Genomic DNA, 56,915 nt, shown 5'->3' with positions numbered 1-56,915 from the left:
CGCCGGTCTCTTAATCCTGTTACGTCTCGCCACCCCGTTTAAGAGCGGCTTGGTGAGGTTTCACAACCTGTACAAGAGGCCGCAATTATGGCTACCATTCAACCTTGCTCTAAATTCATTGATACTTACTGGATTTTTCCTAAACACTCGACAGCGCCTTACGGCAAAGTGTCATTTACCCATCAAGATTGCCGCACCTTCCACGCACTGTTTAACGATAGTCGCCTTATCTGGGCTGGACGTAAGCCAGTGATGGAGGACGCGGCATGAGAACCTTCGACGTGAAGCACGTAGAACAATTCAGCAATGTATTTCCTGAACTGACCACTAAAGAGCAACTTGAGACAGCAATGTTATTCTCTCTTGGGCTATCAAAGAAAGAGATCGCATCTGCTAGGAATGTTGCATATAGAACTGTGGAACATTCACTTGAAGACATCAAAGCAAGATATGATCTTTATTCACTAAACGATATGCTTTCAATATTTCAGGTTCGCTTATCGTTTCTTGCTTTATCTGGCTGTTCAGTGAAAAAACAATAAATTCACTCCCATTTATCAATGGCAAAAATCATGACCAGTGCTGTTGTGCTGGTCTTTTTGGCGTTGAAGAAAAAGAAATTAACTACGGGGATTTTCCCCCATGTATGAATTTTCTAATTGTTCAATACTAATCACTCAATACGTAATGCTTCAAATTTAAAATTATAAAATTTCCTCCACCTCATGCTAGCACCAGGGAAAATTTCAAACCAGCTTCTTCCTTGCTGGTTTTTTTATATCCTTTATCACCAGCCAGATTGATTGACTCGATGATTAACTCTATCATGGTGAAAAGGTAAGGAGTATTGATGACTTCACAACTTTCGCACCATGACGGATTTTTTAAGAAGTTCCTCGGGGATTTATCCGTTGCACGGGATTTTTTAGCTATCCATTTGCCGGAACATCTACGCCAACAATGTGACTTAACCACGTTAACCATGTGCTCAGGCTCCTTTATCGAAGACGATTTACGGCCTCACTGTAGCGATATGCTTTACTCACTTAAAACAGTACATGGGGAAGGGTTGATCTATTGTTTAGTTGAGCACCAGAGCCGCTCTGAACCAATGATGGCCTTCCGTTTGATGCGTTACGCCGTAACCGCTATGCAACGCCATTTGGAGCAAGGAAACAAGCAGTTGCCCGTGGTGATCCCGCTTCTGTTCTACCACGGCACTAAGTCACCCTATCCCTATACCACACATTGGTTGGACTGTTTTAGCGACCGTAAACTCGCTGAATCTGTGTACGCTCAGGCATTCCCACTTGTTGATCTGACTGTGATAGAAGACGAGGAAATTTTAAGCCATCGGAAAGTGGCGCTGATGGAGATCGTCCAAAAGCACATTCGCACCCGTGATATGCTAGAATTAGCAGTAGAAATCGCTAGTTTGTTGGAAACATGGCAATTTTCCAAAGAACAGTGTAATACTTTGATACAGTATCTATTATTAGCGGGAAATACAGCAGATGGCGATGTGTTTATTCGTAAACTTGCAGAACACGCACCGACTTATCGGGAGGATTTTATGACAATTGCAGAGCAGTTACGCGAAAAAGGCAAGCAAGAAGGCTATCAGTTAGGCCAGAAGGATGGTGAGAAAAACGCCTCGCATAAAATTGCCAAACAGCTTCTATCTGATGGTGTAGAGCGTGCAAATATCAAACGCTATACTGGGCTTTCAGATAGTGATCTAGATAAAATATAATTCAATAAATCATTTTATTTCTCTAGACGGTGATGCGTTTATTCGTAAACTCGCAGAAAACGCGCCAAGCTATCGGGAGGATTTTATGACAATTGCAGAGCAGTTACGCGAAAAAGGCAAGCAAGAAGGTTACCAGCTAGGCCAGCAAGATGGCGAACAAAAAGGCTACCAGTTAGGCCAGAAGGATGCTTCTACTAAAATTGCTCAACAACTGCTAGCCAATGGCGCAGAGCGCAATCTGATAAAGATTGCTACTGGGTTGTCTGATGAAGAGTTAGATACACTTAAAAGTTGAGAAAGCAGAATGCTTATTAGATATAAGAATGATTTACCAAAATCTTTTTCTATAGATAATTATAATGATTTTGATAACTTAAATGATGTGGATTTTTATAATCAATTACTTTTGCGTTTTTCTATAATGTTTATGGAATCGCCAGATAATTTAAATGAAAAAATAGCTGAAGAGTTATTTCAAGGTATTGTTACAAACAGTAAATACTTCGTAGATATTTTTGATGATAAAGAGGTATTTGATGAAGAAGATTTTCACTTTTATGAGAGAAGCACTAGGTGGCAAAGAAGCTCTCTAGAAAATTCCATGTTTATTCATGCTTTCTTAAGAGAAGATCTTGTTCTTAAGCGCCCCAACTTAATAAAAACAAGATCACATTCATTAAAAAATAGAATCGGTAATTTTGATCCAAACACATTAAGTAGCATCGGGCGATATTTTTTAAGTGAAAATAACTGTATTCATGGTGATGTTTATTTAAAAATAAACGTCAATCATCCTGATGAAGATCTTCTACAAGAGTTGCTTTATTTTCTCAGTTCTTGGAGAAAAACACTTAACATAGAAGATCCAAATAAAAATATCGTCATTCAATCATGGGATGTAGTTAAAGCTAAATTAATTAAATATAAAGCAATACCCTTAATTGATTTATGGATATGGTCAGATATTACTGGCAATAGAATTAAAAACGAAGTGTTAGCAGTAACACTTTATCCGGAAGGCGAATACGGATCCAATAACATAGCCCAAACGATAGAACCTTTTTTAGATAAAATCTTGTCATTTTTTTCTATGAAAAAATTTAAGAAAGAAATTCTAGAGAAATAAAATCAGAAAATAATTCCACTAAAAAAATAGCGTTTTTCCTTATATTTCACACCTCTACAAAAATATAGACAATCTTCTACATGTCGGAATAACCATGATGTGGAGAAGAATGCTAACCATCTTTTTTACCCCCCAATCTATATGGCTATAATGAGCTTAATGGTTATGTTGATACCATCATCATAACGGAAGGCTACGCAACTGCATTGACCGTTGATATGGTAGCGGATGGATATGTTGTAGCAGCGGTAGACGCTGGCAACCTATTGTCAGTAGCAGAGGAGTTTCGTCAAAAATACCCTAATGCAGAGATTTACATCGCTGGCGACAATGATATCAGCTATGAAGGTAATGTCGGCAAGGAAGCAGCAGAAAGAGCAGCTAGAGCAGTCGGTGGAAAATTTTCTCTACCAAAAACCGATTACCAATGTGATTGGAATGATTACTTTCAAGCTGAAGGTATTGACGCTCTAGAGAAAGAGTTTAATGCAAACCTTAGATCTCCGTTAAACAAATCAGGTAGACCATTAGCTAAAGAGAAAAAATCACCCGTCACTGAATTTCCTTGTGATTTAGAGATTAACGAAAAAACAGGAAAATACCAAAACACGTTCAGAAACATCTATCTAGTAAGCTCGTGTGCAGAAATAACAGGCTTTAATTTTGGGTACGATACATTCCGGTCAGCAGAAATGATTTTGATTAACGATTCGTGGGTTGAAATTAATGACAATATTGTTTCAACCTTCCGTTTGCGTCTTGAGGAATTGGACGTTGAAAAAACACCAAAAGATGATACCCGAAGCGCCGTTAGCTTGATTTGTGAAGAAAACAGTTTTGATAGCGGTATCGATTGGATTAACTCGCTTACTTGGGATGGCAAGCCAAGAGTGAAAAAATTCTTTAGCAAGTATTTCTTGGCAAGCGGTCATTCAGAATACGTTGAGGCAGTCAGTCAATATACATGGACGGCTCTCGCTGGGCGTATGGTTCAAGCGGGTATCAAGGCTGATATGGTTCCACTGCTATACGGTGAACAAGGCGTAGGTAAATCTACAGGCATCGAAAAAATGTGCCCGTTTCCTGATGCTTTCACTAAGGTTGACCTAACCAAGAATGACGAAGACCTGGCTAGAAAAATCAGAGGCTGCGTGATTGCTGAGTGGGAGGAGTTGAGAGGTTTAAGCGGTAGAGACAGCGAGTCAACAAAAGCCTTCATCTCTGCGACAACCGATAAGTGGATACCCAAGTACAAAGAGTTCGCTACGACCAATCCGAGAAGACTACTGTTCATCGGGACAACCAACAAGCAAGAAATTCTCACTGACTCTACGGGAAATCGTCGGTATCTACCGCTTCATGTTGGCAAAGTTGACTTTGAAGCTATTGAGAATGATAGAGATCAACTTTGGGCTGAGGCTCTCGTGTTGTTCAAAGAACACAGCATTATGTGGCAGAAAGCAGAGCAGCTAGCCAAGAAGGAGCATGAACAGTATCGCGTGCAAGACTCATGGGAAGATGATTTGTACCAATACCTTGAGATTGGAACCAAGAAAGAGATGCAATTCGTGTCTACCGAATCTCTGTTTAGTAGGCTTGGGTTGATTGTTGGGAGTACTAATAATACCTGAGTTCGGGATAAGAAATAAAGAGAAAGTCTTGATATTCAAATAGTTGAATGAGCCTGTTTTGTTAAAATACTCTAACAGTCTGGTTAAAGAGTAGAGCATTGTTAAACAATTATGGAAAATCTTACTGAACTTTATTGCCTGATGGATGATTTTTGCAAAGACTTCGAGCCAAAAATGCATGAATATTTGCTGACTAACGGTACTAAGCGTCGTAGACGGTCTACTCAGCTTTCGTTGGCGGAAATGATGACACTGGTTGTGTTGTTTCATCAACTCCGATTCAGGCAATTCAAGGTATTTTATCTCTATTATGTCCGCTTATATCTCCGGAAGGAATTTCCTAACTTGCCATCCTATTCACGCTGTGTAGAGTTACTTCCGCGTAGTGCCTTAGCGTTAACGGCACTGTTTGAGTCAATTAAGGGAAAATGCACGGGGCTATCGGTTGCCGATTCTACTCCGATAGCGGTGTGTGATAACTTACGGATCCGCAGACATAAAGTCTTCAATGGGATAGCTGAACGGGGAAAAAATTCAACAGGTTGGTTCTTTGGTTTCAAGCTTCATGTAATTATCAATCATTTGGGGGAAATACTCAGTTTTCGACTCACACCAGGAAACACCGATGATCGGAAACCATTGCCTGAGCTGACAAAGGATCTTTCTGGTTGTTTGTACGCAGATAAAGGGTATTTATCGGCTTCACTGAAACAGCAACTCAAAACGATGGGAATTAGCCTTATAACGAATATCAAGAAGAAAATGAAGCCTATTAAACAGACTTGTTTCGACAAAGCCATCTTGCGTCATCGTTCTGTCATTGAAACGGTATTTGATGAGTTAAAAAATCTTTGTCAAATAGAGCATACGCGACATCGCTCTCCGGCTAACTTTGTAGTGAATTTATTAGGCGGACTGGTTGCATATTGTTTAATGCCATCTAAACCAAAGATACCTGTTGCAGGTACGTATCTTCAAGTATAATTGATAATGCTTATCCCGAACTCAGGTTAATAATCGTCATGCTGAAAGATTGAAGGCAATCATGCATAGATTTAGTTATCAGAAAGAAAGAAGACGCATTGATGGAGAAAGAAAACATGGATATTTTAAAATTTAACATTGAGAAAGCAATATTTTGATAACAAACACAAAGCTAATTAGGGTGGGACAAGGTCGGGACAGCTTGGGCCACCCCCTGGGACACCATATATTTGCTGTCCCACCCGTCCCGACCTTGTCCCACCCAATGTCCCTACCTCATTTCATTAAAAAAACTTTTATAATCATATTCTTATATTAATAGTCCCACCCGTCCCATCCTAAATAGCCAAGAAGTACTGGGAGAAATTTAATTGGTTATAAAGCGTACAATTGTATGCATAATAAGCTATTGCAGTATATTTTCTATGCAATTAATTACTCTGGGTAAAGGTAGAGGGTTTTTGGGTGGGACACCACTACATAACTGAGCATTGAGTTAAATATTTAGCTCAGTAAGAAAGGGAGTATCAGAAGGTGAGAAAGTAAGTTTTTTTCTTTGGCGGACAGCAGTTGATCTTACGGGAAAGTAGTATGGGTGATTTGCACCAGAATGGAGGGGTGATTCTGATCATACCTTCACGTCATAGCGAAAGCACAACCATAAAGAGTGAGAAAGTTACTAAAACACCACTTTCGCACTGAGAATGCACTCAAATGAGAATCGCGGTTTTTGTAACAAATAAGCAACATAAAGATAGACTACTTTCGCAGGGGAAGAAGTGCACTTTCGCACCCTTGGGAAGACATTCTCAGTGAACAGCCTTAGCGTAATGCGGGTAAGCGTCATTATGTCAAATAGCATTCGATTTTAGCAAATTAAGTGTTGCCGCCTTCCTATCTCCTTTAAGTCCACTTTTAAAACGATTAATTTAATCGAGGAATCTTCATGTCAGAAAAAAAGAAACTAAAAAAAAACGATATCCATCGTGGATTTGTCTCGCTCGAGGTATTAGGCGTGCTGGTGATTGTGGCGATGGCTGCTTTATTAGGTGCGGAGAAATACAGCGAATATCTGGATGAGCAGGAGTGGGTCGTCGCGGCACGTCATGTCAGCCAGTTTAATGAAGCCGCAAAGCAATATATTGCTGACCATCATGATGAATTACTCAATAAACCACTACCTTACCGTATTATTCCTTCCATACTAATAAATACGGGATATTTGCAAAAAGGGTTCGCGGATAAAAATGGTTTAGGTCAGCAGTATGTGACCGGTGTCGTAAAAAACAGCGCCAAAAGCCAGCCAGCATTACAGGCACTCACCTGTAGCGTACAGGGTGATACCTTGTCTGAGAAAGGCATGCGACGGATTGCTGAGCTGATAAACGGCATGGGTGGTTATGTTAACGAAAAAAATATCGCTATCGCGGTTTACGGTGGCTGGACAAGCCAGCCAAAGGATTTTGGCCTCGATTGTCGATATGGACATATTGCCATTGCGCTATCATCGGAAATCTTGGGTGGTGTATTACAGGAAAGCGACAGGCTGTATCGCTTTCAGGTTAAGCATAAGCCTGAGTTAAACCGTATGCACACCCATATCGATATGGGCGGTAACGATCTCAATAACACTAATACTGTTAATGCTAAAAATGGGCATTATTCGGAAGAAATCAATGCAGGTGGCAATATCAAAAGTCAAGGCGGCTGGTTGATAACGCAGCACGGGAAAGGCTGGTTAAATGAATCGCACGGCGGCGGCTTCTACATGGACGATGACGAATGGATACGCGCTGTCAACAACAAAGGTATTACACTAGCGGTCAAATAAAAGGTGGCACAGTACGCGCAGATGGCCGCTTATCAACGGGGGATTTTTTACACCTCGATAAAGTCGTCGTTGAAGGTTCATCCTGTCCATCCAATGGATTAGTGAGTCGGGATGCTAAAGGTGCACTCCTTTCCTGTCAAACCGGCAGATGGACAAAAACGACTGGATTTGGCCCCATTTCCTATCATGAAACCAATTCTGCCACTAAAAATATTGGCTCACACGAGTTCTGTGCGATTGCTGGATTTAAGCTACCTGGCAAAAATTGGAATACCATAGCCTGTCATTTGGCATTAGATGGGCATAAAAACTGGATTTTATCAGGTAGCCCGCAAAATTTTGTGCACTTCCAATGTGAAGCGATTTGTATTAATTAAAAAATCTACTTACCCTGATTCACCCATATCAATTTATCGACGGGGAAATTAAGTTCTCTGGCAAGATTTAGCAAAGACTCCGTTTCCGCAGTCTCCAGTCTAGGTGTGCGTGAAAGCAGCCAAAGATAGTTTCGACTCGGCCCTGCCACCAGGGCATAACGATATTCTGGATGGAGCGCTATCACATGGTAACCCCCATAGAACGGCCAGAAAAGGAAACTTTCAGTGACCCCTTTTTCGGTAAACCTACAAATTTTGCTTTACCAATACTTTTTCGCCATTGATGCAGCTCGGGTAAAAATCCCCGATTAATGACTTTCACACTTCCGTCGGGATTAAGCATGTAATTGGCGGTAACCCGTTCTAGCCCACGCATAAAACGATTGTCTAATCGGGCAATTTCATACCAGAGCCCGAGATATTGGTTTAAATCGAAATTTTCTACAGCCTTTACACCCTTTGGCGCAGACATACTACAAGAGAGAGATAGCAAAGAAGATATTAGTAAATACAGGCTTCTCCATAATTTCATATCACGTCAACCTTATAACCATTTTCAATAAATACTCAATCAGCGTAATTCAAACCAACTTGATAGGAAAGTCATTATGAATAAAACCCTCTTCACGGCAGCATGGCTATTACTTGTAGCCAGCATTCCCGTCTCTGCTCAAGAAAAAGTCGATTCTGATGACCCGTGTACCGTTGTGTTGTGTATGTACGGGAAGCTACAAGGCAGCAATCAAAGTGAGTGTAGTGGCGCTGTCCGTAAATTTTTCTCCCTTAGAAAATTTGGACGGTATGGTTTTGATCCATGGAAAACCTTTCACGAGTTTCGCACCAATAAAAAACGCTCTATTTTTAAGTTTAATTCAGCATAATATATAAATAGAAAAAATCTCATAAATTAAAAATAACTTATTGTAATTTAAGTAAATTTATACGTCTTAGCAAGTTACAGATTAATTATTGTTCTGAAGCCATTTCTAGAATTTTATATGCCCGTGCGAAACTCGTGTAATAAAAAGTTCTTTTGTGAATATCAGTCAACAACATGTTTTAACTATTAATGATGTGATCTGGGAGTGCTTTGTCCATCAAACAAAAAATGGTCAAATAGTTGATGCCCTGTTTGAAGCCTGTAGATCCAATATCGACAAGTACTCAAGGGCAGAGTTGGTAAACATCAATCTAATAGATACATTTCAGCCTAATTCTTATGTCAAGCAATTATTAAGGGGCGCCGAGAAGATTGGTGACATAGACGGTCGTTCAGTCTGGTTCAATCCACATGGATATTACTTTTGCTGGGACAAGGAGACGGAATACCTGCTAGAAAGCTGGTTAACATTTCCGGCTTATCCTATTCATTGGTAAGGAAGTCATTTATGAAAATGAGTTCAATTAACACCATCTATGATTTTATGCGGTACTGCCGGATGCCTCTTTATTTTCAGCGTTCAATCAGAGACATGAAGGTCGGTGATACCTTTATACTGGGTAAATATACACAACCTGCTTCAAAATATAACGTTAAATTTCATGTTCCCCATCGTTTATCAGACGATGGCGAAGTGCATTTTGTCGCTGAAGCCTGGATAGAAAAAGAGCGGGGTTTTTTCTCTTTTTATGCCACATGGACGTTTCCAACAAAAACTGAACGTGGCTTCATCATGACCGCAGGGGAATTTAGGGTACATAAAGGGGGACTTATCGAGTTTGATAAAAAAGATAATGCATATGATGCGGTTAAACATTTTGCTCTGGTTTGCCGATATCTAACGCATATGCTTAACGAAATGACTTATGAAGACAAAAAAGTTTATTTTGAACACGAGTTTCGCACCGGCATATAAAATTCTAGAAATGGCTTCAGAACAATAATTAATCTGTAACTTGCTAAGACGTATAAATTTACTTAAATTATAATAAGTTATTTTTAATTTATGAGATTTTTTCTATTTATATATTATGCTGAATTAAACTTAAAAATAGAGCGTTTTTTTATTGGTGCGAAACTCGTGTTGAAATGAAAAGTATTCCTTTATTCAATGGAGTCTGGCTGGTAGGGATTTTATTGAAAGAAGACCCGGAGCAGTCGAAGTCGATGGCAAAATAAAGCCTGTTTGGGTTAGCTATAAACATTACTTACCTACGCACCAACTTTCAGCCATTGTAGAGGCTGCTTCTGCCTTGGAATTATTCGACATCTAATCTAACTATTCTATTCGTTTGAATTGATATCCCTTTTAGGAAAAAAGTATGAACCTCTATATCGCAGAAAAACCCTCTGTGGCGAATGATATTCCAAAGTGCTATAGGGTAATTTTCAGAAAAAAGACGGCTATCTTGAGTCAGCCGATAACATCGTAACATGGTGCTACGGGGATCTCCTCAAATCGATTGAGCCGGAGGCGTACAATCCCGCTTATGCACAGTGGAAAGCCGAGGATTTGCCATTGCTGCTTTACCCGCTGCGCTATGAGCCTATTGCCGGGAAGGAAGTGCATACCCAAACGGTGATTAACCTCATCAAAAAGGCGGATGTGATTGTCCACGGAGGCGACCCGGACGACGAGGGGCAACTGCTGGTTGAGGCGTTGCTGGAATATACCGACAACCGCAAGCCGGTTAAGCGTTTGCTGATTAATCACAACACCGACGCTGCCGTTAAAAAAGCACTGTCTCAACTGAAAGATAATCACCAGTTCAAAGGCATTTACCGCAAAGCCTTGGCAAGGGCTGCTGGCGATTTGATTTACGGCATGAGCATGACCCCATGACCCGCGCCTATACCATTGAAGGACGCAAAAACGGCTATCGGGGCGTCTTGTCCGTAGGAAGGGTACAAACGCCGATCCTTGGCCTGATAGTGCGCCGCTATCTTGCCAATCAGTCGCACCTGTCGAGTTTTTACTACCAGCTTATCGGTGATTTTGCCGTGAGCGGCCAGACATTCTCCGCCCACTGGAAGGTCAATGAAAATGCGCCGCAGGACGACAAGAAGCGCCTTACCAGCAAAAGTTATGCCGATGCACTCGCCGCACGTTTGCGCGGCAAGGACGCCGATATAAAGGCCGCTGGCGTACAGGAGAAAGAAACCGCGCCGCCACTCCCGTTCAATCTGGTGAGATTGCAGCAGACGATGAATCGTCAGCACAAGATGACGGCGGCGCGAACGCTGGAAATCACTCAGCAGCTACGCGAAAAATATAAAGCCATCAACCTATAACCGCTCCGATTGCTCCTATCTGTCCGACGAGCAGTTTAACGAAGCGCCACAGGTGCTTGAAGCTCTGCAAGGTATTAGCGATTTTAACGGACTTGCGCTTGATCGGAGCCGAAAAAGCAAGGCGTTTGACAGTGGCAAGGTAACAGCGCATACCGCGATCATCCCCACAGCAAAAGTACCAGAATTAAACGCCCTCAGTGAGCATGAACGGCGGGTTTATCTGGCTATCGCACAACATTATCTGGTGCAGTTCATGCCCAACAAGCGTTATCTGGAAGCCTCGGTTGTGGTGGAAGTTGACGCTGAAACCTTTAGCGCACGGGCAACAAAAACGATGGATGCCGGGTTTAGCGCCTTCCTCAAAGGTGAAGCGTCTGACGCCAGCGATGAGGCTATGCCGGACAGCGCGTTTGAGGTACTACAGGCATTACGCTCCGGAGAAACTGGCCGTTGTGAAGCCGTGACCGTGAATGAGAAGAAAACCACCCCACCCCCGTTGTTCACCGAAGCAACGCTACTGGCAGCACTGGTGCGGGTAGCGGATTTCGTTGAAGACCTACGTATTAAGCAACTGCTAAAAGAAAAGGATAAAGACAAAAAAGATGAGCACGGCGGCATCGGTACACCCGCCACACGCTCGGATATGCTGGAAAAACTGAAAAACCGCCAATTTATCCGCGCGCTACCAGAGTCTGCAACATTGCCCGATATGACCGCGCTCTGGTCAGCACAACAAAGCGATATCGAGCAAGGCAGTAAAACGGTGGATGAATTTGTGAACACGAGTTTCGCAATCTCCAAAAAAGAAGTATAAACACGAGTTTCGCACAGGCCTATAAAATTCTAGAAATGGCTTAAAAGTAATGATTAATCTGCAAGTTACTGAAATGCATAAATTTACTTAATTTACAATAAGTTATATTTAATTTATAAGGTTTTATCTATTTATATATTATGCTGAATTAAACTTAAAAATAGAGCGTTTTTTTATTGGTGCGAAACTCGTGATAAATTTAAAAACAAGAAAAAATCAGGGTGTTCATATTTTGTCGGGTTATCCATGTATTAAAGATATCTATAAAACATTCTTACAAGTAAGCAGTTTAAGATACTCTGGTTTAGCGTTATCAGAAGTAAGCCCATCGCCTTTATCTCATGACACTGTTAGCCGATGGCTAAAAAGTAGATGTTTTAGACCTAAAGACCTATGGCGATTAGTTGAACCTTCTATAGACAAAAAAAGCCCTTGCGTACTAATTGCCGATGATACATTGATTGCCAAAACACGTAGTAAAAAAATAGAGATGGTCCATTATCAATATTCAGGTAATGAACATGATGTTATTGCTGGCATAGGTTTAGTTAATTTGCTTTGGCATGATCTGACGAAGGTTGAATCAATTCCTATCAATTATCTTATTTATGATAAAGATTCTGATGGAAAAACAAAAAACACGCACTTTTCCGAAATGCTCACTCTTGCTAAAAAAAGAGGGATCATGCCAGAAGCGGTAGTGATGGATGCTTGGTATTCTAGCCTGGATAACCTGAAATCAATTCGCTCTCATGGTTGGATCTGGGTAACCACGCTGAGGAAAAATAGGATTGTTAACCATAACAAACAACTGAACAAGTTAGACATCTCAGAAGAAGGAACGTCAATACACTTGCGAGGATATGGTTGGGTAACCGTTTTCAAATTTACAGCCAAAAACGGCCGTATTGATTACATAGTAACAAACAAAGAGAATCCCACCCGTCAATACGTCCAATCTATCATGGATGCCCGTTGGTCTGTTGAAGTTTATCATCGAGAAGTTAAACAAAACTGTGGTATTGAACGCTGTCAGGCTCGCACGAGCCGAGCGCAAAGAAATCATATTTTTCTCGCTATTTCTGCGTGGTTTGAACAACATAAACGTCGTATATCTGAAAAAATAACCCTTTATCAACAAAATTGGGACGTAATCAAAAGTGCTATTACTGAGCAAATCCGTGTTTTATTAGCGTACCCAAATTAGTTTTGTGCGAAACTCGTGACTATGAAGGATATTTAATAACCCGAGAGAAAATCGGAAAGGCGGTTAAGTATACCAATAATGACGCCGCTAAATTATTGAGAGTTTCGGGTAATTTGGCAAATTCAATAACCTATCAGGTGGTGAAAAAATGAGACTGCCCAATATGGCAAGAACCATCCGCCGATTTTCGCAACCGTTAACCTTCATCACGGAAGTGATCACCACGAAAGATTTTAAGCCGGATTTTGCGATAACACGAAAATCGATTGATGGGGTGATTATTAGTCTTTCCGATGAGGCAATTAACAAGGATAGTCTGGACTGGTCACTGGCGTATTTCACGGTGCATGTACAACCGAAGTATGCCGATTTGCTCGGTGTTTATATGGAATTCAAGGGGAAAATATTTAAATCGATTAACCGCAAAGACTATAGCGACTATGGCTATGTGCGCTATGTCTTTAAGGAAGTGAAAAATAGTGAGATCACTTGTCGTCTATTGAAAGACTCGCCCCTAAACTCTGCATCTTAGCAAGTATTTTATTGATTTCATCTTTATCTAAGGCGAGTTGTGCAGCCATAACAAAAAGGATATGAGGGGATATCGGTCGAGGGTTTCGCCTATTTGTATACTTTCGCCACTGACTATTATTCGAGACTAAGGCTAAATCTGCCATTTGAGAGCCGTTAAAGCCAAGATTCTCTTTCAGTTTAAGAAGTTCATTGACCGATGGTTCTTTGTAGTTTAAGAAAAGACGCATAGTAATACCTATCCTCTACAAGTAGCAGAGGATGTTGATTATCAGACTAATTTTATGATCACAGTGGTAATTGCCGCCACTGCTCCAACAATTCCTGATGCTACAGCAACCGGATACCAAAAAGTCTCTCTATTCAATTTAGCTGTTTCTGAATTTAATTTATTTGCTTCTGAATTTAACTTAATAGTTTCTGCCATCATTTTAGAAATTTCAGCATGGATTTTTTCAAGTTCAATAGTTGTCATTGCTTTACTCATTAATTTTCTTCCTTTCGGGTTGGGTCATGAACGTTTCACTTCCTCATGAGTCACATGATAGAACCATTGGAGCTATTCGTCAATGCAAGATACCAATTTACACCACAAAAACTACCAACCACCGATCCAAAGGCTGGCAATGGTGATTCGAGATACGCTAGAGGTTGCGGAAAACACAATATTTATCGGACGTTCAAATCTGGCGAATCAGGATTTTAATGCGCCTGTTATCAGCATTGAGCAATCTGGCAACAGTGAAGTGAAAGGCTTTAGCGAAACATACCGCCGAAACGTTGAGGTGATGGAATACAGCCAGCACGAGAAAATCCTCTTTGACGTGAATGTCTGGGGAAAGCAAGCATTGCAACGGGCGCAAATTCTCTTGCGGTTGCTTAGAACACAAAAAGGCTTTGAGCAGCAGTGGAAGCACACGATTAGCTTATCTGCGCCAACGGGCGTGCGTGATTTGCACTTTACGACAGGTAGCCAGTATCGAGAGCGCGTGATGTTTTCGATTAACACCTATGTATCGGATTATATCAACGTCTCAACACCGTCAATCAACCATCTTACTTTCCAACTTTCCAACGAAAAAGGTTCACAGCATGAGCAATAATCTTGGCATCGACATTGAAAATGTTGTCAATGTGCAGCTACTCAAAGAGCAGCGAGGCGCAAATTACGACAATATCAACCACGTCATCATGATGACCAGTGAAACGGGCACGATTTTTGACGGCAAAACGATTTATGCCACCTACAAAAATATCGCAGGGGTCAAAGCCGATTTTGGCATTACCTCGAAAACCTACCAGATGGCCACTGCTTTTTTTGGCACGTCCCCCAATCCGATAGGCTCCGGAGGCAATCTGATTATCGGGCATTACCGGAAAACCGATTTAACGCTGCCCGCGGTGGAATTTGACACGCTGACAGGCTCAGAAATTGACAGCAACGCGCTACTTAAAACGCTGCGTCAAATTGAAGACGGCAGTATGAAGCTCGGCAAATTGACACTTGAAAATCTCAACTTTGGTGACGCGGTCACTTTCAATGATGTGATTAATCCCCTCAATCGGGCGTTGCCAGACGGCTACCCATCTGCTGAAAATCAGCCCGACAACAACAATCTGCCTACCAACGGAAAATCTACCTTTGTATACCTTGATAAGCGTTTGATGGTGTCAGAAAAAGGGTTAGCCAACGCTAGCCCAACTGGGACAGGGACGTTTGTGGGTAATCTGCTAGGACTGGGTGATAGCGCTACCTTAACCAAAGCGACACCGCCTCAAACTTTGCCATCACAATCTCCCGATGAGGCAATCGCCAATGTGGTAGCTGCGTCTTCGGGTTGTGGGTATTGTTTTATTGATGAGTTGACCAATGACCAGATTTTAAAACTGGCGAGCTACAGTCAAGCCAACAAGATACTAGGCTATCAGGTGGTTTCTCATTCGGATAATCTCACGACAAAAGGCTTGGCGTGGCAAGTGAGCAAGAAAGGGCAAGAATATTTCCGGCTGCTTTTTTCAAAGCGCAATCAGAAAGCCTTGGCGGTTTCCTACATGGCAAGAGTGCATGTGGTCGATTTCAGCGCTGAAAATAGTGCGATGACGATTCACTTAAAAGAACTCGCCTGTGAGCCAGAAAGCTATAGCCAAACCGAGGTAGACAGTGCGTCATCCGTGGGTATCGATATTTACACGTTAATCAAAGACCGTCCGGTGGTGATGTGCTCAAATACCAACGAATTTGTCGATAATGTTTATAACCTGAAAGCCTATGTCAATCAGGTACAGGTCGATACCTTTAATTTAATGAAAGCGACTGCAACCAAAATTCCGCAGACTGGAAAAGGGGTGGACTTACTGGTTGATTGCATCAATCAGGTGGCAGCGAGATTTGTGCGAGCTAGCGTTTTTGCTGCCGGAGAATGGACATCACCCGATACCTTCGGCGATGTAGAGCAGTTTAAGCGGTCAATTGAGAGCAAAGGGTATTTCACTTATGCCAATTTATTGGCAGAACAATCACAGGTTGATCGCATAAACCGCAAATCACCCGCTATCCAACAAGCCGTAAAAAATGCAGGGGCATTTCATCGGGCAGATATTATCATCAACTTTAATTACTAGAGGCGAAACATGGCGCAAATTTCCTATGATGTGGATGCAACAACCGTCATTCTAGGCGGTCGAATCTTAAGTGATTTCGTCGCGGGAACCACCGTGCAAATCACTTTCCCCAATCCCGATACCAGCCGTTTTAACGGCTCCGGTGGTTCCGTCAGTGTGGCAAAGCGCACGGATGCCAAAGTTTCCGAGCTTGAGTTTCATGTTTTAAGGGGAAGTGCCGATGATGTCTGGTTATCCTCGCTACAAGGCAGTGGTGAAGTGACGTTGCTCAATGCTTCGGTGAGCACGTTGTACAAGATCGACGGTAAAGCCAAAACAGAAACCTTTACGTTTACAGGCGGGAGTATCACAGACCAGCCACAATTTACCTTTGCCAATACTGACCACAATGCTGAAATGACCTACAAACTGCAATTTCGGGATTTCACTCGTTCTATTTAACGAGAAAAAATCATGACAGAACAAGGATTAGGCAGCCTTACGGGGCTATCGCAAGATGATATTGTCGATATCACCAAAAACAAAACGTTTAAGGTGCAAGGTAACGAATTTCAGATTGGCAATTTCAATCATCATTTACGGTTGAAAGCGCTGGAAATTGTCGAGGACTTGGGGCAATCAAAACGAATTGCCGCGACACTTTCAACTCATAGTGACGGCAATCTGAGGCAGCTTTACAACCAAATCACCCACGAGGGTATGAGCATTAGCAAATTGCCAAACTTTTTTGATGAAAAACCTGAGCTTTTCATTCCCTTAACGCTAACGGTATTACACCTCTACGCTGCCCCTTTTTTATCGGCATTAACGGCGAGCTGACCTTTACGCCTCGTTATCCTAATAGCTGGCGACAGTACGTTAGAAAATCCTCACTCAATGAGCACGACAAACTGCTTTTTTCACTGGTTAAGGCAGGTTACGGCTCAGTGGGTGAGCTTATGGCGTTGCGCGATGATGACATGTTCTTCTATCTGAAAACTGCCGAACACGCCTTTATCACGGGGGCGATTGAGTGGAAACAGCACGACGAAGTGAAGCAAAAGAGGTGACGAATGAGTGAATAAAAGTTAAGCCTGGATATTGGCGTTAATGCCAATGCGGGCGTGCTTGATACGTTAATTTCTGCACTTGATAAATTATCTCAACAATTAAGCGGTGTGACGGGGAAATTCACCACCGTCACCGCAAAAGTTGACCAGCTTGGCACAAAAAGTACCCGTACGGCAAAAGACGTGCATAAAGCCAGTGATTCTGTTGATGACCTCGGCAAAGAGGCAAAAAAAACCGAAAGTAAACTCGGAAAATTGGGCGAAAAGCTCAGCGAATTTAAAGGCATTATCACAGGAGCATTTACTCTCACGGCAATTATGAGTGCAGGGGAGCAGATTAATAGCTTTAACAAAGCGGTTCGACAAACTGGCATTGACGCAAAAAGTTTTCAGGTGTTAAGAGAAGGCGCACAGGAAGTTGGCGTAAGTTTTGATGAATTATCCGATGGCGTCAAAGAGTTCCAACGGGCGATTAATAGCGACGGTGATACCGCAAGTCAGGTGTTCAAAAAGCTCCGCGTGGCGTTTAAGGACAGCAACGGCAAAATCAGGGATACCAGCGTCCTGTTGCGTGAAACGGGCAGCGCGTTAAACAACATACAGGACAAAGGCGTAAGAACCGCACTTGCTGAGCAAGTTGGACTTTCCTATGAAATGGTTGATGCCATCGGCAAAACCCGTGAAGAGTGGACAGCGCTTGAGCAAAAAGTCGCAGAAGGTCGTGCATTAACCCAAGACGATTTAGCGCAATCGGAAATTTTCCGGCGCACGTTCGCCAGTGTCTTACTGCAACTGCAACAGATTGCAGAAAAAGTGTTTGCCACCCTTGCGCCGATTTTTAATTTTGTGTTGAAAGGGTTGCAGCCTGTGATTGGCTTCATTGGTCGAGTCGTGGGTGCATTTGCCAAGCTGATTAACTTTCTCAATAAAACGACTGACGGTTTTTGGCTGTTGGTTCCGGCAGCCTTGGCACTCGTGAAAGTGTTTCCGCTTATCACCAAAGCAACTGTCTTGAACAGTATATTTATGGAGCAACGTTATGATACGACTCATCCCATTCTTGGTTCTTTCTGAGAATCGCATTCAGGATAGTCAGCAGTTTGCGCATACAGGCAACCAGCGCCACTTTTTTGGCTTTTCCTGCTGCAACCAGCCGTGTGTAAAATGCTTTTATCACCGGATTGAAACGAGTTGCAACCAGTGCAGCCATGTACAAAGAGGTTCGAACTCCGGCCCGACCGCCAAAAATGGTTCGTCGGCCACGCATGGTTCCCGAGTCTCTATTAACAGGAGCTACCCCAACCAGTGCACTGATCTCCCTGCGCGAGAGTTTCCCTAACTCAGGGACTTCTGCCAGCAATGTAGCAGCAGTCATCATACCAATGCCTTTGATAGTACTTAGCCGCTCTGCAAGCTCGTTGAAATGATCCGTAATATGCTTATGCATATCCTCGTCAATCCGTTTAAGTTCATTTTCTAGTGCATTGATGATGTTACTGATGCTTTTTCTGTTTTGCGGGTGAGATGGATGCATCCGGTTTCTTTCAGCTACAAGCATTGCAATCAGCTGGCGTCTGCGCACCACCATAGCAGCAAGAATCTGACGCTCTGCATCAGGAATAGCCTGGATAAAACGTGACCGCTCAGGATGGCGGTTAATGACATCAGCCATCTGAGCTAAAACTCTGGCATCTATTCTATCAGTCTTTGCCAGATAGCCCATGGATCGAGCAAAGTCTCTGGCTTGCCTGGGATTGATAACGGCAACATCAAAACCTTCAGCCTGAAGAGCGCATGCAATCGCTGCCTCGAGACCACCTGTAGCTTCCATCAGAATCAAGGCTATGTTGTTCTTTTTCAGTTGATAAATGATGGTATCGAACCCGTCAGGGTTATTGCTGACTCTGAACTGCTCAATGTTATTGGTGCCTGCAATATCCAATGAAGCTTTAGAAACATCAATTCCTACACAAATTGGATTTAGCTGACTCATATTACCCATCCTTGCAAATACGTTATGAATTACGGACAACTGTTCGGGTTTCAGATGAGTGGCTAAGTGTATGCATCATTCGCTTTGCTACGGGCTATAAACCCCAGGGACAATCGGATTACATACACCTTGCCAAATCTAATCGCTATTATTATAACCAAATTTCAAGATACAAGGGATTAGAGTGGGATATTGTCGAAATTAATAATGACTTTCCGAATAATCTCTTTGACCCTAATATGGACAATGCAGCTTTTAGAGATGAGGTCAATTTGCTGTATGTCTCAGCGACCCGAGCGAAGAAGACACTCGTTATTAATAAATTGTTGGTAAATATTCTTGCCAAAGTTGCTGAGAATGAAAAAACGGCACAGGCTTAATTCAGTAATGCCTCTAGAAGCGCCTGTAATCGATTGTGAGCCATTTTCCTGTGATTAGCCATGAAAAGATACCAGTAACAAAAAATAAACGCACCTGAGAAGATAAGGTGCGTTTTTGTATGGCTGGATTATGATGTCTGATATGTACACGAGTTTCGCACCAATAAAAAAACGCTCTATTTTTAAGTTTAATTCAGCATAATATGTAAATAGATAAAAACTTATAAATTAAATATAACTTATTGTAAATTAAGTAAATTTATGCATTTCAGTAACTTGCAGATTAATCATTACTTTTAAGCCATTTCTAGAATTTTATAGGCCTGGGCGAAACTCGTGATGTAATGAATAAATAGCATATTTAATATAGCGGGTTTGTTTGCCATAATTCAATCTGACGCCAGCAATTATTGAAGATATCGGATGAGTAAAAAATTCACCCCAACACCACACGATGCTGTATTCAAGCAGTTTTTAAGTGAGAAAGAGACGGCAAAAGATTTTTTTGATATCTGGCTACCGGATGAGATTAAGTCGTTGTGCGATTTCGATAGCCTCAAAATGGAATCAGGCTCATTTATCGATAGTGAGATGAAAAATTACCAGAGTGATATCCTGTATTCAGTTAGCACCACGAAAGGAAGTGGATATATCTATGTTTTGATTGAGCACCAGTCCACGCCAGATAAACTCATGGCATGGCGACTCATGCGCTATAGCATGGCAGCGATGCAAAAAGTGCGACAGGAAGTTGTCTGACATATTGTTTTGACAAAGGAATGGACAAAACCAGTCATCCCATTGACTGTAACCTACCGTGACAGGCGTGGCGGGCAACTGCGGGGTCTGAAGCTCACGGGACAATGAAACCTTGCGTTGTAAAACGCGATAACGAAACCGTGAGGGAATAGTTATTACCTGCAAGCATCATGCGGATGAGGTGCTAGGTTTATCGGTATGGTTAACGTATGTGAACTGTTAATAAAGACCGTGATCGCTAACAGGCCAAAGATGCTGATAGGCCTGAACCAAAAGGTATGAGGTAGGTTATCTGTGGTTTTTGTGCGGATACATGGGCAATAACCCTCCGGTCGAGAGATAGAACCTAACCCGATAGTTTGTATGTCAGGTGAAACCTGGTAAGCCCGTACCGCCGCCGTAAGGCTAGAGATATCGTAAGATAGATTGATAACGGTGCGGGTAAAGGATGATGAAAAAAGCGAATGCCGGTCTGTAATGGGACGGATAGAGGTTCAAACTTTGCCTTACCACGAAAGTGAGCAGACTTTCATCGGGTCTTTAATCGTGAGAAGACGAGTAAAACTTTCAAGAGGAGGAAAGCAAGTTGAGTGCAGCCAACATGTGTGCATCTGCATCCTTCCACCCAACAAGCTGGCATTCTATTAACTGGAAAACCAGTCATGTACGGGTGCGAAAGTTACAAGTACGTATTGCGAAAGCAGCGAAGAACGAGCAATGGCGCAGAGTAAAAGCGTTGCAACGTTTATTAACACGGTCATTCACCGCTAAAGTGATGGCGATAAAACGTGTGACCGACAATACAGGCAAGAAAACGCCTGGTGTCGATGGTGTTATGTGGAATACACCCGAAAAGAAGTGGAACGCAATAGGGGCTATGAAACGTACAGGGTATAGACCAAAACCTTTACGCCGAATATATATCCCGAAAGCAAACGGAAAACTGCGAGCTCTTGGTATACCGACCATGCTTGACAGAGCGATGCAAGCGCTACATTTGCTAGCCCTAGAGCCTGTATCGGAAATCACAGCGGATAAGAACAGTTACGGATTCCGGTCACTTAGAAGTACCGCTGATGCGATAGAGCAAATATTTTGTAATTGTGCAAAATCTAAATCAGCAAAATGGGTGTTAGAAGCGGATATTGCAGGATGCTTTGATAACATTAGTCATGATTTCTTAATCAACACAATTCCTATGGATAAAGTGATATTAAGTAAGTGGCTAAAATCAGGTTTATTAGATCGTGGAGCCTTTTACACCACCAATGGTGGGACACCGCAAGGCGGTATTATTTCCCCAACATTGGCTAATATGGCACTGGATGGTCTTGAAGCTGAACTCCGACAAGTATTTGGATATTCAGGTACGGCTAAAGGTAATAAGCATAAAGTCCATTATGTGCGATATTGCGATATGCGGATGATTTTGTGATAACAGGTATCTCACATGAACTCCTTAAATCAAGGGTCAAACCACTGGTTGAAGGATTTATGGCAAAAAGAGGCTTGCGTCTATCACAAGAAAAAACGAGAATTATCCATATTAGTGAAGGGCTTAATTTCTTAGGACAGAATGTTAGATCTTTTAACGGAAAATTTTTAATATCACCCGCAAAAAAAAATCTCACAAACTTTTTGAAGAAAATTAGAACCACGATAAAGCAGGAAAGGTCAAGCAGCGCATGGAAACTGATAACTAAACTCAACCCGATAATTAGAGGGTGGGTAAATTACCACCGACATGTTGTTGCGAAAAAAAGCCTTTTCTAAAATCGATCATCTGATTTGGCAAGTTTTGTGGAAATGGTGTTTAAGACGTCACCCAAAGAAAGGTAAGTATTGGGTAAGAAAAAAATACTTTACCGTTCAAGGGAATAATCAATGGATGTTTAGTGGAAAAGCGCCGGAAGGCAAGAATTTTACACTGTACAAAGCATCTTCCACACCTATAAAGCGCCATATAAAAATCAGAAGTGAAGCCTGCCCATTCGATAAAAAATGGGAAATGTATTTCGAAAAAAGGCTAGAAAATACCTGGAAACAAAAAACCGTAGGAAGTAAGAAAGTAAGAGTACTATGGATAAGACAAGATAAACGCTGTTTATGCTGCAACCAATTAATTACTCAAGAAACTGGCTGGAACATACACCATAAAGTCGAAAGAGTGAAAGGAGGCGGAAATGAACTGGGTAATCTTGAACTCTTACATCCTAATTGCCATCGCCAAAAACATAGTCGGGCTGCTGGTTGCGATCATACTGTATCGTGACTTATAAAGGCTTGAGCGGTATGCGGGGAAACTTGCACGTACCGTTCTTAGGGGGCGGCGTGACAGAGATGTCACGTTGCTACCCGACCATTTAGAACAGGGAAACAAGAAATTACCGTTAGTTTTCCCCATTTTATTTTATTGTGGTGAACAGAGTCCTCACCCTTATAGCACTCATTGGCTCGATTGCTTTGAAAACAGAAAATTAGCAGAAAGTATCTACACCAACCCTTTTAAGTTAGCCGATGTCACCACGCTTGATGATGGTGAGATTATGCAACATAAGCGAATGGCGTTATTGGAATTATTACAAAAACACATTCGAAGACGCGATATGACAGAATTACTGGATAGTATTGTTAAACTGTTGTCGTATAATTACTATACCGATAATCAAGTTATTACTATGTTTAACTATCTCATTCAGGAAGGTAATGCTCAAAAACCAATGGAATTTATCACCGAGATAGCCAAACAATCAGAGAAACACGAAGGAGCATTTATGACTATTGCTCAAGCATTAAAACAAGAAGGATTACAAAGAGGAAAGCTGGAAGACCGTCAGGAAGGCTACCAGTTAGGCAAAAATGATGGCGTTCAAGAAGGTAAACTTGAAGGGATTCAAGAGGGAATGCAAAAGGGCGAAAAACATGCATCGATGAAGATAGCGCGCCAAATGCTCGAAAGTGACATGGACAGGCAATCGGTGATGAAGTTTACTGGCTTAAATGATGATGAGATGATTAACCTGTTTAAAGATTAAACGATGACGGAACGCCAGAAATTAACCCTCAATCGCCCAAGAAAGGCTTCACAAGAAGAACAAACCTCAAGTAACTCCGTTTACGGTAAAAAGGTATGGGTCAATGCTACGCCTAAAAAACAGGCAAAAAAGCTTCATCCTCCCAAAATAGCAAAACAGCAATCCAAGAAACCTGTCGTTAAACCTAAACAGATAGTGAAGGTTAAACTACCAAAACCACCTACTCCGCCCAAAAAGCGATTGCCGTTAGATGAGGCTATTTCCCAGATAACCACTTTTTGGCCTAATTTATTTCCTGAAAATCAATTGCGTCCAATGAAAATTGGTGTCCAGCACGATATGTGGCAAGACGTGAAGGATAAGAGTTTACCGATAGCCAGAAGGCGTTTGAGAGCCTGTTTAGGCAGTATTGTTCATCACGCTGATTATCGTGCGCTTATCCAGTTAGGCGCGTTTCGTTATGACAAGGATGGTCAGATAGCCGGAGGTCACCCAAGCCGATGTTGGGGATAATTTGCAACGTTTAGCACGGCGAAACAAAGATAAATGAAAGAATCTGAATTAATTGCTCATGCTGAAAATGCCACTTTGTGGAAAAAATATCCGACACTAACAAATTGGGAAGTCCGTTTTTTAAATAATGTCATCACTTCGTATCGGCAATGGAATAACATTTCACCGAAACAAAAAGCCGCCACATTTAAAATCCTCCAAAGAGTGGGCGAAATCAAATAAATTTTTTATTAAAAAATAACACCAAAATAAAACCATATTGGTTTTACTATTTTATTTTCTCATTATCTGGTTTCATTTATTTAACCAAATTGGGTTTATTTTGTGTGTTTATTTTGATTTTTTTGATTTATGGTTTAATATTGGTAATTAAATTAACACCAATAAGGTTTTTTTATGCAAAAGATATTTTGTGATGATGGTTCTACTTTTGTGAAGCTGGCTTACGCTGATGAGCAAAAAAAGCTAGTGACAAAAATAACAGAAACTTCCTTTTTAGCAGGAAACTGGAATTTTGCTTTTGGACAAAACATTTATAACTATGAAATAGAGGGGAAACGTTATTCTTTCAACGATGGGATTAATAACGCTAGTGAAACCACAACGGTTAATTATCAATATAGCGATGAAAATTTGCTCTCTGTTCATGTATAAGAAATTAATACCAGAAAAGGTTACTAATTAACCTATGCCCTGATGAACCCATTTTTATTTTTTCTAAGTTTTGCCAGAATTATTTTTGAATGTTGAGATAAAAAACAGAATAAAGGGTTAAGGAACGATTAATTATTAATCAGTTTTGAACAAAAGATAGATCTACCCTAACCTGAGTTCGGGATAAGGAATATAAATTTTTTCATTATATATTCAATTACTTAAATTAAAATTATTACATAAAACAGTGCTAAATTTTGGCTTTTTTCATGATTTTAGCAGAGAAAATAGCTTATTTTTTAACCTACAACCAACTAAAAATATTCCTTTTTTTATCATTTTATTGATTTTAAAAGGTTTTTATTGATAAATGAGCTATTTTTATTTTCTCATAACTAACGCTTATCCCGAACTCAGGTTACCCTATAGTGAGTTTTTATTGCCACCGCAAACGTGCCAATTCATCCTGACGAGCCATAAGCTCTTTAAGCTTCAATCCAAAATTCATTCCTGCGAAGAGTAATTCTTTCCCGCATAAGAGACAAGCCAGTGGATCGACTTTAAAGACATGTCGATACATGTTTCGAAAGGTGATTTTTTTAGCGGATTTTTTATCCTACTGGATTAACGGATAAACAACCTCTGTTAACATTTTTCGCATTGGGGCTGATGGACTTAAAAAACCGTAATAGCGGATCATATGAAACCATTTTTGAGGTACATGAGACTCAAACCGGGTAATCAATTCGTCGGATGTTATGACCTCTTCTTCCTGTTTTTTTGTGCGGTGACTCTTATAGCATAACGTGATGTTATCTTCACCGGCATAATGTTTTAAACGACTAAGCGAGACAGGGGCTTTCTTTAGATAAAATCCGAGATAAAGGGTGACATGGGTGATATTGGAAAGGATATTAGAGAGATTGATATTCCAGCCACGTTTGTAGTGAGTGTTAAGTAGGCGATTCCAAGAAAATTTGCTTCGCCCTTCACATTTAAGCTCATCAGGAATCGTCAGGGTGTAATAATGTTTTCTCAACGATTCGGTTACCCGATGTCGCCACATAGTCATGACGTTTTCGCGATAAAAGCTCATATCTCGCCAGGTGTTATTTTTAGTGACCCCGCCGGCTGTGGTTGAAAGATGAATATGTGGATGCCATTTTTGGTCACGTCCCCAAGTGTGGATGGCAGTGAAAATGCCGGGGGTGATATTGAGATCACGGCAGATAGTTAATACCACATCAGCGGCTAATCGATTCATTTCACCGAGCAGCCACCGATTGGCGCGAATAACAGGCCAATATTCACCAGGCATGGTAAAAGTAATGTGTTGCCAAGGGACTTTAGGTAACCAGGCCAGCGTTATTGTTAATCCATTGTAGGCAAGCTTTTACGCCGCAATGAGGGCAGCTTCGGCTTTTGCAGGTAAATTTAACCCGCTTCTCATGATTACATTCAGGGTCAGGGCATCGCCAAATTGACCATCCCATAAGCGAAGTGCCGCAAGCCATAATCTTTACCATGGTTTGCATCACAACTGGGCGAACGGTATTAGGCGGTTGACGGTTAAGCCAATTGAGCCAGCGTTGACCAAATTGAAAAACATGACTAAAACGCGGTGACATAAAAAGGACTAAAAGGTTGAGAAAATAGAGTTGAGGTTATATCAGTACTAACGAGCAATGACAAGTCGTCGTCGGAGGCGACCATCTTGAATTAAGGTTATATTATCAATCTACGTTAAACTTGCTTCTTTTGATTATTATTTAATCTACCTTTCCGATGAAAACAGATTTCCAACCCCGACCGTTAAAATCGCTTTTTGAACGGAATAATGCCTGGGCTGAAATTATTGAAACCACTCAACCCAGAGAGATCGAAATCGTTTTATCCCCGTTATTCTGCTTAACAATGTATGTTAAATTATTTTTGAAATTCTTAGACGTTCAATTTATTTAGCTGTAGCTATATCATCTATATGAACAGACATAGGCCATTCTTTTAAATCGCCTTTAAGAAAGAGGTTATTTTTACTTACAACATCGATAATAATCGCCTGATTTTTAACATCAACAGGCAATTTCAACAAATAAATCGGCTTCTTTTTTTCTGATAACCCCTGAGCAATGGTGTTAATCTGCCAGCCAGAACGTTTCATTATCTTCCTCATTGGCAAGCTTACTATAGTTAATATTCCATCATAATTATTAATTTTGGCATAATTTAATGCTGAAAGAAAAAGTAATGTACTAATAGGATATTTAGCAAAAACCTGACTCTTACTTCTAATCTTGTCGACAAAAAATCGACTTGATTCCACATAATTCCCTTTAGGGAGAACTAGTTGATTAAAATATGAATTAAATGTCCCTGTAATCATATTTGGGTATTTCATATCTATTAACCTAAGACTACAAATTACTTTACTATCACTTATACCAAGCAAATATGTCGTGTTAGAATTATCATATTGATCACATTCTCTTTCATTTGCACAATTAACTGCCCAATCGAGGCGATCTTTAAATACTTTTTTTCTTAGAAAGAATATATCATTCAATTGACAGTTAGATATTTCTGAGTATTTAGCCTCAATAAAATTTAACATTATCGGATTTCACATAAATACATTATTTCAGTTAAAAAAATAATCAATGTATGGATCAATTTTCGCTGGCAATTTGTCGTAATAATAATTCAAATTTTTTTTAAATTTCATATTTAAATCCAGTGATTTTCCTCATGATAATACATAAACAAACCAATAGGTAGTAAAAAATACCCCTATAGCAAGGTGATTAATTAGAATTGTTAATTATTATAAATAACCTGAGTTCGGGATAAGAAATAAAGAGAAAGTCTTGATATTCAAATAGTTGAATGAGCCTGTTTTGTTAAAATACTCTAACAGTCTGGTTAAAGAGTAGAGCATTGTTAAACAATTATGGAAAATCTTACTGAACTTTATTGCCTGATGGATGATTTTTGCAAAGACTTCGAGCCAAAAATGCATGAATATTTGCTGACTAACGGTACTAAGCGTCGTAGACGGTCTACTCAGCTTTCGTTGGCGGAAATGATGACACTGGTTGTGTTGTTTCATCAACTCCGATTCAGGCAATTCAAGGTATTTTATCTCTATTATGTCCGCTTATATCTCCGGAAGGAATTTCCTAACTTGCCATCCTATTCACGCTGTGTAGAGTTACTTCCGCGTAGTGCCTTAGCGTTAACGGCACTGTTTGAGTCAATTAAGGGAAAATGCACGGGGCTATCGGTTGCCGATTCTACTCCGATAGCGGTGTGTGATAACTTACGGATCCGCAGACATAAAGTCTTCAATGGGATAGCTGAACGGGGAAAAAATTCAACAGGTTGGTTCTTTGGTTTCAAGCTTCATGTAATTATCAATCATTTGGGGGAAATACTCAGTTTTCGACTCACATCAGGAAACACCGATGATCGGAAACCATTGCCTGAGCTGACAAAGGATCTTTCTGGTTGTTTGTACGCAGATAAAGGGTATTTATCGGCTTCACTGAAACAGCAACTCAAAACGATGGGAATTAGCCTTATAACGAATATCAAGAAGAAAATGAAGCCTATTAAACAGACTTGTTTCGACAAAGCCATCTTGCGTCATCGTTCTGTCATTGAAACGGTATTTGATGAGTTAAAAAATCTTTGTCAAATAGAGCATACGCGACATCGCTCTCCGGCTAACTTTGTAGTGAATTTATTAGGCGGACTGGTTGCATATTGTTTAATGCCATCTAAACCAAAGATACCTGTTGCAGGTACGTATCTTCAAGTATAATTGATAATGCTTATCCCGAACTCAGGTTATAAATAGTGTTCACATCAGGGAAAACTCTCCAAAAAATAAATAATAAGGGGTTCTAATTTAGAACCCCAACAATAAATCGATTTTTAGTTTTTTCTTGGTTACATCTCAATCAGGAGAAATTATCATGATTCAACCCAACAAACACAGAACAACATTTCGAAGACTAGAACCTGGTATGTCCGTTTCCTACAACGAAGAAGTTGTCAAAATAATAAGATTACGAGAACGTAAACTAACAGATAAAGGCTTACTTTACTATTTTGATATTGAGGGTGGTAACGGAATTCTGATAGGTGAAAGTGGCAAGCGGATATTCGTTACTAACTAAACGAAATTATCGAGTAGTATAAAGATAACCACACGATAATATCAATCAATTCAATTCTACGATAACGCTATCACATTAGTTGCCGAAGGTCCTTTATGGCCGCTTTCGACTGAAAAATTCACTTCCTGCCCTTCATAGAGGGTTTTATAGTCATTACCCTGAATAGCAGAATAATGAACAAACACATCCTGACTACCATTTTTGGGTGAAATAAACCCAAAACCTTTATCCGCGTTAAACCACTTAACAATACCTGTATTGATACTTGACATAATAAGTTCCTTAATTTTGTTAATTAATTAAAAATCTCAAAGATTAACATAATTCTACTAATGGTATTTAATCAGAAGGAACTCATTAATGAAGAGGTATTATGATATCGCTAAATTTTGAATTACTTAAAATTTTTACTAATAAAAAGAGATTGTTAATCCCGAAACTAGAGTTAATTAACTCATACTTTATCGTTTTAATCAATAGTTTTTTATTCTACAAGACGTTTTCCGTTAGCTAAATACAAGGCTAAGACCATGAATAATATCGATATTGCATAAATCAATACAGAAAATGGATCTTTATGTTCTACGATAATTAATCGAATGATAGCAGTAATACCGATATATACAAAATATTGTAAAGGGAAATGATACAAAGAATTAAAATATTTAATTATCAATGCGATAAATTCAAAATAAAGAAAATAATTAACGATCCCTTCAAGCAAAAGATAAGTCTGGGCTGGATTGGCTGACCTGAATAATAGTAAAGCTAAAGTAAACGTTTCTTTCATCAAAAAAACAATCAAAATAACAGCTAACAATAATAAACTGAAACTAATTATCCATTGCAATATGCGTGATATTAATATTGACTGAGATAATCCACATATTTGCAATTTTGTTATATTTAGTGGTTTCATTAACTATAAAATCCACTTGAAAATAAATAAGGTTACCCCCATTTAGCATTATAACTTAACAAGGTAATATACGAATCAATAAGCGCAAAAAGGAGGACAATATGGTTTATCGTTCTTTTTCTCTTATTCCTATGCTAAGTGATAACCTGTTATCGGATAGATTTACTCAAATGGATAAATTATTTAGCCGAATAACCGGTGAAAAACCGTTGTCAGAGATGCCGACTTACAATTTATACCAAAAAGATAAATAAAATCTGGAGCTCACAGTAGCAGTTCCTGGTTATAAACAACACGAGTTAGATATATCGGTGCTGAATAATAAGTTGACCATCAGCGGAAAAAGTGGAACAGAGAAAGAAGAAAGTAACGATGATAGCAAAGCAGAGAAATGGCTACATAAAGGTATTGAAAAAAAAAGCTTTTCGATGAGTTTTGACCTTGACCATCGCATAAAAATACAAAATGCTAACTTAGCCGATGGATTGCTAACATTAACCTTTAATTACGAAATACCGGAAGAAGAAAAACCACAAAAAATCGCTATTGGTCAAACGTCTCAACCAGAAGTTATTGAGTACAAAAAATAACTTTTAAAGCCCCTAATTTCAGGGGATTTTTAATAAAAAAGCGTTATTTTATTTTTGTCTAAAAAAATGACTAACTTTATAATCCACTTCGTTAATTCTTTCTTTCACAGCTTGATAACCAAATGCTTTAATCATGTTATCATCAATATCCTGTGGTCGCTTATAAGCAAATTCAAACATAGAATCTAACTTCAATTCTGATTTAAGCACGGCATCAGCGATTAAACACGAGTTTCGCACAAAACTAATTTGGGTACGCTAATAAAACACGGATTTGCTCAGTAATAGCACTTTTGATTACGTCCCAATTTTGTTGATAAAGGGTTATTTTTTCAGATATACGACGTTTATGTTGTTCAAACCACGCAGAAATAGCGAGAAAATATGATTTCTTTGCGCTCGGCTCGTGCGAGCCTGACAGCGTTCAATACCACAGTTTTGTTTAACTTCTCGATGATAAACTTCAACAGACCAACGGGCATCCATGATAGATTTGAGGTATTGACGGGTGGGATTCTCTTTGTTTGTTACTATGTAATCAATACGGCCGTTTTTGGCTGTAAATTTGAAAACGGTTACCCAACCATATCCTCGCAAGTGTATTGACGTTCCTTCTTCTGAGATGTCTAACTTGTTCAGTTGTTTGTTATGGTTAACAATCCTATTTTTCCTCAGCGTGGTTACCCAGATCCAACCATGAGAGCGAATTGATTTCAGGTTATCCAGGCTAGAATACCAAGCATCCATCACTACGGCTTCTGGCATGATCCCTCTTTTTTTAGCAAGAGTGAGCATTTCGGAAAAGTGCGTGTTTTTTGTTTTTCCATCAGAATCTTTATCATAAATAAGATAATTGATAGGAATTGATTCAACCTTCGTCAGATCATGCCAAAGCAAATTAACTAAACCTATGCCAGCAATAACCTCATGTTCATTACCTGAATATTGATAATGGACCATCTCTATTTTTTTACTACGTGTTTTGGCAATCAATGTATCATCGGCAATTAGTACGCAAGGGCTTTTTTTGTCTATAGAAGGTTCAACTAATCGCCATGGGTCTTTAGGTCTAAAACATCTACTTTTTAGCCATCGGCTAACAGTGTCATGAGATAAAGGCGATGGGCTTACTTCTGATAACGCTAAACCAGAGTATCTTAAACTGCTTACTTGTAAGAATGTTTTATAGATACACGAGTTTCGCACAGGCCTATAAAATTCTAGAAATGGCTTAAAAGTAATGATTAATCTGCAAGTTACTGAAATGCATAAATTTACTTAATTTACAATAAGTTATATTTAATTTATAAGGTTTTATCTATTTACATATTATGCTGAATTAAACTTAAAAATAGAGCGTTTTTTTATTGGTGCGAAACTCGTGAGATATCTTTAATACATGGATAACCCGACAAAATATGAACACCCTGATTTTTTCTTGTTTTTAAATTTATACTTCTTTTTTGGAGATTGCGAAACTCGTGACCTCAAAAAAATGAATTAAATTTACACTTAATTTTATATTATACAATTAAGTTATAACTATATTAAAATTAATTAAAAAATATTTATAAATTAATCCAAAAATTAATATAAACTTTATTTTTATGTTTTTTTATTAAATAACATGCAGTTATAATATAAATAGTCATAACTTATTTAAGAAATATTTTTCACTTATCGTTTTTGTTGATTATAAAAAAGTCTATAATTATATAAATAACTGAAATTTAAATATAAAATTAGGCAAAATTTATTTTGCAAGTGGTGAGTGAGTGTGTGTAAGTTAGTGATAGAAAAAGCGGATTGAGGGAGGTAAAATTGAAAATGATAATTGGGATATCTTTAAAAAATCCTTTTGCTCTATAGAGGCGATAATATGCCGAATTGTTCTGTTTTTGAATAAAGAGCTACTTGATGAAAATTTAATGTGGCTGTTTTGTCTTGTTATCTCAAAATTATCCCTTGCTGATTGTTTTGATAAAGCTGGAAGTTATTATCAAATTGACCCGGATTATTTAAGAGCCATTGCCAGACAAGAATCAAACTTTAATCACCATGCAAAAAACAAAAATAAAGATGGCTCATTTGATTTAGGGGTTATGCAAATTAATAGCAAAACCTTTAACGCAATTAAAAAAGAATATCCTACGTTAACTGAAAGTGACTTAATCAATTATCCTTGTTTAAATATTCATATTGGGGCAATGATTTTAACTCGTAACTTTGTTCTCTACGGCAAAAATTGGTTAGCTGTAGGGATGTATAACGCGGGAATTAAAAATACCAATACAGCGATTAAAAATCGTTTCCACTATGCAAAAAAAATTTATCAACATTATCTGAAAATAAAAGCGGAAAAAATAAATGAGAATAAAATTTATTAACCAACTCAGAGAAATAAAAAAGAGGAAATAACCATGTTAAAATCTTTATTAAATTTAGATAAAATGATAACCCCTAAGATTATAATAATTTTTTATTGGCTTGGAATAATCGCGGTTTTATTTTCTGGCATTGCTGCTATTTTTGCGGGTAGTCATTTAGGTGGCTTTTTCTCAGGTTTTATAGGTGGATTAACCACAATGGTTATAGGTGTTAGGGTTTCTTGTGAATTAATTATTTTATTATTTAACATTTACGCCAAACTTAAAGAAATAGCTGAAAATACAAAAACAAAATTCATTTAACAATTAATTACGCCAAGTGACTGCTGATTTTAAAAGAAATAACCCACGAAAAGATAAATAATAAAATAACTGGGCGGATATACCGCCCGTTTGATTAATCTTTAAAAGCACTGTCCAACGCAATCACGAGTTTCGCACCAATAAAAAAACGCTCTATTTTTAAGTTTAATTCAGCATAATATATAAATAGAAAAAATCTCATAAATCAAAAATAACTTATTGTAATTTAAGTAAATTTATACGTCTTAGCAAGTTACAGATTAATTATTGTTCCGAAGCCATTTCTAGAATTTTATATGCCCGTGCGAAACTCGTGGCAATGACTTGTTGATAAATATCTTGCATTTGATTTTTAATCGGCTTCATCAGTTGCGCCGCTAAACGCTCGGTAAGTTCGTCAGCGTTATATAAATATTTCCGCTCAAATTCAAAAAGCTGTATATAAAACATATCCATTTTCTCAACGAGTAAAGCCACATCTTTTCGTAGTACGTCATGATCGGAATAATTCATTTTTTTATTTCCTCTTTAAGCAACACGTCGAGTACGCAAAGCGGCAATACGTTGTTGACCAATGGCATGATATTCAGCGAGAAGCTCAATACCAATATAACGCCGTCCTGAAAGCGCAGCAGCGATACAGGTAGAGCCAGAACCTGCAAACGGATCGAGTACAATAGCATTAGGTTGCGTAAAAGACTCTATCAGCGGTTGTAAGCTACTAATGGGCTTTTGAGTTAGATGATAAAGATTACCTGTATATTGCCATGATTGTACGTCTCTCATTGGCTTAACGGGCATCACGGGACGACCTTTCGCCAATAAATAAGCGTTTTCGTGGCGGTGCTCCAAAAAACCAGTTTTTGATGCATAACGTTTCTTGAAAACGAGATGACCAACAATCCGGAAGCCGGATTTTTTCCAGGCATCAACAAATTTTTCTACCCGATTCCAGCCATAAAAACTGACCATCAGACTATTGGGTTTTAACACACGAAACATTTGTTGACAGGCGGGCTTTAGCCATTCGTCGTTTTTATCGTTGGCAATTGGGCGCCCTGCCCGATCGGTATAATCAACCAGATAAGGCTGATCGGTGAGTATAAAATCGATTGCATTATCAGGAAAAGTTGCCATAATTTTCTGGCTGTCGCCTTGTATAAATCGGGACATAGCAGTGTCTCCTATTTAGTGGGACAGCAGGAGGTGACCCCACGTCACCGTTCCCTTACTGCCGATGTCACGAAGCCATTGACCATTTGGGGTCAAGTAGCTTTCGTGGAATACCGGAGCCATGTATGGCGAGGATATGCCGCGAAAGCCACTTGAAGGCTTGCCGTCCCCTAAAAATGGGCGAATGGCAAGCTGGCATCGGGCAGTTAGGGAAATCCTTCAAATTTCAAATTAATGCGATGGATAAATCTGATTTACAGGCGGAATTCAATTTATTTAAGCGATACGCTTTTTTCAATGGGTTTCTAATATCCCGTAGGGAAACATAAGCGGAGTCGCCATTAGCGGCGACATCGTTGCTCGGTTTCTGATGTCACCCAAGCAACAAGTTATTTTTGATTTCATCTAAAACTATTTTTTCTTCTGAAAGATTTTCTTTTTTTGGAGGGCTATCTGACTTTGAGATCAAAGCCAAAACGTTATGCAATTGTTCAAGATTAAAATTTTCATCTAATAGACAGGAGATCATATTGGGCAATCGATGATCAGCTAAATGCAAAGCCAAGCCTGATAAGAAACATTTCCTCAGAAAATCGCCTTTTTTGATTAACTGTTGATCAAGCATTTCATCGGCGAATTTGTCTTCTATGAAGGAATCTGGATGAATATGTACAATGATTTTCTTTCTTTTGTCACGCATTTAATCATCCCCTAAAATCATGTTAGCAATCGATTTAACTAAGGCAAATTGCGAATCAGGAACTTGATATATATTGTTCTTTAAATGTGCAAAATCTTTAACAATTTTATCTTTAATTAAGGACGAACCCCCGCCGATGAGATAAATTCGCTGAAACTCATTAAACATTTTTAGCTTACCGGACACCAATACCGATAAATTATTTATCGCATCTTCAGTTTCTAATTTTATCCTGTCTGATTTTTGCTGCTCTCGATTGACCAGCGAACTTAAAAACTCATATTTTTTATAAAAAATATCTAACATTAAATTATTAGCAGAAGCGTAACTTAAGCCGATATTCGCCTCGGATTTAACTATTTTCTGTATTCTTTTAATAACGGAAGAAACACCTAATGACGGCTCAGCAATAATATGCGTTAACTGTCTGAATTTTCCTAAAACAACACCACAATCTAACGTTGTTCCGCCTAAATCTACAATAAGAGATGATTCATAATCATTAACGTCGTCATGTTTAAACCTTTCGTGCAAAGCGGTTAAAGATTCAGGACTAACATGAACTTTTTTTATTTTGAAGGTATCTTTGTAACCTTCTCCATCATGATATTTTATTTCTCTTAATAAATTAGCTTTCTTCCTTTCTATATTTTTTATGTTCTTTTGACGCTGCTCATTGAAGAACTCGCATAAGGGTAATGTCACATATAGTTCTATTTCGCAGGGAGTTAAATCAGTATTCAGTAAAGCATGATGAACAGAGAGCAAATTTTCATCGCTATATTGATAATTAACCGTTGTGGTTTCGCTAGCGTTATTAATCCCATCGTTAAAAGAATAACGTTTGTCATCTATTTCATAGTTATAAATGTTTTTTCCAAAAGCAAAATTCCAGTTTCCCGCTAAAAATGAAGTTTGGGTTATTTTTCTCACTAGCTCTTTTTGCTCATCAACGTAAGCCAGCTTCACAAAAGTAGAGCCATCATCACAAAATATCTTTTGCATAAAAACAATCCTTATTGGTATTAATTTAATTACCAATAGTAAACCAAAAATCAAAAAAATCAAAATAAAACACAAAGTAATCCCAATTTGGTTAATTAAATAAAACCGTCTAACGGAAATAATAAAATTTATTACCAATTTGGGATTATTTTGGTGTTATTTTTTAATAAGAAATTTATTTAATTTCGCCAACTCTTTGGAGGATTTTAAATACAGTGGCTTTTTGTTTCGGTGAAATGTTATTCCATTGCCGATACGAGGTGATGACATTATTTAAAAAACGCATTTCCCAATTTGTTAGTGTCGGATATTTTTTCCACAAAGTGGGATTTTCAGCATGAGCAATTAATTCAGATTCTTTCATCTATCTTTATTTCGCCGGGATAAACGTTGCAAATTATCCTCAACATCCGCTTGAGTGACCTCTCCGACTATATGACCGTCTTTGTCATAACGAAACGCTCCTAACTGAATAAGTACCCGATAATCAGCGTGATATCCAATACTGCCTAAACAAGCTTTCAAACGCCTTCTGGCTATCGGTAAGTCCTTTTCCTTCACCTCTTGCCACATATCTTGCTGGATGCCAATTTTCATGGGTCTTAATTGATTTTCAGGAAAAAGATTAGGCCAAAACGTGATTATCTGTGAGATGGCTTCTTCTAACGGCAATCGCTTTTTAGGCGGAGTCGGTGGTTTTGGTGTTTTAACCTTCGCTGCCTGTTTAGGTTTTTCAACCACCTTCTTGGGCTGCTGTTTTACTACTTGGGGTTTGGGAGGATGAGGCTTTTTTGCCTGTTTTTTAGGCGTAGTGTTCATCCATACCTTTTTACCGTAAACAGGGTTACTTTGGGGCTGTTCTTCTTGAGAAGCCTTTCTTGGGCGATTGAGTGTTAATTTCTTGCGTTCCGTCATCGTTTTAATCTTTAAACAGTTTGCTCATTTCAGTATCATTTAAGCTCGTAAATTTCATCACAGATTGCCTGTCCATTCCTGTTATTAGCATTTGTTTTGCTATCTCAAGTTGAGCTTCAAGTTTACCCTTTTGCATTCCCTCTTGAATTCCTTCAAGTTTACCTTTTTGAACACCTTTTTGAACACCTTTTTGAACACCTTTTTGAACACCTTTTTGTTCACCTTTTTGTTCACCAATTTGAATACCTATTTCTTCAATTTGTTGAACAATAGTCATCAGTGCTCCTTCGTGTTTTTCTGATTGTTTGGCTATCTCGGTGATAAACTCCATTGGCTTCTTGGCATTACCTTCTTGAATGAGATAGTTAAACAGGGTGATTACTTGATTATCGGTATAATAATTATACGACAGCAGTGTCACAATTTCATCAAAAAGCTCGGTCATATCCCGTCGGCGAATGTGCTTTTGTATCAAAGTTAACAAAGCCATTCGTTTGTGCTGCATAATTTCACCGTCATCAAGTGTGGTGACATCCGCTAACTTAAACGGTTGCATTATAGATACTTTCAGCGAGTTTTCTATCATGAAAACAGTCCAACCAGTTTGTACTATAGGGATAAGGGCTTTTTTCACCCGTGTAAAACAGGACAGGAAATACCAAAGGTAACTTTTTGTGGCCAGCGTCTAAATGTTTTTGCATCGCGCCCATGCTATAGCGCATCAGTCGCCATGCCATGAGCTTATCGGGTGATCATTGCGCTTCAATCAGGAGATAGAAATAGCCCTTTCCTTGTGTGGTTTTAACGGAATACAAAATATCACTCTGGTAATTTTTCATCTCGCTATCAATAAAGGAGCCAGATTCGACTTTGAGGCTATTTAAGTCACAAAGTGATTTAATCTCATCCGGTAGCCAGACATCAAAGAAATCTTTTGCCGTCTCTTTTTCACTTAAAAACTGCTTAAATAGACTATCGTGGGGCGTTGGGGTAAATTTTTTACTCATAGGATTTATTCAATAAATAATAATTTAAACGCCTGGGCGCTATTTTCTCTAAAAAGGACCAGCGGATAGCTGACCAACACTAGGGAAAATATTGCCCATTAATTTAATAGTGGGCAACCGCATAATGCTATCAGAATACAAAAAAATTTTACTTAATTTTTTAATTCTAACATCTACCATAATTCTTATGGCTGCCACGGCTATAAAGGATTTTGATTAAGTTAAAATCACGCGTCAGGAAATTCTGCTATATTTAAATTGAATTGCTGATATTAATCCTTTGAATCTCTTCTAGCTCTGTGCGCCGGATATTAATCATCTGGCGTTTTTTTTGCCAACTTTTGAAGTTGGCTTTTTCTTTTTTTGAAATCAGGAAAACTCAAAACGCACCAAAAGCATCATGAGCGACGATAAATTTTTTGCTGTACAAGTACGTTTTTATCGAGAAAATCGCTCAGAATCGATTACAGCGCGTTTTAGAGGTTGATTTGCGTGTAATCTTGTCTTAATTTTTAAAAATGGTTAGATTTATCGATTATTAATTTCTGATAGACGTTTTTTGCTGTTCGAAATCGTTCGGTTTCGGACATCACCCAAAACTCCTGTACAAAAATAGGTTAAATTGCGTTTCATACAGGTGATTTGATTCGTACATTGTTTTCGGTCAGGTTATTTGACCGCTTCTTTCAACGTTTTACCCGCTTTAAAACTCGGTACGTTTGCAGCAGCAATTTTAAGTGCCTCACCCGTTTTGGGGTTGCGTCCATCTCTGGCTGCACGTTGCTTAACCTGAAAACTACCAAAACCAACGAGTTGAATTTCATCTCCCGCCTTTAGCGCTTCTGTCACAGTTTCGATGAAAGCGTTCAGCGCCTTTTCTGAATCTTTTTTGGTTAAGTCGGCTTTTTCAGCGATTTGATTAATGAGTTCTGTTTTGTTCATGTTGTGCCTGAGTTAGTAGATATTTTAATCCTAGTGATGCTAGCTGTAGCAACTCAATAGTGCAATGTTTAAGGGTTAATTAACTCAAAAAAATTTTTTTAATTAAAACTCCTACGCTCGCCACAAGGCTGTGACCGAGCAAAGCGAGTGAGCAGACGAGGAAGCGGAATATCACAATTGCAAAAAAGAAATACAGTCACTCAGTAGTAACATATTTTTCAATTAAGGGTCTTTGTTGGAGGAAAAGTTATCCACAGGGGTAACGCCGATTAAAAAGATTATATTTTTTTGATTATAAAAGATTAGCTGGCTTTTTTGGTGGATTTATTATTTTATTTTTTTTATTTTCAATAAGTTACATAATAAACCTGTTTTTTGTTTAAAATCAATAGCTTATGAAATTATTTAGTTGAGCTATCACCTTCCTATTTACTTCATTAAATTAATATAAATTATTGTATTTATTATTATTAATTTTATCGTTTCTTATTTCGTTTATTTTTTTGTTCTTTATCCATGTTTTGGTATCCGCTATGCCGTGTTTATTGTTGTTTTTTACTATTACTACTATTATTATTGCTATTATTCGTTTATTTATAGTTATTATTCATTGGTAAATCCATGCTTTTGTCCAAATTAGAAAAAGGATTAGGTTATTTAATAATCCACGAGTTTCGCACCAATAAAAAAACGCCCTATTTTTAAGTTTAATTCAGCATAATATGTAAATAGATAAAACCTTATAAATTAAATATAACTTATTGTAAATTAAGTAAATTTATGCATTTCAGTAACTTGCAGATTAATCATTACTTTTAAGCCATTTCTAGAATTTTATAGGCCTGTGCGAAACTCGTGTAATCATGAAAAATAAAACCAGTGATTTTAAAGAAGATATCTTAAGGCTTAGATCTCAAGGGTCTTCTTACGAGGATATAGCGATTTGGCTTGCAACTCATAAAAAATTCGGGGTTACTGCTGGAGCTATAAGTGCTTTTGTGAAAAAGCAGGAAATGATTGATGCTTTAAAAAAATAATATCTGCCCCTTTTGACTTTGGAAGAGACAAGGAGCAGACGCTAACAGCTAATACTATAGGTACATTTATGTCAGCAACATTAATAATAAAATTTTTGGCGCTTCCTTGTAAAGAAAAACAACAAGGAGCTATTTAATGAAAAATATATGGGATAGAGTTGATTTTATTGCAAATAAAATATCAGAAAAAAAGAGAACTGTTCTGAAAAAAATAATCCCATTAAAATTCCTCTTAAAGATAATGTTTACTTGCCAGTCACTAGAACAAATAGAATTCCAGTTCCTAACACTATTCTCAGGAGCGCTTTGTTTGGTTTAGTTGCTAAAGGCAAGAGAAAAATAGAGAAGAGAGTATTAAAGTTTACATTAAACGGTTATACCGTTAGATACTCAGGAGAGCGATTAGATCAAGCAGATTTGGATGTTTGGCTGGAATGTTTACAACGTTGTCAGCAAACCCCATTGGGAAATATAGTTAAGTTTTCTTCATATGAATTTCTAAAATCTATAAATCGTAATACTGGAAAATCTGCACATGAATGGCTTAAATCTGTTTTTTTTCGTTTAAAATTTAATGATATAGAGATATCAGATGGAAAATATACTTATTCAGGTAGTTTGATATCTGAACATTTTCGTGATGAAGAAACAAGTGAAAATTGTCTTATTTTGAATCCTAGGATTGTTGATTGTTTTGGTGATGCTGGATGGACTAGAATTACCAAAACATTGCGGTTAAAACTAAAAGGTAAACCACTAACACAGTGGTTGTGTAGTTTTTATAGCAGTCATGCTAAATCATTCCCAATTAAGTTAGAAACAATAAAAATACTATGTGGTAGTGAAGTCAGTGAATTAAAAACATTTAAGCAGAAATTAAAAAAGGCTCTTTTAGAGTTATCTTATATCACTGATTGGCATTGCGAAATTGATTGTACGAATAAAGTGATCGTTAAGAAAGTAATTAAGAAAAATGAAAGCATTTGAAGGTTAAATAACGCTCTGTATGAGTGCTGATTACACTCGTACAGAGCTAACCCAAGCCCTAAGATAACTAGGAGTTGAGCTATGCGAAATAATACGCATATTACACGCATAATGAAAGCATGCGGCATATCAATCGAGCAGCTTTTGAGCTTTGCTCACACGTCAAAACACCTTACCAATCGTCAACGTGAGTACCTTCGTAGTATTGGGGGTGCGGTATGAACTCCGAGATGATTAAATTCTTTTTGAGTAGTGCCGTTCCCTGTGGTTTTTCGGATAGTGAGGGGGAAATTAAGGCCAACGCTAAAATGATAGATTTTCTCGGTTTGAATAAAATGCACCTGAAATGGTGACTTTATTAGAGAAAATCCGCGCTGAGAAATCGCCGTTTTTTGTTATTATTAATCTGGTTTCTGATTACAAAAAAGCACCCAAAGTTTGGCAATTCCATTTTCTACCGCTTTTTGATAAACAGAATGGTTATATTGGTACTTTCTTCCACGCTCACGAGTTCCTGTTTTTATCACCGTTGGAGTATGTCGATGGCATGCAGCCTTATGCGGTTACTACTGAAAAACCCAACAAACTGTTTACTGCTAAAGAGTGGGAAGTTTTGTTTTTAGCCTTGCATCGCTTGAATAGCAAGGAAATAGCGAGGAGGTTAAATATTGGGACGAGAACAACTGATAATCATTTAAACATTATCTATGAGAAATCAGGAGTGCATTCTGCTTGTCAACTAAGAGCTTTTGGCAAATCTAAAGGCTTTGAGCGCTATATTCCCACGAGTTTCGCACCAATAAATAAACGCTCTATCTTTAAGTTTAATCCAGCATAATATATAAATAGACAGAATCTTATAAATCAAAAGCAACTTATTGTAATTTAATAAAATTTATGTGTTTTACACGAGTTTCGCACCAATAAAAAAACGCTCTATTTTTAAGTTTAATTCAGCATAATATATAAATAGAAAAAATCTCATAAATTAAAAATAACTTATTGTAATTTAAGTAAATTTATACGTCTTAGCAAGTTACAGATTAATTATTGTTCTGAAGCCATTTCTAGAATTTTATATGCCCGTGCGAAACTCGTGTTTTAGTAACTTGAAGATTAATCATCGATTTTAAGCCATTTCTAGTATTTTATACGCCTGTGCGAAACTCATGATTCCGTCTGAGTTATGGAGTTTCCATACTGTTAGCTCATATTATCCCTGTGAATTTTGATGTTTTTATATCATCTATTGTGGAGACATTCAAAATGAAAGAATTTGAAGTCAATGAATATCTTGAATTGTTGCCAAAACTTTCAACAAGAGAAATCCAGATTTTGGTAATGACGTGCTCTGGTTTTAGTCGAACAGAGATAGCGCTTGAGTTGAATGTGAGTCTTAATACCGTCAATTCGCATTTCAAAAATGCGCTAAAAAAATATCATTTAAATACTTACGCTCAATTGCAGTCGCTATTTTTCTTTAATTTTTTAAGGAATTTTAAAAAATTACATTAATTTTTTAATGCAAAAAAGCTTTGTTGGGGTCAGCCTACAGATCGGAAAACTGACCCCTACTTTTATTTGGTATTTTTTGTTTTCATCAAAAGCCAATAAGCCACTCCAGCCGCAAGAATAGAACATGAGTTTCGCAATCTCCAAAAAAGAAGTATAAATTTAAAAACAAGAAAAAATCAGGGTGTTCATATTTTGTCGGGTTATCCATGTATTAAAGATATCTATAAAACATTCTTACAAGTAAGCAGTTTAAGATACTCTGGTTTAGCGTTATCAGAAGTAAGCCCATCGCCTTTATCTCATGACACTGTTAGCCGATGGCTAAAAAGTAGATGTTTTAGACCTAAAGACCTATGGCGATTAGTTGAACCTTCTATAGACAAAAAAAGCCCTTGCGTACTAATTGCCGATGATACATTGATTGCCAAAACACGTAGTAAAAAAATAGAGATGGTCCATTATCAATATTCAGGTAATGAACATGAGGTTATTGCTGGCATAGGTTTAGTTAATTTGCTTTGGCATGATCTGACGAAGGTTGAATCAATTCCTATCAATTATCTTATTTATGATAAAGATTCTGATGGAAAAACAAAAAACACGCACTTTTCCGAAATGCTCACTCTTGCTAAAAAAAGAGGGATCATGCCAGAAGCCGTAGTGATGGATGCTTGGTATTCTAGCCTGGATAACCTGAAATCAATTCGCTCTCATGGTTGGATCTGGGTAAACACGCTGAGGAAAAATAGGATTGTTAACCATAACAAACAACTGAACAAGTTAGACATCTCAGAAGAAGGAACGTCAATACACTTACGAGGATATGGTTGGGTAACCGTTTTCAAATTTACAGCCAAAAACGGCCGTATTGATTACATAGTAACAAACAAAGAGAATCCCACCCGTCAATACCTCAAATCTATCATGGATGCCCGTTGGTCTGTTGAAGTTTATCATCGAGAAGTTAAACAAAACTGTGGTATTGAACGCTGTCAGGCTCGCACGAGCCGAGCGCAAAGAAATCATATTTTTCTCGCTATTTCTGCGTGGTTTGAACAACATAAACGTCGTATATCTGAAAAAATAACCCTTTATCAACAAAATTGGGACGTAATCAAAAGTGCTATTACTGAGCAAATCCGTGTTTTATTAGCGTACCCAAATTAGTTTTGTGCGAAACTCGTGTTCCAGTCAAAACTCCCCTCAGCGGTGGAAACCATGCGAAAAATCAAAGCGCTGGGCGATGAATTGCGTAATGCCGCGGTGCTCGACACGAAATCGCCGGAGAAAGTGGCGCGCTGGATAGCGTTTCAAAACTACTGGTCGGATAATGCCAGTCAGTTTTCAGCCACCTGGCAGAAGGTGCTGCTGCTCAAACCGGAACTCGATTACAACAACCGGCATTCCCATTATAACGCCACCGCAACCCTGTCTTACGCGAACGAACGCAAAGCCCAGGCCACTGCCATTAAAGCCGTCAATCAACGCTATGGGGTCTTTTTCTTCTATCGCGGCAAGGTACCGTTGGACAACAAATTAGCCCAAGTGGTGCGGGAATTTGCCCAGCAATAACAGATGACGGTAATGCCAATTAGTGTCGATGGTGTCATCAACCCCGAGTTACCCAACAGCCAGAAAGACCGAGGACAGGCGGCGAAGATGCAAATTCGCTATTTCCCTGCGCTTTTTTTGGTTGACCCGAGTACCGGCAGCTACCATCCACTGGCTTATGGCTTCATCAGTCAGGATGATTTAGCGAAACGGCTGTTAAACCGCGTGACTGATTTTGCCCCGAGGGATTAACGATGAAAACACTATTTGCTTTTTTTGTGCTGCTTTTCGTCATTCCCGCTAACGCGGCCGTGATTGACGAAATCGCCGCACTCGAAAAACACAAAACGGTAGCAGCAGAGAAGAAGCTGGCTCAACAGCGCGCAGCGCCCAAAGCGAAGCCACAGACCTTTCGCTTATCAAACGGACAGGCGATTAATATCACCCATTGGCAAATCGTGCATTTTATGAAATCCGATTGTCAGTATTGTCAGCAGTTTAACCCTGTGCTCAATGCCACCGCGCAGCAACTGGGTATTCCGGTTTTTGTCTACAGTTTTGACGGACTCGGTGATAGCACCTTTAGCAACGTATTGCCGGTAACCCCTGATGTGATAAGTGAGTTTTTCCCTGAATTACCGCAGGTAACGCCAACGGATTTTATTGTTAACACGCAAACCCTGGTCGCTATTCCCGTTTCGCAAGGCATGCTGAGTGCAACCGCCTTCGTTAACCGACTGGAACAGTCTTTTTTGCTTGCTGAAAAACTGGGGGGATTGCAATGAAAAATCGCAATCCAATAATCGCCCTGATGCTGTTTGCTGCCACAGCGCATGCCGGTATCAATGAAGATTTAAACAAATTTTTCCAGCAACTCGATAGTGGCAGTGGCGGGAATATTACGCAAGCGGCGGCGTGGCAAGGACAGGTAGCCGGTTATCTCACCGGTGGGTCGCTGTTTCTGCGCAATCCCGTCAGGCAAATCCAGCTTGTCTCGGTCTCCTTACCCGAAGTGAAATCCGGTTGTGGCGGCATTGATGCCTATCTGGGGTCATTTAGTTTTATTAACTCCGACCAGATAAAAGTGATGGCCAAACAGATTTTAAGTAATGCGGCCGGTTACGCGTTTGATTTGGCCTTGGAAGCCGCACTACCGCAAGTGAAAGCCGTCAAGGATTATCTGCAGAAGCTCGCGACCGATATTAACAACACCAATATTTCAACCTGTCAGGCGGCACAAGGCATTATCGGTGGACTGTGGCCAAAAAATCAGGCCAACACCCAACATATTTGTCAGGATATCGCCGGCAATCACAGCGTTTTTGCTGATTGGGCAGCCTCCCGTCAGGGCTGTGGCGTGGGCAATGAAACCAACAAAGTGTTTAACCACGCGAGTGACGAAGAGAAAAAGCGGATACCGCGTAATCGCAATTTAACCTGGAGTGCATTTGAGAAAATCAATCAGTTTATCAGTAGTGACAGGGAATTAAAGGAGCTGATGATGTCGCTGGTCGGCACCGTGATTTATGGCAATCAGGGAGAGTTATCGATATTGCCAGGGCTAGGGGCAAGTGACAGTGTCATGGACGCAATTTTAAAAGGTGGCACAACGGAGGTATATCCTTGTGACAATGTCACGCAATGCCTAAAGCCAACGAAGAGCAAAATCACAGTCACCGCCAGCCAGGGCATGATAACACAAATCCAAAAGTTATTGTCAAGTCTGTTTAAAAAATCAACGTCCGATGCAGCACTTACCGATAAGGAAACGGCCTTGATTGGCAGTACCCGCGTCCAAATCCTGCGCTACGTGATTGACAGTGCCTCGTTAAGCCTCGACGAATCAATGGTGACGTCACTGGCTGAATACATCGCCAGCGACATGGTGGTGAGCTATATCGACGGTCTGATTGATTTGGTGGAAGTAGCAGGCGCAGGGAGTCTCAATACCGAAGAAGAAAACAAGCAGTTTCAAAACAGCCTTAAAACCGTGCGCGAGAAAATGGCGCAGCGCTTAACCAGAATGCCGATTAATCAAAATCATCTGCTGGAGCTTGAACGCAATTTGCACTATTTGCGCCAGCAACTCTCATCAGGGTTGTCTGACCGGTTGATGAGCAACTATCAGTTTGGAGGGTAAAGATGGTACTGGATACCTGGTTTATCAGCGGCGGTGACATGGTGACCCAAACCTTGAATGCGGTGGGAGCCATGGTAAATCACCGCACCTGGGGTGGGCTACTTTATTTAGCCGAAACGCTCGGCATTTTAACGTGCGTCATGACCTATGTAAAAACCAATGACTTAAAGGAACTCTTTGCCTGGGGCTTTACCTTTGTTTGTGTGACGGCACTCCTGCTCACACCGAAAGTCACCGTGGTGGTCAACGACCTGACAAGACCAGACAAAATCAATTGGGTGGATAATGTGCCGGTGGGACTGGCCACCCCACTTTGGTTATTGACCGGTATCGGCCATTCGGTAGCGACATTTTATGATGACTTTTTCCATCTCCCCGACAGTGTTGCTTATAGCAAAACCGGCTTAATGTTTGGCCAGAAACTGATGCAGGAATCCCTGACTTTTCACAGCCACAGTCCTGAGATTAATGCCAATTTCAGCGAATACGTGAAAAACTGTGTTATCCCTGATATTCAGCTAAACCACAAATGTCAGCGATCATGCAAAACTGATCCACTAACGATCATCTAAAACTGATCCACTTGGTATTATTCGTACATTTTTGTACGGGTAATTTATGTTAACCAAGGAGATATTTGTGGATATTCATGTTCGCGTTGCACAAGGACAAAGCCTTCGAAAAATTGCCCGTGAATTCGGCATTTCCCGTAACACCGTAAAACATCATTTACAAAAGCAGGGAATGCCAACTTATGCTAAAAGAAGTAAACAACCGAGTAAACTGGCACCCTTTAAACCTTATTTGCTTCAGCGAATTGAATTGGCTAAACCTGATTGGATCCCTGCAACAGTCTTATTTGATGAGGTAGTTGAAAGAGGTTATCAAGGCGGTATTGCTCAATTACGCCGATTTGTTTGTCAATTTAAACCAAGCATCGTTCCCGAAGCTGTCGTCCGTTTTGAAACACAGCCAGGTCAACAAATGCAAATCGACTTCACCACCATCCGGCGAGGAAAACAACCCCTAAAAGCGTTTGTTGCAACGCTCGGCTACTCGCCTGCGAGTTATGTAAAATTCTTTGATAATGAGCGAGCAGAATCCTGGCAACAAGGTTTAAAAGACGCTTTCGACTATTTTGGTGGTGTACCACAGGAAGTATGGTGTGATAACGCAAAAGCTCTCATCATCGAACGGGATGCTTATGCAGAAGGTGAACATAATTAAATGTCGAAATGCTTCAGATGTCGAAAGATTACGGATTTAAATTGAGTGCTTGTAAGCCCTACAGGGCAAAAACAAAAGGGAAAGTAGAGCGCTTTAACCACTACTTAAAAAACAGCTTTATCGTACCATTAAATAACGACCTTCGTGCTCATAATCTTGAACTGGACATGGAGATAGCCAATGCAAAAGTGGGGCCATGGTTACAACAAGTCGCTCATCAGCGGATTCACGGAACAACGTTAGAGAAGCCAGCAGATAGATTAGCTAAGGAAATTAAGTATCTTCTTCCTTTGCCAACAAGGATTTGCCAATCTATCCCGCAGACTAATGCGCTTAATATCCGTATCGTACCGCCGCTTGAATCTGTCAATTTGCAACACTCAATCAGCGTATATGAAGCATTGCTGGGAGGTGAACATGTTATTGCATGAACAAATTGAACACCTGTGTGAGTCATTGAAATTAAATTCTGTTCCGACTCATTGGTCATCACTTGCCCAACAGTGCATTGCCCAAGACAAAAGCTACGGAGAGTTTTTATTGTCCCTATTAAAATGTGAGCAACAACAACGAGATGAACGAACTCGCCATCTCTTTAGTCGGATGGCAGGATTCCCAACGCACAAAGAACTTAGTTCGTTCGATTTTAAGTTTGCAACGGGTGTTCCTAAGCAACAAATACAAGAATTAAGTGCATTAACTTTTATTGAACGTACACGAGTTTCGCACAGGCCTATAAAATTCTAGAAATGGCTTAAAAGTAATGATCAATCTGCAAGTTACTAAAACACATGAATTTTATTAAATTACAATAAGTTGTATTTGATTTATAAGGTTTTATCTATTTATATATTATGCTGAATTAAACTTAAAAATAGAGCGTTTTTTTATTGGTGCGAAACTCGTGAAGGCAAGGGATTCAGAAAGCAAAAATTCATTTTTCTGCCCATTCAGATCCGCTAAATCTTTATCGACCTCAGAATAGGTTTCTAACATCCCTATCATATCGGTCACTTGTGCGGTGGTTGATTTGCTAGGTGGAACCCCATAGTTAAGCAAACGCCACGTCGCTTCCGGTAAACCGGTACGAATGGTTGTGCGATGACCCGTTGGTTGGTTAGCTTCAACAAAAACCATGTCATCCAGGATTTCATTCGTCTGGCTTAAAAGCTCAACAATTTTAGCTTGCACGAGTTTCGCACCAATAAAAAAACGCTCTATTTTTAAGTTTAATTCAGCATAATATATAAATAGATAAAACCTTATAAATCAAATACAACTTATTGTAATTTAATAAAATTCATGTGTTTTAGTAACTTGCAGATTGATCATTGCTTTTAAGCCATTTCTAGAATTTTATAGGCCTGTGCGAAACTCGTGACGTAATGAAAATGTCGTGTTGCTTGGCCCAAGCGGTGTAGGCAAAACGCATTTAGCTATTGGATTAGGATTAAAAGCAGTACAGGCCAGGAAGAAAACTCGCTTTACAACAGCGGCTGAACTGATGTTGCAACTCTCAACTGCTAAACGACAAAATAAGCTCAAACAATATCTATCACGTTCGGTAATGGCCCCGAAGTTGTTGATCATAGATGAGATTGGATACCTGCCATTTGGGCGAGAGGAAGCAAACCTATTTTTCAATGTGATTGCCAAGCGTTATGAGCAGGCAGTGTCATATTGACGAGTAACTTATCATTTGGACAATGGCCTGGTGCTTTTGCTGATGACGCAACATTAACCGCCGCTATGCTTGATCGTTTACTTCATCATTCGCATGTACTGCAATTGAGCGGTGAAAGCTATCGATTGAAAGATAAGCGGCGATCAGGAGCAATAACCGAGTAAAACAGTGGATCAATTTTGATTGATCGTATTTAGCTAAAAAGTGGATCAGTTTTCGGTGATCGTTGACAAAATACAGCTTAAGCCAACTACTCAACACCCGCGATATTTATAGCCTGATTTTCTCCAAACCCAGCCCCTTAAGAGGGATTTATTATCAGGGCTGGGAATCTGAAAATACCGAAGGCGCACGCAGTCAGTTTATGACCTGTCAGCAAGCCAACGTAAAACTTAAAAACCTGCTTAATCTGGATACCACAGGCACCGGCAGCACGCTGATGTTTTATGCCAGAAAGCTCTTTCCAGGCCGCCACGATGCCTCAGTGGTATTACCGCAACCTGAGTTCGGGATAAGCATTATCAATTATACTTGAAGATACGTACCTGCAACAGGTATCTTTGGTTTAGATGGCATTAAACAATATGCAACCAGTCCGCCTAATAAATTCACTACAAAGTTAGCCGGAGAGCGATGTCGCGTATGCTCTATTTGACAAAGATTTTTTAACTCATCAAATACCGTTTCAATGACAGAACGATGACGCAAGATGGCTTTGTCGAAACAAGTCTGTTTAATAGGCTTCATTTTCTTCTTGATATTCGTTATAAGGCTAATTCCCATCGTTTTGAGTTGCTGTTTCAGTGAAGCCGATAAATACCCTTTATCTGCGTACAAACAACCAGAAAGATCCTTTGTCAGCTCAGGCAATGGTTTCCGATCATCGGTGTTTCCTGGTGTGAGTCGAAAACTGAGTATTTCCCCCAAATGATTGATAATTACATGAAGCTTGAAACCAAAGAACCAACCTGTTGAATTTTTTCCCCGTTCAGCTATCCCATTGAAGACTTTATGTCTGCGGATCCGTAAGTTATCACACACCGCTATCGGAGTAGAATCGGCAACCGATAGCCCCGTGCATTTTCCCTTAATTGACTCAAACAGTGCCGTTAACGCTAAGGCACTACGCGGAAGTAACTCTACACAGCGTGAATAGGATGGCAAGTTAGGAAATTCCTTCCGGAGATATAAGCGGACATAATAGAGATAAAATACCTTGAATTGCCTGAATCGGAGTTGATGAAACAACACAACCAGTGTCATCATTTCCGCCAACGAAAGCTGAGTAGACCGTCTACGACGCTTAGTACCGTTAGTCAGCAAATATTCATGCATTTTTGGCTCGAAGTCTTTGCAAAAATCATCCATCAGGCAATAAAGTTCAGTAAGATTTTCCATAATTGTTTAACAATGCTCTACTCTTTAACCAGACTGTTAGAGTATTTTAACAAAACAGGCTCATTCAACTATTTGAATATCAAGACTTTCTCTTTATTTCTTATCCCGAACTCAGGTTACCGCATATGCTCGAAGGCAGCTACAACTACTTTATGAAAGCCAGCCAATCTGCCGCCGATATTTTAAAATAGAACATCATGATAGCGGGCTTGAGAAAAGGCTTTAACGCCTATGCCGCGGCCATGAATGACCCTGGAGGGTTAAATCTCATTACCACCGAGCAATCGCTGGCAAAAATGCGCTTATCCCATCAGGCCAGTTATCATCTGGCCAGTGAAATGTTACCGCAACTCAATACCGTGTTGATGCTTTTATGTATTTCGCTCTTTCCGATTATGGTTTTAGCGCTTTTTGTGAGAGAGATTGCCGCAAAAGTGATAATTAATTAACTTAACATTATTATGGGTGGCCTCATGTTGTGGCCTGTAATGTTTGCTATCTTTAATCATGTTTACAACTTCATGATGGCAACCACGCTAAATGGCGAAAATGTGACGTTTTCTAATCTAGACAGACTCACCCAGACCGGCACCACCACGGCAGGTATTGCCGGCTGGATGATGATGTCTATTCCGTTTTTAAGTTTTAAGCTCTTTACTTCCCTTGGCCAACAGATTGCCAGTGCCGGCTCCTATCTGGGTAATGCCCTGGCAGACTGGGGATGCGGTGGCAAGCGGCAATTACAACATGGCCAATATGCAGGTGGAGAACATCAACGGCTTTAAGACCGATTTAAACCGGAGTTTCAAAGCGGGATGGTGCTGTGATTAGCACCACCGAAAGTGGTCAGCATATTGTCGATACCACCCAAGCCATCTCAAAACGGCCGTTTAGCCTGGATACCAGTTCGATGCTCGACACCAGCTTTAGCAAAGCGTTAAGCAGTCAACACCGCGAGACCGAAAGCTACCATCAGGGCTTAAAAAGTGCGATTTCGGACACCTACAATATCTCAACCGCGTTAAGTAACCAGTTTAACAAGCAAGGGTCATTTGAAAGCGGGTTAACCGGTGAACAGCCTCAAGCTATTGAAGACATCCAACGACAATCACAACAAGCGAAATCTTCTCTTTCATCAAATAATAGTACGCCAAGAGAGGATAAAACTTCAACGGATAGAACCGACATAGGGGGATTTGGAGTATCTGGATCTTTTGGTGTTAGTAACGAAAATATGGGCGGTGTTGCTAATGCAAAGGCAAATCTTGAAGCGTCATATCGACACCAATGGGTTGACACTAATACAGACTCTGCGTCAAAAAGCAATAAAACATCAGAAGATCTGCAGGTAGCAAGAGACTTTTCTGCCAGCCAATCCGCATCGGTGATAAGAAATATGACCGATAATGAGGTTAGCCGGATTTCCAATGCCGAAACGCGATCTTTGGTGAGAGATTTACGAGCCTCACTGCAAAATACCAGAGAAAACTTTGCTGGATTCACTGCTAGCCAAACCAAAGAGCAAACTATCTCTGAGCAAGCTAATTTAACCGAAACCGAACGCCTAAGCGCTTCCCACCGCCTGGAGCAGGAATTTACCCAGTTTGCGTATTCGCGTTTGGGGGAAGCTGAGGCAGGTCGTGTGTTAACGGATGCCGGAACACCTGCGGTCAGGGCGCGACGTGAAGCGCTGGCCAGCGAGTTCAGTGACAGGATAGCCGAAGATATCCGCCATAATCATTTTGCCAGTCAAACGGTAGTAACCAGTCATTATAAGGGTATACAGGTATCTCACGATGCGAGCCAATATAATCCAGTCGGTTTTAATCAAAGTGCAGCGCAATTAGAAACGCAAGCCGATAAAGGTCAAATCCGGCAACACCAGAGCATTGTTAACCCAGAAACGGGTGAAAGCAATAAGGTCAGCCTACTTGAATCCGCCGAGGCCAATACCGGCGAATATGCAAAAGCAATACGAGCAGAAAAAACCGATTTTGGGCATAATGTGGCACCCACTCAGGATAGAATAATTGCCAATGAAAAGGCGATAAATAAGGAAAAATCCGCTAATCTTAAAAAGTACGAGGATAAAGGAGGAAAATCACAATGAGATTTATTGCATTTATCATCACAATAGTCATCCTCGAAACACTGTTTTTGTTCTACTTTAAGCAAGCCTCCTCGATGATCGCGATGAGCGTCATTAACCTTAGCGCTGTATTTTGTTTTTTTTCAAAAAATTGGCGCGAAAGTGAAAAAGTATTCAAATACCCACTGTTAGTTGGCTTTTTTATCGGAAATATTTTATATTCTCCCAAGAGAATTTTTAGAAATATCAGCAAAAAATGATGGATATGTGTTTTCTGAAGTTATCTATGGAGGGATAATATTATCCGCAATCATTTCATTATTTATTGCGGCAGCCATTCTTTTTTCTTACGCGCCTCAAGATTGGCAACGAAGTGGATATTCACATCCTTCATCACATGACTTTTCTCCTTTCAATAGTGAAACCTCAAGCAGTAATCTCTTTGATGATGATATCACTGATAGATTAGAGACTAATCCAGCCACGGGGTTGTCCATGAGTGGATGTGGTTCAAATTGTGCTGGAAATATGTATGGTTCTGGCAGCTATGATATAGGCGGATCTTTATCTTACTATGTTTTTGATAGTTCATATGATGATTCATCACTTAATTCATCTAGTCACTATGACAATGATTTCAGCACAACAAGTGGGTTTGATCATGATGACTACAGCCGTCGTGATAGTTAATTCTCAGATATAACCGTCTTTATTACCCTTTTACTTGAACAGGATACTGTTCAAGTAATTCATTATAACTTTAACAAGGAGTTTTTAAAAAATGGCATCAACGTTTAAGCGTTTAGTGCTGGTCAGTTTAATTTACAGTTCACTAGCCCTGACCGGCTGTAGTGCGGTTAGTACGGCGGTTAAAAAACGCAACCTCTAAGTAAAAACCCAAATGAGTGAAACCATCTGGTTAGACCCTGCTTCCCAGAAAACCGTTTATCTGCAAATCAAAAACACTTCTGATAAAGATATGTCGAACCTTGCGGGTTTAATTAAACTGGCTGTTGAGGCTAAAGGCTATACGGTGGTGAACAATCCGAATGCCGCTTATTACTGGATACAGGCCAATGTGTTAAAGGCGGATAAAATGGACTTAAGGGATGCGCAGTTATTCCTGTCACAGGGTTATCAGGGGGCAGCATTGGGCGCAGCAGTTGGGGCGGGCGTTATGGCTTATAACACCCGCTCCGCAGGGGCGACACTCGGCGCGGGTTTAGGCACTTCAGGGGCGAAAGTTCAGACCAGTACCGAAACCGCCAACCGCCAACCGCCATAAATACCAGACGCGCGTTGTGTCTAATGCCAATAAGGTCAATCTGAAATTTGAAGAAGCAAAATCGGAGCTGGAAAACCAGTTAGCGAAAAGTATTGCCAATATTCTTTAATTTTTTCCCGTCTTTAAAAAGCCCAATAAATAAAAACTTTCTTAATAGAAAATTGGGCTTCGTCTAAGCAAACCTAATCATGAGTCTTGATGCCAGAAACATGACCCAGGGTGGTCAGGTGATTAAATACATGGTGGCCATATTTATGCAGATAGCCAATATCGTGGCGTTCTGGGTAATTCTGGCTACCATTCTTGTCTTTTTTGCCACCATTGCCTTTCAAATCCCGCTTGAAAAGATGATACACGGGTTAGCTTACTGGGCAATGGACAAACTGATTATTCCGCTACAGGAAGCCATTGGCACCAGCGAAGGTGGCACTTTCACCTTTCACTGGTTAAATCCTAGAACCAGCCAGGTGGTTGAATTTGAAAAAACCGCCCGAGAAGTGCGCCTCGACCGGTATTTTATTCATTGCTATGTGTTATTGAAAGACGCGGCATTTTGGGCGTGGGGTGTCTACCTTTGTTGGCCTGATTGTGGCGGTGTTCTGGTGGTTAGGCAAAAAAGGCGCGCAGCAGCGAAAAAATGAGATTATTGGTGGTCGCTATCTGGCAAATTCGGTAAAAGAAATTAACCAGTTTTTAAAAGCCAACGGTAAACTCTCACCACTTAAGATTGTCGATTTGCACCTGGTTGAAAACAGTGAACAGCAAAACTTTGGCTTACATGGCACGGTGGGAACAGGGAAAAGTACGGCCATTAATGACCTCACGAGTTTCGCACCAATAAAAAAACGCTCTATTTTTAAGTTTAATTCAGCATAATATATAAATAGAAAAAATCTCATAAATTAAAAATAACTTATTGTAATTTAAGTAAATTTATACGTCTTAGCAAGTTACAGATTAATTATTGTTCTGAAGCCATTTCTAGAATTTTATATGCCTGTGCGAAACTCGTGTCAGCTACAAGCATTGCAATCAGCTGGCGTCTGCGCACCACCATAGCAGCAAGAATCTGACGCTCTGCATCAGGAATAGCCTGGATAAAACGTGACCGCTCAGGATGGCGGTTAATGACATCAGCCATCTGAGCTAAAACTCTGGCATCTATTCTATCAGTCTTTGCCAGATAGCCCATGGATCGAGCAAAGTCTCTGGCTTGCCTGGGATTGATAACGGCAACATCAAAACCTTCAGCCTGAAGAGCGCATGCAATCGCTGCCTCGAGACCACCTGTAGCTTCCATCAGAATCAAGGCTATGTTGTTCTTTTTCAGTTGATAAATGATGGTATCGAACCCGTCAGGGTTATTGCTGACTCTGAACTGCTCAATGTTATTGGTGCCTGCAATATCCAATGAAGCTTTAGAAACATCAATTCCTACACAAATTGGATTTAGCTGACTCATATTACCCATCCTTGCAAATACGTTATGAATTACGGACAACTGTTCGGGTTTCAGATGAGTGGCTAAGTGTATGCATCATTCGCTTTGCTACGGGCTATAAACCCCAGGGACAATCGGATTACATACACCTTGCCAAATCTAATCGCTATTATTATAACCTGAGTTCGGGATAAGCATTATCAATTATACTTGAAGATACGTACCTGCAACAGGTATCTTTGGTTTAGATGGCATTAAACAATATGCAACCAGTCCGCCTAATAAATTCACTACAAAGTTAGCCGGAGAGCGATGTCGCGTATGCTCTATTTGACAAAGATTTTTTAACTCATCAAATACCGTTTCAATGACAGAACGATGACGCAAGATGGCTTTGTCGAAACAAGTCTGTTTAATAGGCTTCATTTTCTTTTTGATATTCGTTATAAGGCTAATTCCCATCGTTTTGAGTTGCTGTTTCAGTGAAGCCGATAAATACCCTTTATCTGCGTACAAACAACCAGAAAGATCCTTTGTCAGCTCAGGCAATGGTTTCCGATCATCGGTGTTTCCTGGTGTGAGTCGAAAACTGAGTATTTCCCCCAAATGATTGATAATTACATGAAGCTTGAAACCAAAGAACCAACCTGTTGAATTTTTTCCCCGTTCAGCTATCCCATTGAAGACTTTATGTCTGCGGATCCGTAAGTTATCACACACCGCTATCGGAGTAGAATCGGCAACCGATAGCCCCGTGCATTTTCCCTTAATTGACTCAAACAGTGCCGTTAACGCTAAGGCACTACGCGGAAGTAACTCTACACAGCGTGAATAGGATGGCAAGTTAGGAAATTCCTTCCGGAGATATAAGCGGACATAATAGAGATAAAATACCTTGAATTGCCTGAATCGGAGTTGATGAAACAACACAACCAGTGTCATCATTTCCGCCAACGAAAGCTGAGTAGACCGTCTACGACGCTTAGTACCGTTAGTCAGCAAATATTCATGCATTTTTGGCTCGAAGTCTTTGCAAAAATCATCCATCAGGCAATAAAGTTCAGTAAGATTTTCCATAATTGTTTAACAATGCTCTATTCTTTAACCAGACTGTTAGAGTATTTTAACAAAACAGGCTCATTCAACTATTTGAATATCAAGACTTTCTCTTTATTTCTTATCCCGAACTCAGGTTATTATAACCAAATTTCAAGATACAAGGGACTCACCTTCTGCCCTTTGCGCGCAAAAACCCTGCCGTTGTGGTCACGAATATCTTTGGTGACCGTAAAACTGGGGTCAAACGTCCGCGTGGTATTTCTTACCGCTTTGGTCAGTCCATAAACCGGCTCCGGCCGCTCGGCATTTTTTGTTACCCGTTCGCGCCATTCCTGGTGAATTTTTTCTTCATTGCCTAAAAAAGCACTTTCCACCTGTCCTGCAATCACCGTCAGCAGGTTTTGTTCAGCTATCGCCCACACATCACCAAACGTGCCGATTTCAGTGGCTAGACTTCCTGCACTGAAATTCATCAAAATACCGATGCAAGGCAGCCACTTATTCATGGTTTTTCATCGCCTCGGCAATTTGTTGCTGGATATCAGCCGTTTTATCCACTACACCTGCCATCACCGCACCGCTCACCAATATTAACGTGTTACCTTTTGCTTCTTTTTCTAAAACAGCTTTCAGGGTGTTGTTGTATTTCGCAATGAGTTGGTCTTTTTGCGCCTCCGTTAAGTCCAGTTTACTGACTTGCACTAAAAAGCGATCGGTGGTCTTTTTCATATCAAAGGTGACAATGTTCGTCGTTGGAAAAAACCAGTGTTGTACGGAAATCATCAGCAGCGCACTTAATAAGCTCCCCGTGATAAAATTGATGATGGCGGTCTTTTTCATGCGTTAGGCCTTTTTGACGGGATTTTTCAGCGCGGGCAGGTTATCCATTACG

General features: G+C 39.7%; 62 protein-coding genes and 13 pseudogenes. 52 read left to right on the top strand and 23 right to left on the bottom strand.

The window, feature by feature from the left end; genetic code table 11:
* The first annotated feature begins 87 nt into the window (after positions 1-87).
* The 8 genes and pseudogenes from V3224_RS21205 to pilV all read left to right on the top strand — a co-directional run bounded on the left by V3224_RS21205 (position 88) and on the right by pilV (position 7,702).
* Positions 88-270 (top strand): hypothetical protein, encoded by a 183-nt coding sequence (locus V3224_RS21205; protein ID WP_334472537.1) that lies wholly within the window; start codon positions 88-90, stop codon positions 268-270.
* A complete protein-coding gene (locus V3224_RS21200) occupies positions 267-542 on the top strand; it encodes a helix-turn-helix transcriptional regulator (protein WP_334472536.1) in 276 nt (91 codons plus the stop codon). The genes V3224_RS21205 and V3224_RS21200 overlap by 4 nt, the downstream gene beginning before the upstream one ends.
* Before the next feature lie 308 nt (positions 543-850).
* Entirely contained in the window at positions 851-1,753 is a 903-nt protein-coding gene (locus V3224_RS21195) for an Rpn family recombination-promoting nuclease/putative transposase (protein ID WP_334472535.1), read from the top strand.
* 85 nt (positions 1,754-1,838) lie between these two features.
* The gene (locus V3224_RS21190; protein ID WP_334472534.1) at positions 1,839-2,048 is read left to right on the top strand and encodes a hypothetical protein; all 210 of its coding nucleotides are present in this window, start codon (positions 1,839-1,841) and stop codon (positions 2,046-2,048) included.
* 9 nt (positions 2,049-2,057) lie between these two features.
* Positions 2,058-2,879, top strand: a complete 822-nt coding sequence (locus V3224_RS21185; protein ID WP_334472533.1) for a DUF6387 family protein — start codon at positions 2,058-2,060, stop codon at positions 2,877-2,879.
* Between the two features lie 176 nt (positions 2,880-3,055).
* Positions 3,056-4,510 carry a VapE domain-containing protein gene (locus tag V3224_RS21180; protein ID WP_334472770.1) on the top strand — a complete coding sequence of 485 codons (1,455 nt, stop codon included), beginning with the start codon at positions 3,056-3,058 and terminating at the stop codon, positions 4,508-4,510.
* A 111-nt stretch (positions 4,511-4,621) separates the two neighbouring features.
* Positions 4,622-5,494: an IS982 family transposase gene (locus tag V3224_RS21175; RefSeq protein WP_334467716.1), complete on the top strand. Its 873-nt coding sequence runs from the start codon at positions 4,622-4,624 to the stop codon at positions 5,492-5,494.
* Between the two features lie 946 nt (positions 5,495-6,440).
* Positions 6,441-7,702 (top strand): annotated as a pseudogene (pilV, locus tag V3224_RS21170) (shufflon system plasmid conjugative transfer pilus tip adhesin PilV).
* Between the two features lie 5 nt (positions 7,703-7,707).
* Here pilV and V3224_RS21160 read toward each other — a convergent pair.
* Positions 7,708-8,234: pseudogene (locus V3224_RS21160) on the bottom strand (lipocalin family protein).
* Positions 8,235-8,310: 76 nt separating this feature from the next.
* Here V3224_RS21160 and V3224_RS21155 point away from each other — a divergent pair.
* The 6 genes and pseudogenes from V3224_RS21155 (at position 8,311) to V3224_RS21130 (ending at position 13,487) form a co-directional block, all read left to right on the top strand.
* Complete coding sequence (locus V3224_RS21155) at positions 8,311-8,583, top strand: kikA from plasmid origin (RefSeq protein ID WP_334472530.1); 273 nt, start codon at positions 8,311-8,313, stop codon at positions 8,581-8,583.
* A gap of 154 nt (positions 8,584-8,737) precedes the next feature.
* A complete protein-coding gene (locus tag V3224_RS21150) occupies positions 8,738-9,079 on the top strand; it encodes a hypothetical protein (protein ID WP_334472529.1) in 342 nt (113 codons plus the stop codon).
* 62 nt (positions 9,080-9,141) lie between these two features.
* Positions 9,142-9,558: a hypothetical protein gene (locus tag V3224_RS21145; RefSeq protein ID WP_334472528.1), complete on the top strand. Its 417-nt coding sequence runs from the start codon at positions 9,142-9,144 to the stop codon at positions 9,556-9,558.
* A gap of 406 nt (positions 9,559-9,964) precedes the next feature.
* Positions 9,965-11,715 (top strand): annotated as a pseudogene (locus V3224_RS21140) (DNA topoisomerase); the annotation flags it as partial.
* A 265-nt stretch (positions 11,716-11,980) separates the two neighbouring features.
* Complete coding sequence (locus tag V3224_RS21135) at positions 11,981-12,955, top strand: IS701 family transposase (protein ID WP_334472527.1); 975 nt, start codon at positions 11,981-11,983, stop codon at positions 12,953-12,955.
* A gap of 148 nt (positions 12,956-13,103) precedes the next feature.
* Positions 13,104-13,487 (top strand): hypothetical protein, encoded by a 384-nt coding sequence (locus V3224_RS21130; protein ID WP_334472526.1) that lies wholly within the window; start codon positions 13,104-13,106, stop codon positions 13,485-13,487.
* A gap of 270 nt (positions 13,488-13,757) precedes the next feature.
* Here V3224_RS21130 and V3224_RS21125 read toward each other — a convergent pair whose 3' ends face one another.
* On the bottom strand, positions 13,758-13,973 hold the full coding sequence (locus V3224_RS21125; protein WP_334472525.1) for a hypothetical protein: 216 nt from the start codon (positions 13,971-13,973) through the stop codon (positions 13,758-13,760).
* Between the two features lie 82 nt (positions 13,974-14,055).
* On the opposite strand from V3224_RS21125, the gene V3224_RS21120 reads away from it, so the two are divergent.
* From V3224_RS21120 to V3224_RS21100, 5 genes are all read left to right on the top strand, one after another.
* Positions 14,056-14,589 carry a phage neck terminator protein gene (locus tag V3224_RS21120; RefSeq protein WP_334472524.1) on the top strand — a complete coding sequence of 178 codons (534 nt, stop codon included), beginning with the start codon at positions 14,056-14,058 and terminating at the stop codon, positions 14,587-14,589.
* Positions 14,579-16,108: a DUF3383 family protein gene (locus V3224_RS21115; RefSeq protein WP_334472523.1), complete on the top strand. Its 1,530-nt coding sequence runs from the start codon at positions 14,579-14,581 to the stop codon at positions 16,106-16,108. The genes V3224_RS21120 and V3224_RS21115 overlap by 11 nt, the downstream gene beginning before the upstream one ends.
* A gap of 9 nt (positions 16,109-16,117) precedes the next feature.
* Positions 16,118-16,549 (top strand): hypothetical protein, encoded by a 432-nt coding sequence (locus V3224_RS21110; RefSeq protein ID WP_334472522.1) that lies wholly within the window; start codon positions 16,118-16,120, stop codon positions 16,547-16,549.
* Positions 16,550-16,561: 12 nt separating this feature from the next.
* On the top strand, positions 16,562-16,927 hold the full coding sequence (locus tag V3224_RS21105; RefSeq protein WP_334472521.1) for a hypothetical protein: 366 nt from the start codon (positions 16,562-16,564) through the stop codon (positions 16,925-16,927).
* Positions 16,928-17,211: 284 nt separating this feature from the next.
* Positions 17,212-18,231: a hypothetical protein gene (locus V3224_RS21100; RefSeq protein ID WP_334472520.1), complete on the top strand. Its 1,020-nt coding sequence runs from the start codon at positions 17,212-17,214 to the stop codon at positions 18,229-18,231.
* On the opposite strand, the gene V3224_RS21095 is transcribed toward V3224_RS21100, so the two are convergent.
* Entirely contained in the window at positions 18,182-19,150 is a 969-nt protein-coding gene (locus V3224_RS21095; RefSeq protein WP_032115191.1) for an IS110 family transposase, read from the bottom strand. The two genes, V3224_RS21100 and V3224_RS21095, sit on opposite strands and share 50 nt — an antisense overlap.
* Between V3224_RS21095 and V3224_RS21090 the strand changes: the two genes are divergently transcribed.
* The 7 genes and pseudogenes from V3224_RS21090 to parM (V3224_RS21060) all read left to right on the top strand — a co-directional run bounded on the left by V3224_RS21090 (position 19,132) and on the right by parM (V3224_RS21060) (position 24,491).
* Positions 19,132-19,530, top strand: a complete 399-nt coding sequence (locus tag V3224_RS21090; RefSeq protein ID WP_334472519.1) for a 3'-5' exonuclease — start codon at positions 19,132-19,134, stop codon at positions 19,528-19,530. The two genes, V3224_RS21095 and V3224_RS21090, sit on opposite strands and share 19 nt — an antisense overlap.
* A 423-nt stretch (positions 19,531-19,953) precedes the next feature.
* Positions 19,954-20,289 (top strand): Rpn family recombination-promoting nuclease/putative transposase, encoded by a 336-nt coding sequence (locus tag V3224_RS21085; RefSeq protein WP_334472518.1) that lies wholly within the window; start codon positions 19,954-19,956, stop codon positions 20,287-20,289.
* A gap of 601 nt (positions 20,290-20,890) precedes the next feature.
* Positions 20,891-22,561 (top strand): annotated as a pseudogene (gene ltrA / locus V3224_RS21080) (group II intron reverse transcriptase/maturase).
* A 76-nt stretch (positions 22,562-22,637) separates the two neighbouring features.
* Complete coding sequence (locus tag V3224_RS21075; RefSeq protein ID WP_334472517.1) at positions 22,638-23,324, top strand: Rpn family recombination-promoting nuclease/putative transposase; 687 nt, start codon at positions 22,638-22,640, stop codon at positions 23,322-23,324.
* Positions 23,325-23,327: 3 nt separating this feature from the next.
* Complete coding sequence (locus V3224_RS21070; RefSeq protein WP_334472516.1) at positions 23,328-23,837, top strand: ProQ/FINO family protein; 510 nt, start codon at positions 23,328-23,330, stop codon at positions 23,835-23,837.
* A 33-nt stretch (positions 23,838-23,870) separates the two neighbouring features.
* A complete protein-coding gene (locus V3224_RS21065; RefSeq protein WP_135678757.1) occupies positions 23,871-24,059 on the top strand; it encodes a hypothetical protein in 189 nt (62 codons plus the stop codon).
* Positions 24,060-24,233: 174 nt separating this feature from the next.
* A complete protein-coding gene (gene parM / locus V3224_RS21060) occupies positions 24,234-24,491 on the top strand; it encodes a plasmid segregation protein ParM domain-containing protein (RefSeq protein ID WP_334472515.1) in 258 nt (85 codons plus the stop codon).
* A 436-nt stretch (positions 24,492-24,927) separates the two neighbouring features.
* Here the strand turns inward: parM (V3224_RS21060) and V3224_RS21055 are convergent.
* Positions 24,928-26,119: pseudogene (locus V3224_RS21055) on the bottom strand (IS91 family transposase).
* A gap of 326 nt (positions 26,120-26,445) precedes the next feature.
* A complete protein-coding gene (locus tag V3224_RS21050; protein ID WP_334472514.1) occupies positions 26,446-27,102 on the bottom strand; it encodes an acyl-homoserine-lactone synthase in 657 nt (218 codons plus the stop codon).
* Positions 27,103-27,438: 336 nt separating this feature from the next.
* Between V3224_RS21050 and V3224_RS21045 the strand changes: the two genes are divergently transcribed.
* Complete coding sequence (locus tag V3224_RS21045) at positions 27,439-28,311, top strand: IS982 family transposase (RefSeq protein ID WP_334472513.1); 873 nt, start codon at positions 27,439-27,441, stop codon at positions 28,309-28,311.
* Between the two features lie 414 nt (positions 28,312-28,725).
* Here the strand turns inward: V3224_RS21045 and cspE are convergent, their stop codons facing one another.
* Positions 28,726-28,941, bottom strand: coding sequence for a transcription antiterminator/RNA stability regulator CspE (cspE, locus tag V3224_RS21040; protein ID WP_290603823.1), 216 nt, complete (start codon positions 28,939-28,941; stop codon positions 28,726-28,728).
* Positions 28,942-29,153: 212 nt separating this feature from the next.
* A complete protein-coding gene (psiE, locus tag V3224_RS21035; RefSeq protein ID WP_442890809.1) occupies positions 29,154-29,588 on the bottom strand; it encodes a phosphate-starvation-inducible protein PsiE in 435 nt (144 codons plus the stop codon).
* A 101-nt stretch (positions 29,589-29,689) separates the two neighbouring features.
* Between psiE and V3224_RS30235 the strand changes: the two genes are divergently transcribed.
* The gene (locus tag V3224_RS30235; RefSeq protein ID WP_442890807.1) at positions 29,690-29,842 is read left to right on the top strand and encodes a hypothetical protein; all 153 of its coding nucleotides are present in this window, start codon (positions 29,690-29,692) and stop codon (positions 29,840-29,842) included.
* A 3-nt stretch (positions 29,843-29,845) separates the two neighbouring features.
* Complete coding sequence (locus V3224_RS21030) at positions 29,846-30,178, top strand: Hsp20 family protein (protein ID WP_442890875.1); 333 nt, start codon at positions 29,846-29,848, stop codon at positions 30,176-30,178.
* Positions 30,179-30,226: 48 nt separating this feature from the next.
* On the opposite strand, the gene V3224_RS21025 is transcribed toward V3224_RS21030, so the two are convergent.
* On the bottom strand, positions 30,227-30,418 hold the full coding sequence (locus tag V3224_RS21025) for a hypothetical protein (RefSeq protein ID WP_334472512.1): 192 nt from the start codon (positions 30,416-30,418) through the stop codon (positions 30,227-30,229).
* A gap of 4 nt (positions 30,419-30,422) precedes the next feature.
* Positions 30,423-31,384, bottom strand: a pseudogene (locus V3224_RS21020) (IS701 family transposase).
* A gap of 692 nt (positions 31,385-32,076) precedes the next feature.
* On the opposite strand from V3224_RS21020, the gene V3224_RS21015 reads away from it, so the two are divergent.
* The gene (locus tag V3224_RS21015; protein ID WP_334472510.1) at positions 32,077-32,565 is read left to right on the top strand and encodes a lytic transglycosylase domain-containing protein; all 489 of its coding nucleotides are present in this window, start codon (positions 32,077-32,079) and stop codon (positions 32,563-32,565) included.
* Positions 32,566-32,598: 33 nt separating this feature from the next.
* Positions 32,599-32,868: a DUF4282 domain-containing protein gene (locus tag V3224_RS21010; RefSeq protein ID WP_334472509.1), complete on the top strand. Its 270-nt coding sequence runs from the start codon at positions 32,599-32,601 to the stop codon at positions 32,866-32,868.
* Positions 32,869-33,132: 264 nt separating this feature from the next.
* Here V3224_RS21010 and V3224_RS21005 read toward each other — a convergent pair whose 3' ends face one another.
* The gene (locus tag V3224_RS21005; RefSeq protein ID WP_334472508.1) at positions 33,133-33,381 is read right to left on the bottom strand and encodes a hypothetical protein; all 249 of its coding nucleotides are present in this window, start codon (positions 33,379-33,381) and stop codon (positions 33,133-33,135) included.
* A gap of 15 nt (positions 33,382-33,396) precedes the next feature.
* Entirely contained in the window at positions 33,397-34,041 is a 645-nt protein-coding gene (locus V3224_RS21000; protein WP_334472507.1) for a DNA methyltransferase, read from the bottom strand.
* 33 nt (positions 34,042-34,074) lie between these two features.
* Between V3224_RS21000 and V3224_RS20995 the strand changes: the two genes are divergently transcribed.
* Complete coding sequence (locus V3224_RS20995) at positions 34,075-34,197, top strand: hypothetical protein (protein ID WP_334472506.1); 123 nt, start codon at positions 34,075-34,077, stop codon at positions 34,195-34,197.
* Positions 34,198-34,414: 217 nt separating this feature from the next.
* On the opposite strand, the gene V3224_RS20990 is transcribed toward V3224_RS20995, so the two are convergent.
* The 6 genes and pseudogenes from V3224_RS20990 to V3224_RS20965 all read right to left on the bottom strand — a co-directional run bounded on the left by V3224_RS20990 (position 34,415) and on the right by V3224_RS20965 (position 38,610).
* Positions 34,415-34,741 carry a plasmid partitioning/stability family protein gene (locus tag V3224_RS20990; protein WP_334472505.1) on the bottom strand — a complete coding sequence of 109 codons (327 nt, stop codon included), beginning with the start codon at positions 34,739-34,741 and terminating at the stop codon, positions 34,415-34,417.
* Positions 34,742-35,746: a plasmid segregation protein ParM domain-containing protein gene (gene parM, locus V3224_RS20985; RefSeq protein WP_334472504.1), complete on the bottom strand. Its 1,005-nt coding sequence runs from the start codon at positions 35,744-35,746 to the stop codon at positions 34,742-34,744.
* Positions 35,747-35,921: 175 nt separating this feature from the next.
* Complete coding sequence (locus tag V3224_RS20980; protein ID WP_334472503.1) at positions 35,922-36,110, bottom strand: hypothetical protein; 189 nt, start codon at positions 36,108-36,110, stop codon at positions 35,922-35,924.
* On the bottom strand, positions 36,107-36,661 hold the full coding sequence (locus tag V3224_RS20975) for a ProQ/FINO family protein (protein WP_334472502.1): 555 nt from the start codon (positions 36,659-36,661) through the stop codon (positions 36,107-36,109). Before V3224_RS20975 ends, V3224_RS20980 begins: the two co-directional genes overlap by 4 nt.
* A 4-nt stretch (positions 36,662-36,665) precedes the next feature.
* A pseudogene (locus tag V3224_RS20970) lies at positions 36,666-37,668 on the bottom strand (Rpn family recombination-promoting nuclease/putative transposase).
* Positions 37,669-38,337: 669 nt separating this feature from the next.
* The gene (locus V3224_RS20965) at positions 38,338-38,610 is read right to left on the bottom strand and encodes an HU family DNA-binding protein (protein WP_334472501.1); all 273 of its coding nucleotides are present in this window, start codon (positions 38,608-38,610) and stop codon (positions 38,338-38,340) included.
* 863 nt (positions 38,611-39,473) lie between these two features.
* Here V3224_RS20965 and V3224_RS20960 point away from each other — a divergent pair.
* The 11 genes and pseudogenes from V3224_RS20960 (at position 39,474) to V3224_RS20910 (ending at position 47,814) form a co-directional block, all read left to right on the top strand.
* Complete coding sequence (locus V3224_RS20960) at positions 39,474-39,647, top strand: hypothetical protein (RefSeq protein ID WP_334472500.1); 174 nt, start codon at positions 39,474-39,476, stop codon at positions 39,645-39,647.
* 249 nt (positions 39,648-39,896) lie between these two features.
* Positions 39,897-40,634, top strand: coding sequence for a plasmid replication initiator TrfA (gene trfA / locus V3224_RS20955; protein ID WP_334472499.1), 738 nt, complete (start codon positions 39,897-39,899; stop codon positions 40,632-40,634).
* A gap of 346 nt (positions 40,635-40,980) precedes the next feature.
* Positions 40,981-41,472, top strand: coding sequence for a helix-turn-helix transcriptional regulator (locus tag V3224_RS20950; protein WP_334472498.1), 492 nt, complete (start codon positions 40,981-40,983; stop codon positions 41,470-41,472).
* Between the two features lie 428 nt (positions 41,473-41,900).
* Entirely contained in the window at positions 41,901-42,149 is a 249-nt protein-coding gene (locus V3224_RS20945) for a helix-turn-helix transcriptional regulator (protein ID WP_334472497.1), read from the top strand.
* A gap of 192 nt (positions 42,150-42,341) precedes the next feature.
* Positions 42,342-43,316 (top strand): IS701 family transposase, encoded by a 975-nt coding sequence (locus V3224_RS20940; protein ID WP_334472496.1) that lies wholly within the window; start codon positions 42,342-42,344, stop codon positions 43,314-43,316.
* A gap of 15 nt (positions 43,317-43,331) precedes the next feature.
* Positions 43,332-43,952, top strand: a pseudogene (gene traF, locus V3224_RS20935) (type-F conjugative transfer system pilin assembly protein TraF).
* 2 nt (positions 43,953-43,954) lie between these two features.
* Positions 43,955-44,485, top strand: a complete 531-nt coding sequence (trbB, locus tag V3224_RS20930) for a type-F conjugative transfer system pilin assembly thiol-disulfide isomerase TrbB (protein WP_334472495.1) — start codon at positions 43,955-43,957, stop codon at positions 44,483-44,485.
* Positions 44,482-45,840 (top strand): conjugal transfer protein TraH, encoded by a 1,359-nt coding sequence (locus tag V3224_RS20925; protein WP_334472494.1) that lies wholly within the window; start codon positions 44,482-44,484, stop codon positions 45,838-45,840. Before trbB ends, V3224_RS20925 begins: the two co-directional genes overlap by 4 nt.
* 2 nt (positions 45,841-45,842) lie before the next feature.
* Positions 45,843-46,412: a conjugal transfer protein TraG N-terminal domain-containing protein gene (locus V3224_RS20920; RefSeq protein WP_334472493.1), complete on the top strand. Its 570-nt coding sequence runs from the start codon at positions 45,843-45,845 to the stop codon at positions 46,410-46,412.
* A gap of 46 nt (positions 46,413-46,458) precedes the next feature.
* Positions 46,459-47,498 (top strand): annotated as a pseudogene (gene istA, locus V3224_RS20915) (IS21 family transposase).
* Positions 47,485-47,814, top strand: a complete 330-nt coding sequence (locus V3224_RS20910) for an ATP-binding protein (RefSeq protein ID WP_334472492.1) — start codon at positions 47,485-47,487, stop codon at positions 47,812-47,814. The pseudogene istA and the gene V3224_RS20910 overlap by 14 nt, the downstream one beginning before the upstream one ends.
* A gap of 159 nt (positions 47,815-47,973) precedes the next feature.
* Here V3224_RS20910 and V3224_RS20905 read toward each other — a convergent pair.
* Positions 47,974-48,288, bottom strand: a pseudogene (locus V3224_RS20905) (major capsid protein); the annotation flags it as partial.
* Between the two features lie 160 nt (positions 48,289-48,448).
* Here V3224_RS20905 and istB point away from each other — a divergent pair.
* Positions 48,449-48,915, top strand: a pseudogene (gene istB, locus V3224_RS20900) (IS21-like element helper ATPase IstB); the annotation flags it as partial.
* Positions 48,916-48,977: 62 nt separating this feature from the next.
* Positions 48,978-49,286 (top strand): hypothetical protein, encoded by a 309-nt coding sequence (locus V3224_RS20895; protein ID WP_334472491.1) that lies wholly within the window; start codon positions 48,978-48,980, stop codon positions 49,284-49,286.
* Here V3224_RS20895 and V3224_RS20890 read toward each other — a convergent pair.
* The gene (locus V3224_RS20890; RefSeq protein WP_334467716.1) at positions 49,277-50,149 is read right to left on the bottom strand and encodes an IS982 family transposase; all 873 of its coding nucleotides are present in this window, start codon (positions 50,147-50,149) and stop codon (positions 49,277-49,279) included. The two genes, V3224_RS20895 and V3224_RS20890, sit on opposite strands and share 10 nt — an antisense overlap.
* A 209-nt stretch (positions 50,150-50,358) precedes the next feature.
* Between V3224_RS20890 and V3224_RS20885 the strand changes: the two genes are divergently transcribed.
* From V3224_RS20885 to V3224_RS20855, 7 genes and pseudogenes are all read left to right on the top strand, one after another.
* On the top strand, positions 50,359-50,598 hold the full coding sequence (locus V3224_RS20885; protein ID WP_334472490.1) for a hypothetical protein: 240 nt from the start codon (positions 50,359-50,361) through the stop codon (positions 50,596-50,598).
* A gap of 24 nt (positions 50,599-50,622) precedes the next feature.
* The gene (locus V3224_RS20880) at positions 50,623-50,934 is read left to right on the top strand and encodes a hypothetical protein (protein WP_334472489.1); all 312 of its coding nucleotides are present in this window, start codon (positions 50,623-50,625) and stop codon (positions 50,932-50,934) included.
* Positions 50,935-50,972: 38 nt separating this feature from the next.
* Positions 50,973-52,259: a hypothetical protein gene (locus V3224_RS20875; RefSeq protein ID WP_334472488.1), complete on the top strand. Its 1,287-nt coding sequence runs from the start codon at positions 50,973-50,975 to the stop codon at positions 52,257-52,259.
* 171 nt (positions 52,260-52,430) lie between these two features.
* Complete coding sequence (locus tag V3224_RS20870) at positions 52,431-52,928, top strand: hypothetical protein (RefSeq protein ID WP_334472487.1); 498 nt, start codon at positions 52,431-52,433, stop codon at positions 52,926-52,928.
* Between the two features lie 91 nt (positions 52,929-53,019).
* Positions 53,020-53,632 (top strand): annotated as a pseudogene (gene traT / locus V3224_RS20865) (complement resistance protein TraT).
* A 79-nt stretch (positions 53,633-53,711) separates the two neighbouring features.
* Positions 53,712-54,164: a hypothetical protein gene (locus tag V3224_RS20860; protein WP_334472486.1), complete on the top strand. Its 453-nt coding sequence runs from the start codon at positions 53,712-53,714 to the stop codon at positions 54,162-54,164.
* Positions 54,112-54,399, top strand: a complete 288-nt coding sequence (locus V3224_RS20855) for a hypothetical protein (protein WP_334472485.1) — start codon at positions 54,112-54,114, stop codon at positions 54,397-54,399. Before V3224_RS20860 ends, V3224_RS20855 begins: the two co-directional genes overlap by 53 nt.
* Positions 54,400-54,535: 136 nt before the next feature.
* Here V3224_RS20855 and V3224_RS20850 read toward each other — a convergent pair.
* The 4 genes and pseudogenes from V3224_RS20850 to V3224_RS20835 all read right to left on the bottom strand — a co-directional run.
* Positions 54,536-54,985, bottom strand: a pseudogene (locus V3224_RS20850) (IS110 family transposase); the annotation flags it as partial.
* Between the two features lie 183 nt (positions 54,986-55,168).
* Positions 55,169-56,041, bottom strand: coding sequence for an IS982 family transposase (locus tag V3224_RS20845; protein WP_334467716.1), 873 nt, complete (start codon positions 56,039-56,041; stop codon positions 55,169-55,171).
* A 119-nt stretch (positions 56,042-56,160) separates the two neighbouring features.
* Positions 56,161-56,529 carry a hypothetical protein gene (locus V3224_RS20840; protein ID WP_334472484.1) on the bottom strand — a complete coding sequence of 123 codons (369 nt, stop codon included), beginning with the start codon at positions 56,527-56,529 and terminating at the stop codon, positions 56,161-56,163.
* Complete coding sequence (locus tag V3224_RS20835) at positions 56,522-56,863, bottom strand: TrbI F-type domain-containing protein (RefSeq protein WP_334472483.1); 342 nt, start codon at positions 56,861-56,863, stop codon at positions 56,522-56,524. The genes V3224_RS20840 and V3224_RS20835 overlap by 8 nt, the downstream gene beginning before the upstream one ends.
* Between the last annotated feature and the right edge of the window lie 52 nt (positions 56,864-56,915).

Origin of the sequence: Arsenophonus sp. PmNCSU2021_1 (genome assembly GCF_036919435.1) — a bacterium.
Classification (GTDB): domain Bacteria; phylum Pseudomonadota; class Gammaproteobacteria; order Enterobacterales; family Enterobacteriaceae; genus Arsenophonus; species Arsenophonus nilaparvatae.
Note: the sequence above shows the minus strand (reverse complement) of the source record. Positions and strands in the feature narration are given on the sequence as shown.

What these genes read in the sequence shown, in the direction of transcription:
- V3224_RS21205 (WP_334472537.1), top strand. Translation starts at nt 88, where the DNA reads ATGGCTACCATTCAACCTTGCTCTAAATTCATTGATACTTACTGGATT.
- V3224_RS21200 (WP_334472536.1), top strand. Translation starts at nt 267, where the DNA reads ATGAGAACCTTCGACGTGAAGCACGTAGAACAATTCAGCAATGTATTT.
- V3224_RS21195 (WP_334472535.1), top strand. Translation starts at nt 851, where the DNA reads ATGACTTCACAACTTTCGCACCATGACGGATTTTTTAAGAAGTTCCTC.
- V3224_RS21190 (WP_334472534.1), top strand. Translation starts at nt 1,839, where the DNA reads ATGACAATTGCAGAGCAGTTACGCGAAAAAGGCAAGCAAGAAGGTTAC.
- V3224_RS21185 (WP_334472533.1), top strand. Translation starts at nt 2,058, where the DNA reads ATGCTTATTAGATATAAGAATGATTTACCAAAATCTTTTTCTATAGAT.
- V3224_RS21175 (WP_334467716.1), top strand. Translation starts at nt 4,622, where the DNA reads ATGGAAAATCTTACTGAACTTTATTGCCTGATGGATGATTTTTGCAAA.
- V3224_RS21155 (WP_334472530.1), top strand. Translation starts at nt 8,311, where the DNA reads ATGAATAAAACCCTCTTCACGGCAGCATGGCTATTACTTGTAGCCAGC.
- V3224_RS21145 (WP_334472528.1), top strand. Translation starts at nt 9,142, where the DNA reads ATGCCTCTTTATTTTCAGCGTTCAATCAGAGACATGAAGGTCGGTGAT.
- V3224_RS21130 (WP_334472526.1), top strand. Translation starts at nt 13,104, where the DNA reads ATGAGACTGCCCAATATGGCAAGAACCATCCGCCGATTTTCGCAACCG.
- V3224_RS21125 (WP_334472525.1), bottom strand. Translation starts at nt 13,973, where the DNA reads ATGAGTAAAGCAATGACAACTATTGAACTTGAAAAAATCCATGCTGAA.
- V3224_RS21120 (WP_334472524.1), top strand. Translation starts at nt 14,056, where the DNA reads ATGCAAGATACCAATTTACACCACAAAAACTACCAACCACCGATCCAA.
- V3224_RS21115 (WP_334472523.1), top strand. Translation starts at nt 14,579, where the DNA reads ATGAGCAATAATCTTGGCATCGACATTGAAAATGTTGTCAATGTGCAG.
- V3224_RS21110 (WP_334472522.1), top strand. Translation starts at nt 16,118, where the DNA reads ATGGCGCAAATTTCCTATGATGTGGATGCAACAACCGTCATTCTAGGC.
- V3224_RS21105 (WP_334472521.1), top strand. Translation starts at nt 16,562, where the DNA reads ATGACAGAACAAGGATTAGGCAGCCTTACGGGGCTATCGCAAGATGAT.
- V3224_RS21095 (WP_032115191.1), bottom strand. Translation starts at nt 19,150, where the DNA reads ATGAGTCAGCTAAATCCAATTTGTGTAGGAATTGATGTTTCTAAAGCT.
- V3224_RS21085 (WP_334472518.1), top strand. Translation starts at nt 19,954, where the DNA reads ATGAGTAAAAAATTCACCCCAACACCACACGATGCTGTATTCAAGCAG.
- V3224_RS21070 (WP_334472516.1), top strand. Translation starts at nt 23,328, where the DNA reads ATGACGGAACGCCAGAAATTAACCCTCAATCGCCCAAGAAAGGCTTCA.
- V3224_RS21065 (WP_135678757.1), top strand. Translation starts at nt 23,871, where the DNA reads ATGAAAGAATCTGAATTAATTGCTCATGCTGAAAATGCCACTTTGTGG.
- parM (WP_334472515.1), top strand. Translation starts at nt 24,234, where the DNA reads ATGCAAAAGATATTTTGTGATGATGGTTCTACTTTTGTGAAGCTGGCT.
- V3224_RS21050 (WP_334472514.1), bottom strand. Translation starts at nt 27,102, where the DNA reads ATGTTAAATTTTATTGAGGCTAAATACTCAGAAATATCTAACTGTCAA.
- V3224_RS21045 (WP_334472513.1), top strand. Translation starts at nt 27,439, where the DNA reads ATGGAAAATCTTACTGAACTTTATTGCCTGATGGATGATTTTTGCAAA.
- cspE (WP_290603823.1), bottom strand. Translation starts at nt 28,941, where the DNA reads ATGTCAAGTATCAATACAGGTATTGTTAAGTGGTTTAACGCGGATAAA.
- psiE (WP_442890809.1), bottom strand. Translation starts at nt 29,588, where the DNA reads ATGAAACCACTAAATATAACAAAATTGCAAATATGTGGATTATCTCAG.
- V3224_RS30235 (WP_442890807.1), top strand. Translation starts at nt 29,690, where the DNA reads ATGGTTTATCGTTCTTTTTCTCTTATTCCTATGCTAAGTGATAACCTG.
- V3224_RS21010 (WP_334472509.1), top strand. Translation starts at nt 32,599, where the DNA reads ATGTTAAAATCTTTATTAAATTTAGATAAAATGATAACCCCTAAGATT.
- V3224_RS21005 (WP_334472508.1), bottom strand. Translation starts at nt 33,381, where the DNA reads ATGAATTATTCCGATCATGACGTACTACGAAAAGATGTGGCTTTACTC.
- V3224_RS21000 (WP_334472507.1), bottom strand. Translation starts at nt 34,041, where the DNA reads ATGTCCCGATTTATACAAGGCGACAGCCAGAAAATTATGGCAACTTTT.
- V3224_RS20990 (WP_334472505.1), bottom strand. Translation starts at nt 34,741, where the DNA reads ATGCGTGACAAAAGAAAGAAAATCATTGTACATATTCATCCAGATTCC.
- parM (WP_334472504.1), bottom strand. Translation starts at nt 35,746, where the DNA reads ATGCAAAAGATATTTTGTGATGATGGCTCTACTTTTGTGAAGCTGGCT.
- V3224_RS20980 (WP_334472503.1), bottom strand. Translation starts at nt 36,110, where the DNA reads ATGAAAGAATCTGAATTAATTGCTCATGCTGAAAATCCCACTTTGTGG.
- V3224_RS20975 (WP_334472502.1), bottom strand. Translation starts at nt 36,661, where the DNA reads ATGACGGAACGCAAGAAATTAACACTCAATCGCCCAAGAAAGGCTTCT.
- V3224_RS20965 (WP_334472501.1), bottom strand. Translation starts at nt 38,610, where the DNA reads ATGAACAAAACAGAACTCATTAATCAAATCGCTGAAAAAGCCGACTTA.
- V3224_RS20960 (WP_334472500.1), top strand. Translation starts at nt 39,474, where the DNA reads ATGAAAAATAAAACCAGTGATTTTAAAGAAGATATCTTAAGGCTTAGA.
- V3224_RS20950 (WP_334472498.1), top strand. Translation starts at nt 40,981, where the DNA reads ATGGTGACTTTATTAGAGAAAATCCGCGCTGAGAAATCGCCGTTTTTT.
- V3224_RS20945 (WP_334472497.1), top strand. Translation starts at nt 41,901, where the DNA reads ATGAAAGAATTTGAAGTCAATGAATATCTTGAATTGTTGCCAAAACTT.
- trbB (WP_334472495.1), top strand. Translation starts at nt 43,955, where the DNA reads ATGAAAACACTATTTGCTTTTTTTGTGCTGCTTTTCGTCATTCCCGCT.
- V3224_RS20925 (WP_334472494.1), top strand. Translation starts at nt 44,482, where the DNA reads ATGAAAAATCGCAATCCAATAATCGCCCTGATGCTGTTTGCTGCCACA.
- V3224_RS20920 (WP_334472493.1), top strand. Translation starts at nt 45,843, where the DNA reads ATGGTACTGGATACCTGGTTTATCAGCGGCGGTGACATGGTGACCCAA.
- V3224_RS20910 (WP_334472492.1), top strand. Translation starts at nt 47,485, where the DNA reads ATGTTATTGCATGAACAAATTGAACACCTGTGTGAGTCATTGAAATTA.
- V3224_RS20890 (WP_334467716.1), bottom strand. Translation starts at nt 50,149, where the DNA reads ATGGAAAATCTTACTGAACTTTATTGCCTGATGGATGATTTTTGCAAA.
- V3224_RS20880 (WP_334472489.1), top strand. Translation starts at nt 50,623, where the DNA reads ATGTTGTGGCCTGTAATGTTTGCTATCTTTAATCATGTTTACAACTTC.
- V3224_RS20860 (WP_334472486.1), top strand. Translation starts at nt 53,712, where the DNA reads ATGAGTCTTGATGCCAGAAACATGACCCAGGGTGGTCAGGTGATTAAA.
- V3224_RS20845 (WP_334467716.1), bottom strand. Translation starts at nt 56,041, where the DNA reads ATGGAAAATCTTACTGAACTTTATTGCCTGATGGATGATTTTTGCAAA.
- V3224_RS20840 (WP_334472484.1), bottom strand. Translation starts at nt 56,529, where the DNA reads ATGAATAAGTGGCTGCCTTGCATCGGTATTTTGATGAATTTCAGTGCA.
- V3224_RS20835 (WP_334472483.1), bottom strand. Translation starts at nt 56,863, where the DNA reads ATGAAAAAGACCGCCATCATCAATTTTATCACGGGGAGCTTATTAAGT.